The organism is Allofournierella sp., assembly GCF_048388525.1.
In the GTDB taxonomy this organism is placed as follows: Bacteria; Bacillota; Clostridia; order Oscillospirales; family Ruminococcaceae; genus BQOK01.
Window position 1 is genome coordinate 1 of sequence record NZ_DBGCTQ010000098.1, and the last position, 57,671, is coordinate 57,671.

Sequence of the window (57,671 nt, forward strand, 5' to 3'; positions counted from 1 at the left end):
GGCCAGCAGGGGCAGCTGGGTAAAGCGGCCGTCGGCGCCGAATTCCTCGAAATGGGCGGTGTAGCCGGCATAGCCGTTCTCCTGCAGGTAGCGCTTAAAGCCCAGATACATGCGCACGGCCTCGGCGTGGCGCTCGGGCGGCAGGGCAGGGTCGATATCAAACACGGTGCGCTCGTAGGCCACCCGCCGCTCCACATCCCCGGGCGTTACCGCGGAGCAGAAGCGCTGCAGGGTGCCCACCGAGTCGTACACGAACTCCGGGCCGAGCTTGCGGTACACGGCCATATCGTCGGTGATCACGTCGCCCATGCCGGCCAGCTTGCCGATGACCCCGATCTTCATGCGGCGCAGCCGCTGCAGGGTGCGCCCCGCCGCGCCAAAGTCGGCCACAAAGGCGGCCAGCTCGCCGTTTTTGCGGCTGCCCGCAAAGTAGGCGCAGGGGATGCCCGCCCGCAAAAGGCAGTTGGCATTGTCCTGCGAGCCGTGGATGCCCTGGTTCACCGTGAAGTCCAGCTCTTCAAAGTCGTCGCCCACCGTTTCGTCCGGCTGCACCAGCGCCAGCGCCAGGGGCAGGTGGTTGTGCTGCATGGCGCGCACCAGGTACTGGCCCTGGGAGTAGCTTAAAAGAAGGATCAGGATGCCGTCCAGCTCCTGGGCGTTGTATTGGGCGGTGAGCGCCTCAATGTCGGCCCGGTTCAGCGCCGCTTTGGGGAACACGCAGTCGGCGGCGCCCTCCAGCGAGGCGATGACCTGCTGCACATAGGCGTGCTGGCGCCGGGTAATGCCCGGGAACAGGGGCTCGTACCCCTCCAGCATCAGGGCCAGAACCCCCAGGCGGGGCAGGGTGTTTTGATTCATGGTGTCAGCTCCTTTCGGCCTGCGGCGCAGGCTCAAACAGCGGTTTTACAGCGGCGTACAGCCGCCGGTACAGGGCGTAGGCCTGCCCGTAGGCGGGCGCGGCGCCGCTTTGGGGGCGATAGACCGCGGAGGGGCCCGCCTTCGGCAGCTGCCCGGCGGGCACAAGGCCCGCGCCCCAGGCGGCCAGCAGCGCGGCGCCCTGAGCCGTGGCCTCGCTGCAGGCGGGCACGGCAAAGCTGCGGCCACACACATCGGCCTTGATCTGCTGCCACAAGGGGCTGCGCGCCCCGCCGCCCAGCGAGTACACCTGCCGCGCCGGGCAGCCCAGGGCGGCCAGCATTTCAAAAAAGTCCCGCAGCAAAAACGCCGTCGATTCCAATACGCTGCGCACAAAATGCGCCCGTGTGGTGCCCAAATGTGCGCCGAAAAACACGGCGGAGGCCTGGGGGCAGCTGTCCGGGTCCACGCAGCCGGCCAAAAAGGGCAGGAACACCAGCCCCTCGCAGCCCGGGGGCACCTGCCCGGCCAGCTCGTCGAGAGCGAGATAGCCCTCGGCCCCGGCGGGCAGGTCCCGGCAGAACTGGTCCCGGAACCAGCGCAGCGCCATGCCCGCCGTGTTGCCGATGGGCAGGTACAAATAACGGCCGGGCAGGGCATGGCGGTAGATGGTGACCCGGTGCCCCCCGCTGAAGACCGGCGCGTCGGTACAGGCGGCGGCCACCAGCGCGGTGCCGGTGGTCTCGGTGACCACGCCCGGCTCCACGCAGCCCGCGGCCAGCGCGGCGGCCACCTGGTCCATGGCGCCCGCCACCACCGGCACGCCCGCGGGCAGGCCCAGCTCGCGGGCGGCCTGTGCCAGCAGGCCGCCCACCGCGGAGCCGCATTCCGCCAGCTGGGGCAGCTTTTGCGGCTCCACCCCTGCCGCGGCCAGCGCCTCGGGCCAGAGACCGTCCAGCGGCAGGCTGAACCAGCCGGTGGAGGACTGGATGGACTTTTCGCTCACAAAGCGCCCAGTGAGCCAGAACAGCAGATAGTCCTCCAGCAGCAGGAATTTGTGGGCTTTTTGATACACCGCGGGCTCATGGCGCCTGAGCCACAGCAGCTTTGCCAGCGGCAGGGCGCCCGTGGGCTCGGGCAGGCCGGTGGCCCGGTAAAATTCCGCGCCGCCCAGCAGGCGGGAGAGCTCGCCCGCCTCGGCGCCGGCCCGGCTGTCGAGCCAGACGAGGAAGGGGCGCAGCGCCTCGCCCGCCTCGCTGACCGGGGCCAGCGTTTCGCCCTGGGTGGCAAGGCCCACGGCGGCCACGGCCCAGCCGGGCGCGGCTGCCAGCGCCTGCTGCAGCCCCTGGCGCACCGCCGCCTTGTACTGCCCTGCCTCCACCTCGGCGCACTCGCCCCAGGTGTGCAGCGCGTACTCCTGCACGGCGCAGGCCAGCAGCTCCAGCTGCGGTGTGAACAGGCACACCTTGACCGAAGTGGTGCCCACGTCCAGCGCGGCGATGCAGCGCTTTTGGCTTGCCACGGCGCTCACGCCTTTCCGGTGCTGCCGAACACGCGCATGTGGTGCGCGGTCTCGCGCTTTACGGCCTCGGTGACCAGGGGCATCAGCTCAAAGGCGCCCCGCTCCGCGGTCCAGTGGTCGTGGGCGGCCCGCCCGGCGGCCAGGTTGTTGTGGGTAAAGATATTGATCTTGGAAATGCCCCCGGCCACACAGGCGCGGAAGTCCGCGTCCGACAGGCCGCTGCCCCCGTGCAGCACCAGCGGCGTGGGGCAGGTTTCTGCGATTCTGGCAAGGCAATCCAGGTTGAGCCGCGGCGTTTCGGCGTAAACGCCGTGAGCGGTGCCGATGGCCACCGCCAACGCGTCGCAGCCGCTCTCGGCGGCAAAGCGCAGCGCATCCTGCGGGTCGGTGTAAACGGTTTGGGCGATCGCCTCTTCGGCCGAGCCGTTGGAGCCCACGTGGCCGATCTCGGCCTCCAGCGAGCAGCCCGCGGCATGGGCCAGCCGCGCCATCTCGCGGGTGCGGCGCAGGTTTTCGCCGAAGGGCAGCATGCTGCAGTCGTACATGACCGACGAAAAGCCAAGGCGGATGGCCTGTTCCACCAATTCGGGGGTGAAGCCGTGGTCAAAGTGCAGCGCCACGGGCACGCTGGCCCGCCGCGCCATGCCCAGCATCAGGTCGGCGTATTCCGCCAGGGACGCGCCGGGCAGCAGGCTTTCGGCCGGGCCGATGATAACCGGGGAGCGCAGCTCCTCGGCGGCGGCCAGAATGCCCTTGGTCATTTCCAGGGTCACGCAGTTGAACAGCCCCACCGCGTAGTGCTTTTCGCGGGTGTCGGCCAGAATGGTTTTGAGATCGGTCAGCATGGGGTCAGCCTCCTTCAGATTTCGGGTTAATATTCAACGGGCACAAAACGCCCCTCCTCAGCCGCCTTACGGGCCGCCAGGCAGCTTGCCGCGCTCACCAGGCCCGCCGCAAGGTCGGACTGCGCCTCGCCACCGCTAAGCACCCGCAGAAAGTCCAGCGCCAGCTGTTCGTCGCCGCCAAAGTGCATGCCCGCGGGGAAGGTGAATTTGTGGGTCACGGTCTGGGGGGAGAGATAATCGTCGCGCCGGATCTCGGCGGTGTAAAAATCGAACTCAGCGCTGCCCTTTGTGCCGATGAGCCGCGCGCCCCGCCGCCCGGCGTTCTTTTTTACCACAAAGTTCTGGTTGTAGCTCACCAGCATGCCGCTGGCGGTGGTGAAGATGACGCTGGCGCCGTCCTGGTTGCCGGTATCTTTGGCAAAGCAGCACCAGTCGCCCTGAACGTCCTCTTTGAGAATGTTTTTCACCACATAGCTGCTCTCAGCGCAGGTGCGGTACTCGGGGCAATCCGGGCAGCGCAGGCCCGCGGGCCGGTCGCCGGTGAAATGCAGCTTGGCGGTTTTGGCGCACACCGAGGCCGGCCGCTCACCGGTGAGAAAATGAATGTAGTCCACATCATGGGTGGCCTTTTGCAGAAACAGGCCGCCTGTTTCGGCCGGGTCGCGGTACCAGCTGTGATAGTACACGCTGCCGTAGGGCACGTTGTTGACGGCCTGCACCATAGTGAGCCGGCCCAGCACGCCGCTGGCCACGAGGCGCTTCATCTCCAGCGTGATGGCCGACAGCCGCAGCGGAAACGACACCACCACCCGCTTTTCCTGCCCCTCGGCCGCGGCGCGCAGGGCTTCGTACTGGGCACGGGTGATGCATACCGGCTTTTCCAGAAACAGCGGCAGCCCCAGCTTCAGCACCTTGCAGGCATAAGGGGTGTGCAGCGAGCAGCGGGTGCCGATGAACACGCCGTCCAGCTCCTCGCGCAGCAGCATTTCATCCGCGTCGTCGTAGTAGGCGGTGGAGGCAAAATAGGGGTCCTGCGCCATCTGGCGGGCGATCTCTTCCCGCCGGGGGTCCGCCACGGCCGCCACACAGACCTCCGCCTCCAGCGCGCGGAAGGCTTTCATCATGGTTTCCGAGCGCAGGCCGTAGCCGATAAAACCGATTTTTTTCATGCCGGTTCCTCCGTTTCGTGTATATATTACATATTAACTGCAAAAAGCCCTGCCACCGCCAAACCGGCCTGCCGCCTGCCCTGGCCGGTTTGGCGGAGCTAATAAAACATTATTATTAGTGGATTTTGGCTGTTTTTATTGTGAAATTTTACTAAAGAAAGCATTAACTTTTTGAAAGGGGAATTGCTTGACAACCCCGGTAATTGCTGATATAGTTTAAGTGAAATCAAGTGGCTTCAACGCTATTGTGCCACAGACACCCACTAAAGTCAAGCGCACATAATAAAGTTTTTATCCGCAAATTTGAACAAAATTATTACTAATAAATTCGTGTCCCGGGAGGATTTTCAATGAAGCAGAAAACACAAGCTCTGCGGAGCCGCAAGGGGAAAAGCCGCTTTGACCGTTTTGTGGCCTATATGCGCAAATATTGGTTTGTGTATATGCTGGTTCTGCCGGGGCTCGTCTTTATGATCGTGTTCAATTACGGGCCCATGTACGGCATCCAGCTCGCGTTCAAAGATTATTCTCCACGCCTGGGCGTTTGGGGCAGCCCGTGGGCGGGGCTTTCGCATTTCAAGGAAATGCTGGACGACCCGAACTTTATCCGGGCGTTCAAAAACACCGTCGTCATCAACCTGTACAATCTGGTGTTCGGCTTTACCTTTAATGTGTTCCTGGCGCTCATGATCAACGAACTCAAGATGAAAAAGATAAAGCCCATCGTGCAGACCTGCGTGTACCTGCCCTACTTCCTTTCCTGGGTTATTTTTGCGGGCCTTGTGCAGGTGTTTTTGGAATACCCCTCCACCGCCGACATCGGCGGCGTGGTGAACCAGGTGGTCGCCGCGCTGGGCGGGCAGCCGGTGGACTTTCTGAAACGGCCGGAGCTGTTCCGAACGATCCTGGTGGTCACCAACATTATAAAGACGGCGGGCTATTCCACCATCGTGTATCTGGCGGCCATCTCGGGCATCGACCCGGCGCTGTACGAAAGCGCCGCCATCGACGGGGCGAACCGCAAGGACATGCTTCTGCACATCACCATCCCCCGCATCCTGCCCAGCGTTATGATCATGCTCATTTTGCAGCTTGCCAGCCTGTTTATTTCGAACTTTGACCAGGTGTACAACCTGTACAACAACTACGTCATCAGTACGGGCGACGTGCTGTCCACCTATATTTACCGCATCAGCCTCGGCGGCTCGGGAACGAACTTTGAGCTTTCCACAGCCATGAACCTGGTGCTGAACACCATGGGTCTGATCGTGGTTCTAGGCGCCAACAAGTTCGTGGAAAAGCTGGACGTTCAGGGCATATTCTAAGCCGAAAGGAGGGCCTTACGAATGGAGTTCAACAAGCTAGGCAGAAACGGCGGCTACCGCCGGGGCATGCGCCAGGTGCTGGGGTTCAACTTTTACGACGTGTTCGTATTCCTCTTCTGCATCGGCTTTGCGCTGATATGCGTCTACCCGATGTGGTATGTGCTGGTGGCGTCGGTCACGCCTTACGAGGAGTTTGTAAAAGGCGGGCTGATGCTGTGGCCCAGCGGCGGGGTGGATCTGCAATATTACAAAGCCATTTTCAGCACCAAGAGCTTTACCAACAGCATGTGGATCTCGGTCACCAAAACGGTGCTGGCCACCGTGCTCAGCGTGCTGGTTACTGCCAGCATGGCCTATGGTGTGAGCAAGATACACATCAAAGGCATGAAGCTCATCAACGCGCTGGTGGTGTTCAACCTGTTCTTCACCGGCGGCCTTATCCCCCAGTACATCCTGTACAAAGACCTGGGCCTTTTGCGCAGCTACTGGGTCATGGTGATACCGGGCGCGCTCAACATTACATATTTCATCATCATGCGCAACTACTATTCCTACTCGGTGCCGAAATCGCTGGAGGAAGCGGCCCTGCTGGACGGCTGCACCGACATCGGGGTGTTCTTCCGGGTCGTCATACCGGTGAGCCGCAGTATGCTGGCGGCCATCAGCCTGTTCATCGCGGTCATCAACTGGAACGATTACTACAACTACATGATGTTCATCTCGAACAAAACCAACCTGCAGCCTTTTGCCTGGGTGCTGCGGCGAATGCTGGTGGACCAAACGATGATGAACCAGGTGCGCAACGGCGCCGTGGGGCTGGGCATGCAGCTGCCGCCGCCCATGGCCTTGCGAATGAGCACCATCATCTGCGCCATGGTGCCCATTATGTGCGTGTACCCCTTCCTGCAAAAATACTTTACGAGCGGGGTCACGCTGGGCGCAGTAAAAGAATGATGTCATTGTGCCGCACCGGCGGGGCGAAAAATAGACATACACATGAAACAAGGAGGATTACCATGAAAAAGCATTTGCACGTTCTGGCACTTGTGCTGGTGGCGGTTGTGCTGGCGTCCGCGCTGGCGGGCTGCGGCAACACCGGCAGCTCCACCCCTACGGGGTCGAGCACGTCTGTGGGTGAACCCACAGACGTGAACCCCAATGCCGCCCGCGAAACCATCAACATCCGCTTTGCCCAGTTCGGCAACAGCACCGACGATGTGACCGGCATGGAGAATGACCCCATCAAAAAGGCCATTGAGGAAGCCGTGAACATTACGCTGGAGTACGACACCGGCACCGACGGCTTCGATGACCGCATGCAGACCGAGCTGTTCACCGGCGGCGCGGCCGACCTGTTCCCCACCTGGGGCGAGAGCGAAAAGATCGCCCAGTGGTCCAAGGAGGATCTGGTCGTAAACATCGCTGAGATCGTGAACGCCGAGCCGGACCGTTACCCCACCCTGTACAAAATGATCAACAGCGACGAATACAAGGCCTATAACGCCCTGTACACCGGCGACGAAAATGCCGCCTACGCCATTTACGCCGTGGCCGCCTTTGCCGACCCCAGCTTCTCGGGCGTGCCCGCTTACAACCAGGCCATCCTGGACGAGGTGAACGGGGGCAAGGTGCCCGCCACCGTGGAAGAGTTCATCGCCTACACCAAGGCAGCCGGCGCTGCCGGCTATGTGGGCTGGTGGCCCCGCAACGACAAGCTGACCAACTGGGGCCAGATCGACATGACCCTGGGCGCCCCGCAGGGCACCACCATCCAGGCGCCCAAGGGCGACGCGTGGGGCGGCTTTGTCCCCTCCGGCACCATTGGCACCGACAGCGAGCACTGGACCCTGGCTACCGTGAGCGACAAATCCAAGGAAGTTGTAAAGCAGCTCGCCGAAATGTACGCTGCCGGCGGTCTGGACTCCGGCATTGGCGTGAAGGGCGACTTTGACGACGCGTACTCCGATTTCGGCGCCGGCAAGATCGGCGCGGCGGACTTTGGCTTTGGCTACCCCGGCCAGTTCCGCGATTTCTATAAGACCGCTTGGGCGGCCGCCAACCCGGACGCCAAAATGAGCGATTTGACCCTGGGCACCGCCCTGACCTCGGGCGGCAACTACGGCAAAGCCTACACCACCGGCACCTGGATCGGTGCCCATTACTTCATCCCCACCAGCTGCGAGCACCCCGACCGCGTGCTGGATCTGGTGGAATATCTGGCCAGCACCGAGGGCCAGGATCTGGTGCACAACACCACCAACTATGTTTACCGCAACGACCAGGGCCCCGACTTCTGGCAGGCGGCCACCGCGCCCTACGGCTACAACGACGGCCGCTGCAAGTACGTGTGGTTCAGCTACATGTTCAGCGGCACCGAATATGAAGTGAACTTTGCCGACAACGACTGGTGGACCGCCGTGTCCCACCCCATCGACAACAGCAACGAGTGGGCCACCGAAGAGGACGCCGCGCTGGTGGATTACGCCAAGGGCGTTGTCTCCGGCTTCGTGGACGACGTGGTGGAATACCTGCCCATGTACTACAACATGATCAGCCTGCCCGCCGAGGCGGCCGACATTCGCACCAAGCTGCAGGACATCTCCAACCAGTACCTCACCCAGATGGTGGGCGGTCAACTGGACGTGGAGACCGGCTGGCCCAAGTATGTGGCCGAGTACGAAGCTGCCGGCGCAGCCGAGCTGGAGACCATGGTGAACGAAGCCATTGCCGCCGCCCGCGCCGCCGCCTAAGCTTTACCAGGACCTTATGCAACACCGCCGCGCCCTTTCGGGGGCGCGGCTCCATGCCCGGGGCTTCGGCATGACGGCGCCCGGGGCACACAAAAAACAAACGCCGCGCTTTGCTGCGCGGAAACAACAACAAACGATCTATAGGAGGGTATAAGTATGGCGCAGGCAAAGTTGTCTGATCCTTCCGGCCGCGGCAGGGTGGCGGGCTACAAGGTGATCTTTCCGCAGATGCAGCACCCCTACACCGAGGCCGAGATCCAGGCGGTGGTGGATGTGATGCGCAACGCCGAGGGGCAGACCCAGGGCAAATATCTGGAAAAATTTGAAAAAGACTTCGCGGCCTTTGTGGGCGCAAAATACGCCTTTGGCGTGAACAACTGCACCAACGCCTTAAAGCTGGCGGCCATCTTCTGCCACATCCAGCCGGGCGACGAGGTGATCATGCCCGCCTACACCTACTGCGCCTCGGCCATCCCCTTTGGCGATTTGGGCGCAAAGCTGGTCTGGGCCGACATCAACAAGGACACCTGGACCATCGACCCGGACGATTTTGAGCGCAAGATCACCTCGAACACCAAGGTCGTGGTGGCCGTGCACCTGCTGGGCATCCCCTGTGATATGAAGCGCATCGTGGCCATTGCCCGCCGCCACGGCATCAAGGTGGTGGAGGACTGCGCCCAGGCGCTGGACTGCCGCATCGACGGCCAGCACGTGGGCACCTTCGGCGATTTTGGCTGCTTCAGCTTCCACGCCGCCAAGACCATGACCACCCTGGGCGAGGGCGGCATGTTCGTGTGCTCCGACGACCAGATCGCCCAAAACGTGCCGGGCATCCGCCACAACGGGCTGTGCGCGTTCCAGGGCGAGCGCGAGCGCTATTGGCTGCCGGCCATGAGCAACGTGGACGAATTTTTACAGGACCGCTGGCCCCAGAACTTCTGCCTGGGCGAGGCGCAGTGCGCGCTGGGCTCCGAGCAGCTCAAAAGCATCGTCGCCAACAACGAGATCCTCATCGAGCAGGACCGCAAGATACGCGAATGGCTTCAGGACGTGCCCGAGATCAGCTTCCCCGGCGTCGTGCCCGGCGGGCGCTATGTGGTGCACCAGTACATCATGCATTACGACGGCAGCCAGTACGGCAAGACCCGCGACGATCTGCTGGACCTGCTCACCAAAACCTACGGTGTGCGGGCCATCGTGCAGTATTACCCGCTTTACCGCTACCCCTTGTTTCAGAAAAAGGGCTTTGGCGCCTACGATTGCCCGGTGCTGGACGCCTGGTGGGACAACAGCTTCTCCTTCCCCTGGTGGTGCGGCATCGACGACGAGAGCATGCGCATCATGTGCGAGGGGCTCATCGACGCGGTAAAGACCCTGCGCGGCTGAGCGCAAAAAGCAAAACAAAGAAAATGCCGGGGCGGGCTGCGTCTTCTCCCTTTTTCTAAAAGCAGGGAAACGGCCGAAAAGACGACGGGCCAGCGGCGTCCCATGCGGGGCGCCGGGGTACCGGCCTTTTCGGTTTCGTTTTGTCCGGGGCCGGCCCCGCGGCGGAAAGGACTGTTTTATGAGCTTTGACAAGACCCGTTTCCAGGGGGTGGTGGTTCCCCTGGTGAACCCCTGTGGCCAGGCCGACGAGCTGGACGTTCCCGCGCTCAAGGCAAACCTTGCGCGGCTTTTGGCCGCCGACGTGGCGGGGCTGTACATCAACGGCGGCACGGGCGACGCCGCGAACCTGACCCAGGCCGAGCGGTTGGAGACCGCGGCGCTGGTGGTGCCGCAGGTGCTGGCGGCGGGCAAGCTGGCCATCGTGCATGTGGGCCAGACCAGCCAGCGCGAGGCGGTGGAACTGGCGCGCCAGGCGGTGGCGCTGGGCGCCCACGCCGTGGCAAGCATCCCCCCGAAAAAAGCATGGCCCCAAATCGTGGAATATTACAAGGCGCTGGCCGCCACCGGCGCGCCGGTGATCGTGTATTATATCCCCGGAGTGACCGGCATGACGGCCGGTATGCCCGAGCTGCGCCTGCTGCTGGACATTCCCGGCGTGGCGGGCATCAAGATGAGCGACTGGAATATTTTCCTTTTGCGTAGCGTTGTGCTGGAATATCCCGATAAAGTGGTGTATTCTGGATTTGACGAAATGCTGGTGCCCGGCCTTTTGTACGGCGCGGACGGCTGCATCGGCACCTGGGCAAACCTTCTGCCCGAAATGTACGCCAAGGTTTACGCGCGGGTGCGCGAGGGCCGGGCCGACAGCCTGAAGCCGCTCATGGACGAGTTTACCGCCTTTTTGGCCCTTGGCTGGAACGGGGGCATCCTGGATACCTTTGAGGAACTCATGCTGGCCAAGGGCTACGTGCAGCGGTGCTTCCGGCGGCCCAGTACCTGGCAGCCGGGCAAGCTGCCCCAAACCGTGCAGGCGGAGCTGCTGGCTCACCTGGAGACCCTGGAAGCGATGGCTGCGGCGCTGTAAGCCGCAGAAAGGAGCCGACCCATGCAATATGTGAACATTCCCGGCACCGATATGCAGGTGAGCCGGGTGTGCCTTGGCACCATGACATTTGGCAGCCCGGTGGAGCGCACCGACGCGGTGCGGCTGGTGCGTTACGCCCTGGCCGCCGGGGGCGTCAACTTTATCGACACCGCCAATATGTACGAGGGCTACAACCGCACCGCAGGCAGCGCGGGCGGCGTGGCGGAGGAGATCGTAGGCGAGGCCGTGGCCTGCCGCCGGGCCGATTACATCGTGGCCACCAAGGTGGGCATGAAGGTGGGCGACGCCCCCGAGGATGAAAACACCAGCCCCGCGGCCATTCGGGAGCAGCTGCGCCGCAGCCTTGCCCGCATGAAAACGGATTATGTGGATATTTATTACCTGCACCGCTACGATGCGAACACCGAGCCCCACGCCATTGCCCGCGCCATGGGCGCGGAGCTGAAGGCCGGTACCGTGCGGGCCTGGGGCGTGAGCAACTACACCGCGCCCCAGCTCGCCGCGCTGCTGGCCGCGGCAAGGGACGAGGGCGTGCCCGCCCCGGCGCTGTGCCAGCCCGCCCTGAGCCTTTTGAACACCGGCGCGCTGACCGAGCTGCTGCCCCTGTGCGCCCGCGAAAACATCGGCGTGGTGCCCTACCAGATCCTGCAGGGCGGCATGCTCACCGGCAAATACCGCAAGGGCCAGCCCGCGCCCGAGGGCAGCCGCCTGGCCGAAAAGCCGGAATGGCTCAAGCCCTTTACCGACGAGACCTACGAGGTGATCGAGCGGTGCGCCGCCGGCGCTCAGGCCGCAGGTGTCACCATGACCCAGTACGCGCTGCGCTGGGCGCTGGCCCAGCCCGGGGTTGTCAGCGCCCTGGTGGGCGTAAAGCGGAAGGCGCAGATCGACGAGGCGGTGGGCGCGGTGGAGTAAGCCCGCCCCCCGGTCCTCTGCGGCCGCGCAGCAAAAACTCCGCACTGTAAAACGGAAAAAGGAAGGTGCTCGTGATGGCCCAAACTTCGGTGGACAAGATTTTTTGGCGCGGGGAATTTGAGCAAACCCTCGTATACGCGCCCGCCAAGCGCCCCGGCTTTGTGGCCTGGGCCACGGCCTTTTCTTACGGCGACGGCTCGGTGGGCCTTTCCTTCGATGAAACGCTGGAGGCTGAAAACCCATACTTCACCCCGCCCCGGCTGGAATATGCCGAGGCCGCGGGCGTGCCGGTCTCCTATTGCTCGGTGGAAAGCGGCAGCGCGCACCAGCGCTCCTACCGGGTGTACATGCGCTCTGCGGACGGGGTGAACTTTACCGAAACGGGCCGCTGCCCGCGCCAGGAGGGCTCGTTCTGCAACGTGGGCTTTCCCGATGGGCGCATCGTGGGGTTCGACGTGCCCCGCCACAACAACGAGGGCACCGGCTGGAGCGACTGGTTACGCGTGCGGGAAAGCCGGGACGGCGGAAAGACCTGGACCGACCTGCGCCGTCTGCTGCAGGGCACCGCGCCCTATCTGTGGCGGGTGCGCCGCCTGCGTAGCGGCACCATCGTGGTGCTGGCAAGCCTGTACGGCACGCCCTGGGGCCCGGGCCGCGAGCGCGCCACCCGCAACACCATGCTGCCGGGCGAAACATACGAAAGCAAGATACAGCCGTTCTTCCTCACCAGCGAAAACGGCCGCAATTTCAGCGGCCCGCACTACATATTGCCGGGCATCGGCGCCCACGAGTTCGATTTTGCTGAGCTGCCCGACGGCCGCCTGCTCTTTCTGGCAGGGGACGTGCAGGGCACGCTGGTGGGGCGGCAATTCGTCGCCCCCTCGCCGGACGGCTGGCTCAACGGCACCCTGTACCCCATCGGCGCGGGCGCGCCCGAGGACCCGGCGCGGGACCCCCAGGGCGGCTACGTGCCTGAGACCATCGCGTGGGACGAGCGGCATGGGTGCCTTGTGGGCTACCGCCGCAACAAGTGCTTTTCCCTCTCGAACGATTATGGCGAGAACTGGACCCGCATCGAGCCGGGCTTTTGCTTCGACTTTCTTTACCAGCCCTGCCTGCTTGCCCTGCCGGACGGCCGTCTGGGCCTTTACGGGCATGTGGGCGGCGATAACGCCTTTGGCGAAAAGGATATGGTCATCTGCGCCCAGGTGTTCCGGCCCGATTGTGCGGCGGACCTGCCAAAGGCCGCGCGGCTTTCGCTGGAGCGCATGCTGTCGCCCGACCAAAGCCGTTACGAAAACCGGTTCTGCGCCCGCCTTACCGAGGGCGGGCGGCCGCTGGCCGGGCAGGAGGTGGAGTTCCGCTTCAACACCTACTGGAACGAGGACGGCAGCGTGAACACCACGGCTCAGCAAAACGCGCCCCGCCGCCAGCGCGTGCGCACCGACGAGACAGGCCGGGCGGTGGCCGCGGCCGGCTGGTACGACGGCGTGGCCGACATCCACCTGGCCTACAACGTGGATGTGGTGTGCCCCGGCGACGGCGCGGTGCGCCCCTGCCGGGGCCCCCAGATGACCGTGCTGGCCCTGACGCCCCGCCGCCGCACCCCGTACCCCTACGACGCGTACTTTGCCGGCGGCGTGCTGTACCTCTCGCCGGGGTTTGTGGAGCGGTTCCCCGGCGCGCTGGAGGCCCTGGCGGCCCTGCCGGGCGACGGCGAGCTGCTGCCCGAGGGACTGCTCGCGCCCGAGGCCGTGCAGCGCCTTGCCCGGTGCGGCGCGCTGTACAAGGACGGCGGGCGGTACAAATGGATCCACAGTGTGCACGCGCCCAGGCCCCTGGCTGGGGTAAAGGTGATGGCGGGCGGCGACTGGTATGAATAAAGCGCCCGCGGAAAGGAAGACCGTTATGAACTTTGGCGTTACCATTACAAAGGGCGCTGTGCCCTGGCAGATCTTTCAGCAGGGGGCGGACGGCACCGCGGCGATCCGGCTGGAGGGCGCTTACCACCTTGTGCACCTTTCGCAGGAGCTGCCGCTCCAATTCGAGCAGGTGGATGCACGGCCCGCGGTGGTGAAGGCCCGGGTGGCGCTGGAGAGCACCGGCGAGTCGGTGATCCCCTGGACGGTGTGCGAGGTACCCGACGGCGAGCACTGGAGCGTATGTTTCGACCGCGTACCCGCGGGCGGGCTGTACCGCATCGAGACCTATATGGAATACGAAGGGTGGGACGGCCTGTCCTGCACCAGGGGCGACATGGTGCACAACATCGGCGTGGGGGACGTGTTCGTGATCGCGGGGCAGAGCAACGCGGCCGGCCGGGCAAAAAACCCCGTTGCCGACGACCCCGAGCTGGGGGTGCACGTGCTGCGCGCGAGCGCCCGGTGGGAGCTGGCCACCCACCCGCTGGGCGAGACCACCGGCGCGGTGCACCTGGGCCACTACGAGAACCACAACCCCGGGCACAGCCCTTGGCTGCACTTTGCCAAGCGCCTGAAACGGGAGCTGGGGTACCCCATTGGGCTGGTGCCCTGCGCCTATGGCGGCGCGCCGCTGCGCTGGTGGAACCCGGAGGAGAACGGGGCGCTGTTTGCCAATATGCTGGAGATGCTGGCCGATTACGAGCTGCACCCCCGGGCAGTGCTCTGGTACCAGGGCGAAGCCGAGGGCTACGAGGGCAGCGCCGGGACCTATCTTGAGCGGTTCACCGCGCTGGTACGCCGCACCCGCGAGGCGCTGGCCCAGCCGGAGCTGCCCTTCATCACCGTACAGCTCAACCGCAGCCTGGAGCCCGCCTTTGAGGCGCGGGACCGCCAGTGGGGCATGGTGCGCGAGGCGCAGCGCCAGGCAGCCCATGTGCTGGACCGGGTGACCGTGGTGCCCGCCGCGGACCAGGCGCTCTACGACTCGATTCACAACGCCTCGCAGTCCAACCTGGTGATCGGCGAGCGCTGCGCGCTGGCGGCCCTGGCGGTGTGCTACGGCCGCGATACCGACTGGAGGGCCCCCGAGCCCGAAACCGTGGTGCAGACCGCGCCGGACATGATCGAGGTGCATTTTTCGCGCATCCGCAACTGGATCAACGCCTTCGAGGTGCCCCCGGCGCTGCTGCCCTTCGAGGCCGAGGACGACGCGGGCCTTGCCGCACCCGCGGCCTATACGGTGAGCCGCGACGGCCTTGCCATCACCTTTGAGCGGCCGCTTGCGGGCAAGGTGCGGCTGCACGGTGCCTGGCGCATGAACCCAGGCATTGCCGTGCCCTGCGACTGCATGCGCATCGCCATGCTGTCGTTCTACGGCGTGCCCGCGCGCCAGGCCCCGAACGCGGGCACGGCCACACAATAAAACAGGAGGCCCCTGCCCATGAAACACGATCCCTTTCAGTATATTTTCCGCTTTTGCTGCGACCCCGGCTTCAACGACGGCACCGAAGTGCCCGCACTGCTGCGGTATGTGGACGAGGCGCGCATCGACGACGTGGCCGTGTTCGCCAATGTGGAGGAGCTGAACACTGGCCATATGGCCTTTGAAGAGCAGGATGTATATCTGGAGCTGATGCGCACCCTCACCCGCCTGCTGGCGGAAAAAGGGGTGAGCCTGTCGGTAAACCAGTGGCACAGCGTGATGCACGCGGACCTGGGCAAGCGCTTTGCCCCCGGCCAGAACTTCCGCCCCATGGTGGATCCGGAGGGCCGCGCCTCGGAGCTGTGCGTGTGCCCCCTGTGTGAGAACTGGCAGGCCTACATCAGCCGGCTGTACGCGCGGTACGCCGCGCTGGAGCCCTCGATCCTGTGGGTAGAGGACGACTTCCGCCTGCACAACCACGCGCCCCTTGCCTGGGGCGGCTGCTTCTGCGAGCGGCACATGGCGCTTTACAGTGCCGCCGCCGGCAAAACGCTTACCCGCGAGGAGTTCGTGCGGGGGGTATTGCAGCCCGGCGAGCCCCACCCCTACCGCAAGATCTGGCTGGACGTGAGCCGCGACACCATGCTGCGCGCGGCTGCGGCCATTGGCGGCGCGGTGCGGGCCGTTTCGGCAAAGGCCAAGGTGGGCCTGATGAGCAGCGCGCCCCACATCCACGCGGCCGAGGGGCGCGACTGGCACGCCCTGCTGCACACCCTGGCCGCCGGGCGGCCCCCGGTGGACCGGGTGCATCTGCCCGGCTATCAGGAGGCTTCGCCCGCCGGGTATATGCAGGGCTTCAACATGGTTTCCATGCTGACCCGGGCCTTTTTGCCCCCCGAGACCGAGGTGTACCCTGAGCTGGAAAATTTTCCGTTTTCGCGGTTTTCCAAGTCGCGGCGGTTCACCCGCTTCCAGCTGCTGAGCGCCCTGCCGCTGGACCTGGCGGGCATGACCATCGACCTGTACGACCTGAACGGCAACGGCATCGTGTGGGAGGACGGCTACCAGCAGATGCTGCGGGATACCAAGGATTACCTGAACGCCCTGACAAAAGGGGGTGTGTTCAAGGGTGAGCGGCAGGGCGTGCGGGTGCTGTGCAGCCCCCAATCTGCCTACACCCTTCACACCCCGGAGGGGCGGCGCATGGAAGAACTGTACCCCAATGAAGCCTTTTGGGCGGGGCTGCTGCCCGCCATGGGTGTGCCCTACGCCTATTGCAGCGACCCGGCACCCCTGGCGGGCCAGGTGGTGGCCGCGGCCGGGCAGGTGCTGCGCAACTGGAACGCCGAAACGCTGGAGCGGCTGTTCCGGAATAATTTTGTGCTGCTGACCGGCGACGCGCTGGAGACCCTGTGCGACAGGGGCCTGGGCGGATTGGCCGGGGTGGAGGGCGCCCGGTGGCTTTTGCAGGACAGCGGCGCCTTTGCCTACGAGCAGGTGAGCGGCGGGCGGGAATACTGCGGCCGCCGGCACGCCAGGGCTTCGGCCGTTTTGGTGGCGGGGGACGCGCTGGAGGTGCGCTATGCGCCCGGCGCGCAGGTGGAGGAATACACCGCGCTGTACGATTCGTACCGGCGCCGCGCCGCGCCCTGCCAGGCGGTGGTGGACGGCCGGGTGCTGATCTACCCTTTCGGGCACCTGCCCGAGCCGCCGGCCATTCCCCCCATGCTGCTGAACAGCGTGCGCCAGGCCGTGCTGCAGGACGTGCTGCACGCGGCAAACGCGCCTTTCCCCATGGTGGTGGGGCAGCCCTACCTGGAACCCTACTGTTTTTGCGACGGCGCAGGGCTGCACCTTTACCTTGTGAACGCGGCCACCGACCCGGTGGACGGGGCGGCGCTTGCCGTGCGGAATGCACCGGAGCAGGTGCGGGCCTTTTGCTCGCACCGGGGCGGGGCCGAGCATTTGCCCTGCCGTGCCCACAGCGGCGGCGTTTGGGTGCCGCTGGCGCTGCCCAGCATGGAAACGGCGCTGCTCACCTTTTCGTCATCCCCCTTACAGGAGGGCCCTACATGAAGCAACTGACCGGCCTTTTTGCCGCCCTGAAGCGATTGATGGGCGGCGAGGCCCTTTCGCCCGGGTACTACCGGTTTTTGCTGGTGCATACCAGTTTTATGGTGTTCAACCGGCTGCCCTATGTGTTCATCAACACCATGCTGCTGGGCCAGAGCAACGACGTGAAGGTGGTGGTGATGTACAACGTCACCTTTTTTGTGGGCAGCGCCGTGGCCATGGCGGCGGCGGCGGAGTTTCTGCACCGCACCAGCCCCGGCGCCACGGCGGTGGCGGGCATTGTGGGCTATAACCTGCTGTATCTTTTGCTGATCCTGCTGGGCGGCGGGGCGGCCCGCTGGCACCTGCTGCTGGGCCTGCTGACCGGCCTGGCCGACGGCTGCTACTGGCTGAGCTACGGGCACCTGTTGGCCGATGCCACCGACCTTTCCAACCGGGACAGCGGCATTGCCATCATCAGCATTTTTGCAAACCTGGTGAACCTCACGGTGCCGCTGCTGGCCAGCTTTGTGATCGACCGGGTGGGCGGCACCAAAGGGTATATCACGGTGTTCGCCATGGCATTTGCGGTTTCACTGGTGACCTGCGCGCTGGCGCTGCGGCTGCCCAAGCGCCATACCAAAACTGAACATCACGTGGACTACCCCTTTACCTTCCGCGCCATCGCCCGCAACCGGCACCTTTTATACGGCCTTGCCGCCCAGAGCTGCAAGGGCGTGCGCGAGGGGGCGTTCACCTTTATCCTGAGCATTGTGCTGTACCAGATGGTGAGCAATGAGCTGCTGGTGGGGTTCAACACCTTTTTGTCGGCCGCGGCGGCCATTGCGTCGTTTGTGATCGCCAGCCGCATCCTGTCGCTGACCAACCGGGTGCGCTATATGGGCCTGGCGGTGGCGGTGCTTACCGGCATTGCGGCGGTGTGCATCTTCCATTTAAGCCCGGTGATGGTGATCGTGTACACGGTGGTGAACGCCTTTTTTGCGGGTTTTTTGGAAAACTCGACCTACAGCACGTTTTTGGACATGATGCAGCTGGTGCCCGAGCTGGACGACCACTGGCCCGAGCTGCTGGCCATCAACGACACGGCGCTGGAGATAGGCCGCTGCCTGGGGCTGGGCTTTTTCCTTGCCATGAACCTGTGGGTGGGCGAGAGCATCCGGGTGCAGGTGTGGAGCCTTTTGCTGCTCACCCTGACCCAGACCGGCACGGTGCTGCTGTGCGGCAGGGCCATGGCCGCCGCACCGAAAGACCGGCAGGGCGCCGTGTAGAAGTTCTTTTATAAAGCGCCGCGTTTCGCGGAGAGGAGCGTACAAAATGAAAGCTGAGATCATTGACCGCAAGTGGGTTGTGGAATGGTTCGACGAGCGCCAGTGCTACCACATGCCCAGCCTTACCCTTGCCGGCAACGGCAACCTGCTGGCCGTGTGGAACGGCGGCTTTTTGCAGTGGAACGGCGACCCCATGGGCCGCGACGCCAAGGACTGGGTATCGGTGCTGGAATACGGCGCCTCCCAGTGGGGCAACCCGGACGCGGTGGGCAACGACATCCGCTATTGCTGCCATGACCCGGTGTTTTTAAAGAACAAAAAGGGCGAGATCATTCTGCTGTTCGCAAAGTTTTTGGACACCGAGGTGAACTTTACCACCTGGTGCAACGGCCGCGACGAGCTTTGGACCCGCAAAACAAAGGACGGCGGCCGCACCTGGGAGCCGGCAAAGCCGGCGGGCATTCAGAGCGGCCATGCCTCCAACGACAGCGTGCTTTTGCCGGACGGCACCATTGTGTTCGCTTCCACCAGCAGCGAGATCCCGGACAAATACTTCGGCGCGGTGCGCATCTACCTCTCCCACGATGACGGCGAGAGCTGGGAGCAGGGCCCCCTGCTGGCGGCAAACGACGGCAGCCTGATCCGGGAGCCCGCGCTGTGCCTGCGGCCGGACGGGACCATCCGCATGTTCACCCGCACCTGCCCGGGCAGCACCGGCTGGGGCGCGGGGGTGAAATCGCTGGTGTCGTATACGGCGGAAAGCCGGGACGGCGGCCGGACCTGGAGCCAGCCCCGGCCCACCACCATCGTGAACAACGAGTCGAAGATTGACGTGATCAGCTGGGACGAAAACACCATTCTGATGGCCTACAACAACACCCCGGTGGCCGACTGGCACGAGCGCAGCCCGCTCACCCTGGCCTGCTCGAAGGATGAGGGCAGGACCTGGCAGAACCTGATCGAGCTGGCCCCGGCCCCGGGCAACAAATGCCAGCCCGCCATGTGCAAAGACCGGGACGGGCGGCTGAACGTGATTTACATGAACCGGCACACGGCCATTGAGCACCTGGTGCTGGAGCTGACCGACTGAGGCAGGCCGGCCACACAAAAAGCGCGGCGCGCGGCACCGCGCTTTTTGTGATCTTGTGAGCGGGAAAGGGGAAAGCGATGGCGCTGCAAACAGGGGCCGGGGGCGCGCAGGGCGAAGCGCTGCTGGCCTGCATTCTGGATATGGGGGAGCTGCTGCTGGTGAGCGGCGCAGAGGTGCGCCGGGTGGAAGACACCCTCACCCGCCTGTGCGCGGCGTACGGCTTTGAGCGGGCGGATGTGTTTACCATTACCTCCAGCATTGTGCTCACCGCGGCGGCCCCCGGCGGCCGGGTGCTCACCCAGACCCGCCGCATCCGTGAGCGCCGCACCGACCTGGGCTGTGTGGAGCGGGTGAACGGCCTTTCGCGCAGGCTGTGCGCCCAGCCGCTTGAACTGGCCGGGCTGCGCCGCGCGGTGGAGCAAGTGCGGCAGGGCAGGGCCTACCCGCCCTGGGTACAGTGTGCCGCCTACGGGGTGGTTTCGGCCGCTTTCACGGTGTTTTTTGGGGGCGCGGCGCGGGATGCGCTGGCCGCCGCCCTTTCGGGCGCGCTGCTGGCCGGGGCGCTGGCACTGGGCCGCCGGCTGCCGCTGGGCGAACTGCTGCTGAACCTTCTGTGCAGCGCCTTTGCCGCGCTGGCCGCCGCCGCCCTTGTGGCGCTGGGGGTGGGCGTGAGCCCGGAAAAGATCATCATCGGCAACATCATGCTGCTTATACCGGGGCTGGGGCTGACCGTGTCGCTGCGGGATATGATCAGCGGCGACACCATTTCGGGGCTGCTGGGCCTGTGTGAGGCGGTGCTCAAGGCGCTGGCGGTGGCCGCGGGCTTTGCGGTGGTGCTGCTGCGGGCGGGGGGATAAGGCAATGGGCTGGTACTGCATCCAAACGGCCATGGCGGCCGTGGGCGCGGCGGGGTTTGCCGTGCTGTTCAACATCCGGGGCAGCCGCCTTGTTTGGACCGCGCTGGGCGGCGCGCTCTCGTGGGCGGTGTATCTGGTTTGCACCTGCCACGGCCAGGGCGTGTTCACGGCGCTGCTGTGCGCCACTGCGGCGGCCGCGCTGGCAAGCGAGGCGCTGGCCCGCGCCGTGCGCGCGCCGGTGATTCTGCTGCTGGTGCCGATGCTGATCCCGCTGATCCCCGGGGGCGACCTTTACCGCATGATGAGCTTTTTGGTGCGGGCGCAGCTGGACCGCTTTGCCGAGTATGCCCGGCTGGTGCTCACCGAGGCGGGCGCCATTGCGGTGGGAATCATCTGCGCGGCGTCGGCGGCCAATCTGGCGGCCTGCCTGCCCCGCCGCCGGTCAAACCGAAAGAGATAAAAGAGGCCGAAACGCCGGAGCACGCGGTTTTGCGGGCTCCGGCGTTTGTGCTGCGGGCCCCGGCGCGCCGGGCCCCGGCAAAGGGCGGAAACCGCCGGCGCGCCGCCCGGGAATAAAAATTGCCGCCCCGGCGGCTGTTTTTTGTGTTTTTTTGAAAAGAAAGGCCCACAGGCCTCGTTATAAAAAAGGGTGCCGCGGGCAAAAGGGCGGAAAATCCATACGATTTCTTTACCCTTTTCTTTACCGGGGCCTTTACCCTTTGCCGGTATCATGCCAATATGCCGCAAAAAGAAAAAAGCCGAACCTTTGCCGCGGCGGCGACGAACAGTAAGGGAGCGGAGCTTTTTTCAAAAAAGCCTTGACTTTCCACCAGATGGAGGGTGTAATGTTTTGGAAAACCGGGGCAGGCAGCCCCACAAAAGAGGAGTGGAACGCAATGAAGAAGATCGTTGGATTTATAAGCGAACGCAAAAAGCTGCTGATCGTGCTGGCCGTGCTGGCTGTGGCCGTGGTGGTGTGGCAGGTGTATGCCGGCCGCGCCCAGGCAGCGGCGGCCCAGGCCATGCAGGCAAACGTGCAGACCCTGACCCTGCAGCGGGGAGATCTGGCCCGCACCCTGTCTGCGAACGGCAGCGTGCAGTCCGGCAACGCGGCGCAGGCCGCCACCAAGCTTACCTACCCGGTGAGCGAGGTGCTGGTAAAGGTGGGCGACACCGTGGCCGAGGGCGACGTGGTGGCCCGGCTGGACACCACCGACCTGGACGAACAGATCAAAAATCTGCAGGCCGCCCTCTCGGCTGAAAAGCAGCAGAGCGATCTGGCGGTGGCGCAGGCGCAGCGCCGGGTGGAGGACGCCCGCAACCAGAAAAAGGTCTACGAGGACCGGGGCGACGGCGACATGGGCAAGGACGCCTGGGACGACCTGATGCGCCAGGCAAGCCTTTCGATTGAGGACGCGCAGGACGCGCTGCGCAGCGCCATGCTGGCCCAGAGCACGCCCAGCGCCACCGCGCAGAACCTGAAGGATCTGAAACGCCAGCGCAGCCAGTGCGAGATCACCGCGCCGGCCGCCGGGGTGATTACCGAGATCCAGGCGGTGGCCGGCGCGCCTGCCACCAACATTGCCTCCATTGAGGACCCGGCCGCCCTGGAGATCATGGCCCAGGTACGCGAGTACGATGTGAACCAGATCCAGCTGGGCCAGGCGGCCACCTTTACCAGCGGCGCCAAGGATGTGTTCCACGGCAAGGTAACCTTTATTGCGCCCAAGGCCGAGCTCAGCGCCTCGGGCGAGGCTACTTACCAGGTGAAGTTCAGCGTGGAGGACGCCAGCGGCGCGCTGCGCCTGGGCATGACCGCCCGGGCCAAGATCATTCTGGAAGAAAAGAAAGGCGTGTTCAGCGTGCCCCTGGACGCGGTGGGCACCAGCGCCGAGGGCGGCGCCGTGGTGTACGCCAAGCGCACGGGCGCCGACGGCGCCACCACCTTTGAGCCCATTCCCGTGACCACCGGCATGGAAACCGACCTGGCGGTGGAGATCAGCGGCGAGGGCCTGGAAGAAGGCATGGAGCTGCGCAGCCTGGCCGAGGCCGGCGGCATGGGCGCGGCAATGGCCGCGGGCGCCATGGCGGAGGGTTAAGCCATGGCGGAGCAAAAAGCCCCTCTCATTCAAATGGAGGGCATCGTAAAGCGGTTTTACATCGGCCACCCCAACGAGCTGGAGATCCTGCACGGCATCGACCTGACCGTGCAGGAGGGGGAATTCATGGCCATTGTGGGCGAATCGGGCAGCGGCAAATCCACCATGATGAACATCATCGGCGCGCTGGACAAACCCACCGAGGGGCGCTATATCCTGGACGGGGTGGACATGACCGCCGCAAGGGACAACGAGCTTTCGGCCCTGCGCTGCAAAAAAATAGGCTTTGTGTTCCAGACCTTTAACCTGATCGCCCGGGTGAGCGCGCTCAAAAATGTGGAGCTTCCCATGCTGTACGCGGGCGTACCCGCCGCCCGGCGCGCCGCCCGGGCCAAAGAGCTTTTGGAGCTTGTGGGCATGGGGGACCGGATGAACCACCAGCCCAGCGAGCTTTCGGGCGGGCAGAAGCAGCGGGTGGCCATTGCCCGCGCCATGGCCAACGACCCGGCTGTGCTGCTGGCCGACGAGCCCACCGGCGCGCTGGATTCGGCCACCGGCCGGGTGGTGATGGATATTTTCCACAAGCTGCACAGGGAACAGGGGAAAACCATCCTGCTGATCACCCACAGCCAGGAACTGGCCGCTGAGTGCGAGCGCATCGTGACCCTGCTGGACGGCGAGATCGTGAGTGAACGGAAGGGGGGCGCGGCCGAATGATCTGGGAAAACATAAAACTGGCCCTTTCGGGCCTGATGACCAACAAAATGCGGGCCCTGCTCACCATGCTGGGCATCATCATCGGCATCGGGTCGGTGATCGCCATCGTCACGGTGGGCAATTCGCTCACCAGCTCGGTGAGCGACAGCCTGGTGAGCCTGGGCGGCAACAACCTGCAGGTGGCCGTGAACCAGCGCCCGGACGAAAACGGCAATTATTCCAACTCGGTGAGCTATTACGAGGAGGACCTGCTGAGCGATGAGATGCTGGACTCGCTGCGGCAGCGCTTTTCGCAGCAGATCAAGGCGCTGATCATTGCCAACTACGGCGGCAGCGGCAAGGCCCAGGACGGCCGCCTGTACGCGAACCTGCAGACCGTGGGCGTGAACCCGGACTTTTTTGTGGCCGACAAGGTGGATATGGTGGCGGGCCGTGCGCTGCGCGAGAGCGACATGGAGGGCGCGCGCAAGGTGGCTGTGGTGAGCGATCTGGTGGTGGACAACATGTTCGGCGGCGACGCGAACGCCGCGCTGGGCAAAACCATCTCGCTGGCCAGCGGCAATGAGGTGAACGAGTACGCCATTGTGGGCGTGTACCACTATGAGCTGCAGGGCATCTTTTTGGGGGGCGCGGGCCCCACCACCAGCAAGGACACCACCACCGAGATGTATGTGCCCAGCGTAACCATGAAAGAGGAGTGGGGCGACCGGTATTTCTCGGTGGAGCTGGTGCCCCAGCAGGGGGTGGACGGCGACGAGCTGGCAAGGCGCATCGAGGCCTATTTTGACGACACCTACTATAAAAACAACGAAAATTTTATGGTGCGGGCCTACAACCTGCAAAACGAGATGGCCTCGATCACCAGCGTGCTGGACACCATCTCGATCGCAATCGGCATCATTGCGGGCATCAGCCTTTTGGTGGGCGGCATCGGCGTGATGAACATCATGCTGGTGAGCATTACCGAGCGCACCCGCGAGATCGGCGTTCGCAAGGCGCTGGGCGCCAAGAACAGCGCCATCCGCACCCAGTTCATCGTGGAGTCTATCATCATATGCGCCATCGGCGGTGTGCTGGGCATTCTGGTGGGCATGGGGCTTGGCAGCGTGGGCGCAAGCTTTTTGGGCGCGCCCGCAAAGGTTAGCCTGAGCACCATTCTGGGCGCGGTGGGCTTTTCCATGGCGATCGGCGTGTTCTTTGGGTACTACCCGGCGAACAAGGCCGCCAAGCTGGACCCCATTGAGGCGCTGCGGTACGAATAACACCAGAGCAGCTGCAAACAGCACCGCCCCGGGCCATTTGGCCCGGGGCGGTTTTCCTTTGGTTTGAATGAAAGCGAATGCCTGCGGAGGGGGTACAGATGCCCCAGCTTTTCAAATAGGGAAATAATGGAATGTGATTAAATTTGCAGAATAAATTTTTCAAACGGTTTATGATAGGGGTTAAAGAAGGGCGTATTTAAAATTGGCGTGGCTGAATTTGCAGGGGTGGTTTTAGCGCCGCCGCGGAACAAAAATTTCAAAAGAGGAAAGGGTGGAAACGCATGTGGATTAAACACATCCATTATCAGACGAGGAATACTGCGGAGGAATATTATTACTGCCGCCCGCACGGCCTCAATGAATATGTCTTGATTCTTGCACACACTCCGGCCTATTTCTGCGCGGACGGAACGCAGTATCTGCTGCGCAAACACCAATTGTTTATTTACGCCAAAAAGCAACCGCAGCTTTTTTTCAGCGCGGGCGAGGACTTTGTGCACGATTGGTTTCATTTTGATATGACCCAGCAGGAAGATTCCCGCCTTCGCTCACTGGGGATCACCTTTGGAAAGCCGCTCTCCCCCTCGAACCCTTTTATCTTATCGGATTTAATTCGGCTGCTGGCATTTGAATACAGCGACCCGGCGGAACACAGCACAGAGGTGATTGCCAAATTGATGGTCTGCTTTTTTCTCAAACTATCGGACATGCTTTGCGAAGCTTCACAGCTTTGCCTGCAAGAACATATTTATTACCAGCCCTTTGCTCAGCTGCGGTCACGCATGCGCAGTTTCCCTTATCAGAATTGGAGCCTGGACGAGGCGGCGCGTTCGGTGAATATGAGTAAAACCTGGTTCCAGCATAATTATCGGGAGATATTTGGCGTTACCTTTCAGGAAGACTTTGTGAACAGCCGGATCGATTACGCCAAAAAGATTCTGCTTCAGAGCGACAGCTCCATTGCATACATTGCGGAGTTGTGCGGATACAACAGCGACACACATTTTATGCGGCAGTTCAAACAGCGAACCGGCTTTACCCCTACCGCATATAGACAACACATGGCCGTATTGGAGGAAAACGGCGTGCATGATTCAGTGTGATATGTCAGCTTTGTATGTGATATGATAGTGACTTGTGGCTTTTCAATGGGTAAAATTTTAAATAGAAAGCACAATATTTTTTATACTATAAAAAATATTTGTGTATGGATTTCCGGATATTCGAATTAAGGAGGTTAAATATGAAAAGGTATTTGTCAGTACTTATGGCGATTGCTTTGCTGCTTACCCTGGGCGGCTGTGCAGGAACATCGCCTGCTTCTCAGCCCGCAGTGGGGAGCGCTGCCGCCTCCGGCACCCAGCCCGAGTTGCAAGAGGAGCCCCTCACGCTTTCCTTTGCCACCTCTCTTTATGTGGAGGAATCGCATCAAGTGGTCATCGATAAACTTCTTGAACGATACAAAGAGGTAGCGCCCAACGTGACGATCGAAATTTACGGCGCTGGATATGCCGATTACTGGAACAATGTAACGGTGGAGATCATGGCCGGCAACGAGGCCGACATTATGCAGATGTATCCGGAAAACGTCGTTGCGTTCAATTCCCTGCGTGACGGCGGCGTTTTTGTGGATATGGGGCCTTATCTCGAGGGCACAGGACTGGAGGAGAAATTGATTGGACAGGATGCCTGTGTGTTTGACGGCGCAACGCTGGCCCTTGCCAGTTATGCTTATGGCACTACGGGCATTTATTACCGCAAATCGATGCTGGAACAAGCGGGTGTAGATCCGGCGGACATCCGCACCTGGGAGGATTTCAAAGCGGCTTCCGCCGCGGTGACGCACGATCAGCAGTATGCGATGGGGATCCTAACCTCCTCGCATTCCTTTGTGGTTTCCGAATGGGTACGACAGCTCGCGCGCATCCCTTCCGGCGGCGTTTATTTCCCGGATGGGGAATCCGGCCCTTACACGGCAGAGCGTATCAATGTAAACAGCGACGCTGTAAAATGGGCGGCACAGGAGTGGCAGGACTATTTGCTGGTGGACAAGTATGGAAAGCCGGCTGCGGACAAAAAGGATTCAAGAGAATATTTTTGGCACGGCATCTGTGCGTTTAACCACGACGGCCCCTGGTTTGTGGGTATGACACAAGCCTCGTATCCTGAGCTGATGGAGGATATCGGCCTAATAGCAATACCGAATGTGGTATACGAGGGAAAAACCTACAAGGCGAATCCCTGGCACTATCCCGTTGTTTGTTCTGTATCGAAAAATTGCGAGAATGTGGACGCGGCAATGGATTTTCTTTTTTGGATGTCCGGGACAGAGGCACAGCGCATCATTGCAGATTGCGGCTCGATTCCAACGAACCGAGAATATTCCGGCAGTGAAGAATACACGGATGCATATCCCCTTAACAGCATGTTCACTGCTTTTATGGAAGAGCGCTATGAATCCTGCGTGAGCGACCCGCCCATTCCCCAATTGCAGGCGCTGGAACAGGTTATGATCGATGCGACCCAGGCAATGTTTGCGGCAGGCAGCAATGTGAATACGACACTGGACGAAGCGGCCGGGGCCTGCCGTGAGATTATGGAACAATAAAAAGAGGATACAAAGCGGGAGGAGAGATACCCCTTCTCCCGCTTTGTACGGCCGATCTCCCGGAAGGAGATGAAGTTATGGGAAAAGCAAAGGGGGGGTTGTGCAAGCGCAAGCCCCACAATTCCCCGCGACACGCCGGATACTGGTTTGTGCTGCCCCTTACCGCGGTTATCCTTGTATTTCTTGTTTATCCAATCGCCAAAGCTGCTTTGATGAGCGTACAATATTGGTATCTGCCCAAGGCCTCCACCCAAGGGAACTACTTTGTGGGAACCGATAATTTTACCGGTGTGCTGCAGGACGATTATTTCTGGAAGTCGATCCGTACGACGCTTTCATACATGGGCGTCACCATTGTGGCGCGCTATCTGCTGGGCTTGGGGACGGCGGTGCTTCTTAATCAGAAATTTCCCGGGCGCGTTGTGGCGCGCGCACTCGTCATCATTCCCTGGGCCGTACCCGAAGTGGTGGCAAGCCTTGTGTGGATATTGATGTATGACAAGGACTTTGGCATTATCAATTATCTATTCACGAACTTTCAGTTTATCTCTCAGCCCCTGGGGTTTCTTACGGATACAAGATTTGCCCTTTGGGCCGCCGACGCAGTGGCGATTTGGAAGGGATTCCCCTTTGTCGCTATCATGCTGCTGTCCGGCCTGCAGAGCGTTCCCGGCGAGCTGTATGAAGCGGCGCGGATCGATGGAGCCAATGCGCTGGGGCAATTTCGCTTTGTTACCCTTCCCTCGCTTAAGCCGGTCTCGGTTGTGGTATTCCTTTTGCTGGTGATCTGGACAATCAAAGATTTCGGGATCATTTATCTTCTGGCAAAAGGCGGACCCTCACGTGCCACGCAGCTGTTACCCATCTATACTTACCAAATGGGTTTTTCCAACTTTGATTTTGGCCGGGCGGCAGCCAGCGGCATGTTTATGCTGCTTTTTTCAGTGGTGTTTACACTGGTTTATCTTAACAAAGTGAAGGAAGAGGACGAATAGAAAGGATGCGCTTAAATCGTGCGGAAAAAGTTTTTTACGGTCCTCGCCATATTGCTCGCAGTTGTCGTTTGCCTGTGGGCGGTATTTCCCTTTGCCTGGATCCTCTCAACATCGTTTAAGCCCGCCAGGGAGATATATACCGCCCCGTCGCTCATTCCCAAGGCACCCACTCTGGACGGATATGCCAATATGCTCTTTGGCGAGGCCAAGCAGTTTAATTTCAGAGAGTGGCTGTTCAACAGCGTTTTTGTATCTCTTTGCACAACCCTGTTTTCCCTTGTTATCGCGAGCCTGGGAGGGTACGGCATTTCCCGTTTTCGCTTTCGCGGACGAAAAGCCCTCGCGTATGTTATTTTAATGACCCAGGTCCTGCCGGGCTCACTGCTTATCATCCCATTGTATATTATTATGAATGCGCTGCACCTGATCAACACTCTTTGGGCGCTAATCCTGGCGTATACCACGTTTTCGGTCCCCTTCTGCACATGGATGATGAAAGGCTTTTTCGACACCATCCCACGAACGCTGGACGAAGCGGGGAGGGTGGATGGTTGCGGGCATGTGGGTGCTTATTGGCGTGTTGTGCTGCCCCTGGCCCGGTCCGGCCTATTGGCAACAGGTTTGTTTTCCTTTATTAGTGGCTGGAATGAATATCTGTATGCCAGCGTATTGGTGCAGCGATATAATAAATGGACCATTACCGTAGGGCTCGCCAGTTTTGTGGGGCAGTATTCCACCGATTGGGCGGCGGTTATGGCCGGAGCGACCATTATTACACTGCCGGTTCTTGTGTTGTTTGTGTTTTTGCAAAGGCATCTCGTCAGCGGCATGACCGCAGGTGCGGTGAAGCAGTAGAAAGGAGCCCGTATATGGGACAGTATTCGTTGTTTGCAAACGTCCACTTTGGAGCCGGAAAAGCAAAAGAGACTGGGGTACTTTGCCGCCCGCTGGGCAGGCGCGCCTGTATGATTGCAGACCCGTTTTTTCAAGACAGCGGTACGCTGAAGGAGATTCAGAACGCTCTTTCCAAACAAGGCATCAGCTCGGTTTGCTTTTTTGATTTTCACTCCGACCCGGACTGTACGGAGGTGGATAAGTGTGTGGCGTTTATAAAGCAGGAAGCCTGCGACTTCCTTATAGCCTTGGGTGGCGGCAGTTGTATCGATACTGCAAAAGCAGCTGCGTTGACGGCACAGAATGGCGGAGAATGTTGGGAATACTGCGGCCAGGTTTTTCCGGATGGTTCAAATGGCGTAATGCGGCGGCCGGAAAAGGGAGCTTTGCCGTTGGCGGCTCTTCCCACCACGGCGGGTTCAGGCAGCGAAGCAAATAAGGGCTGCGTGATCTCCAACCGAGCATTGCGGGTAAAAAGCGGAATAGGGAGCGACTGCCTTTTCCCACGCGTGGCAATTGTGGACCCCTGCCTTATGACAGGGCTTCCGCCCCGGCAGACTGCATACACAGGCTTCGACGCCTTTTCCCATGCTTTTGAGTCTTACATGCTTAACACGACCACCTATTTTTCAGAAGCACTGGCACTGCAATCCATTCGCTTTTTGGGAGAGAGTTTTGTTGCCGCTGTGCAAAATGGCGGCGATTTGGCCGTGCGGGAAAAGATGGCTAACGCCAGCACCCTGGCCGGTATGAATATTGCCCTTACGGATACCTCTGTAGGGCATGTATTGGGCCAGCCCCTCAGCGCCTTGTTTCATATGGTGCACGGCGCAACGCTTGCCGTAACACTGGATTCCATTGTGGAATGGCTGCTGCCGACTGCAACAGAAAAGCTGGCGCGGGTGGCGGCGGCGTTGTGTCCTGCCCTGGGCGGGGTATCCGCTGCGCAGCAAGCCGCCCGGCTGCCAGAGCTTTTGCGTGAGCTTAAAAAGAAGACGGATATCGGCGGCCGGTTGGGGGATTATGGGGTAAAGAAAAGCGATATACCATGTATTTTAGACTATGTGGAGGAACACGTGGGGCTTTCGTCGCCTGTGCTTACGGAGTATGCAAAAGCGCCAACACGAAAAGATTTGGAAGATATTTTACATGCGTCGTTCTAAAACGAGATCATGTAAAATAGAAAGGAACGTGGTTTTATTTATATGATTACAAAAAAGGATTTTTGTTCGCGTATGGATCATTCGTGCCTGGGCTGGGTGTGCCCACGTGAAATCGTGCGGCGATTTTGTGATGAAGCGATTGAATTCGGCTTTGCCTCTGTTTGCGTGAACCCAGACCAAGTTGAATGGGCGGCAAACTACCTACAAGGGCGCAGCGGCGTGAGCTGTGTGGTGGGCTTTCCTTGCGGCGCAAACACAATTGCAACAAAAGTTGCAGAAGGGCTTGAGGCGGTGGCCAATGGAGCGACGGATCTGGACCTGGTAACAAATTTTTCTCTTTTGCGCAATGGCGCTGATAAACTTTTGGCGGAAGAACACCGCCGTTTTATCGGTTCCATCCGCGAGGCGCGGCCACAGACAATCATCAAAATTATCATGTACGCTCCTTATGGACAAAATCCTTTTCTAACATCCGATGAGACCAAGCGGATCGCAGAGTTGATTGCACGCTCAGGGGCAGATTATATTAAATTCTGTTGTGACCCCGCTATCATTAAAGCGATTGTGGGCGATTCCATCAAACTGAAGTTTTCAGGAGCATCCTCCCTGGAGGTAACGATGGATGCCATACAAAAGGGTTGTGCCCGCATCGGGGAAGATTCCGCCGTGGAATGGCTGCGCGCGCTCCCCGAGGACTTCTGGCTGCGGGAGTAGCCTATCCGGCATTCGCTGCCCAAAATGGGGGTGAAATGTTCACCGCCCCGGGCCGTTTGGCCCGGGGCGGTTTTTGCCGGCTTCGAAAGGGGCCGCCTGGAGTGCGGGCGGGAGTGTGGGCGAGGTCACGGCCCGGTCACCGGGCCCTCCAGCCGGATGGAGCTTTGGGCAGGGCCGTCGAGCAGCTGGCCGCGAAAATCAAAGCGCGAGCCGTGGCAGGGGCAATCCCAGCTTTTTTCGTCCGGGTTCCATTCCAGCTGGCAGCCCAGGTGCGGGCAGCGGGTGGAAACAAAATAAAATTCGCCGCCCGGCGCGCGGTAAGCGCCCACCTTTTCGCCTTCCACCTCCACCACGCCGCCGTGCCCGGGAGGCAGCGCGTCGGCAGCCGCCCGGGCCGCGCCGAACCACTGCCGGGAAAGGTCGCGCACCGCATGGGCGGCGTCGTGGGCAAAGGCGCCGGCGCTGGCCGCCGGCGTAAAGCGCGAGGGAGAGAACAGCCCGCCGAAGGGCGGGGCTTCGCCGCACAGCAGCGGCGCCAGAACCATGGCCGCCACCATGGAGCCGGTCATGCCCCACTTGCCAAAGCCGGTGGCAACGTACCAGTTTGGCTGGGAGGGGGCAAAAATGCCGATGTAGGGCATTCCGTCCAGCGTGATGCAGTCCTGCGCGGACCAACGGGCCGCCGGGGTGCAGCCGGGCCAAAGCTCGCGGGCTTTTTGGAGAAGGATCTCATAGCGGCCGCCCGCCCGGTTTTCGCCGGTGCGGTGGCCGGCGCCGCCGAACAGCAAAAACTCCCCGGCGGTGCGCAGCGACCACCCGTTTTCGGGATCCACGCCCAGGTACATGCCCCGGGGCTGCAGAGCGTTTTTTAAAGCCAGCACATAGCTGCGCTCCTGGTGCATGCGGGCAAAATAAAATCCCGGCGCATTCACAAAGGGGTAGTGGCAGGCGAACACGATCTGCCGGGCGGTGATGGTGTGGCCGTTTTCCAGCTGGGCACAGCAGCCCTGGACCCGGAGCACCCGGCTGTGGCTGTAAATGGTGAGGGGCTGGGCCAGCGCGGATAAAAACTGGAGCGGATGGAAGCGGGCCTGGCCCCTTACCTCCACCGCGCCGGCCACCGGGAAGGGAAGCTCAGTGCCGGTGGTGAAGCGGGCGCCGAGCCCGGCGCGCTGCTGGGCCGCCGCCTCGCGCCGCATGGCGCCGGCGTCCGCCACAGAATACAGATAGGCCGGGCAGCGCACAAGCCCGCAGGAAATGCCGCGCTGCCGAACAAGCTGGGTATAGCGCTCGACGGCCTGCCGGTTTGCGGCGGCGTACTGGGCCGCCTGCTGCGCGCCCAGCGTTTCTTCCAGCGTGCTGTAAAGCGCGCCGTGCTGCGCCGTGATCTTGGCCGTGGTGCGGCAGGTCTGGCCGCTGGCGGGCAGGCCCGCGTCCACCAGCACCACCGGCACGCCCCGCTGGCGCAGGCTGTCTGCAAGCAGGATGCCGGCCATGCCCGCGCCGATAATCAGCACCTGGGTTTGAAGGTCCTGCTGCAGAGGCCCCTGGGCCATGCCGGAAAGACTGTTTCCCCAAATCGAAGTCATGTTTGTTACCACCTCACCCACAGGATGGGCCGTGGCGGAGGGAAATAAACGGGCAAAGGAAAAAGCCGCTTCTCCCGCAGGGAGAGGCAGCCGGTTAAAAAAGTTTCCAGCAGCTTGAATGGTATGAGCCAGTGTGGTATACTAAAAAGCAATAAAGGGAATGAAGTTCTCCCTGCGAGTAAGGCCGGCCCTTATTCCAAACCGCTTGCAAAGCTGATGACTTCTGCGAAATTGTTTATGTTCGCAGAAGTTATCAGCTTTTTTGCGAACAGGGAGGAATTGCTGTGTTATTGAGCTTAACGTTGATTTTATTCTGTGGATTCGCACTCGGCGGCATTATGCAAAAGCTGAAATTGCCCGCGTTGCTTGGAATGATGATGACCGGAATTATCCTGGGGCCTTTTGTGCTGAACCTCATAGATGCTTCTATCTTAGAGATATCCGCTGACCTTCGGCAGATTGCCCTGATCGTTATTTTAATCCGGGCCGGTCTTGCGTTGGATCTGAAAGATTTAAAAAAGGTAGGCCGCCCGGCGGTTCTTATGTGTTTTGTTCCGGCAACGATGGAAATGGCAGCCGTAACGATCTTTGGCCCCATGTTGTTTGGCATTTCCTACCTGGAGGCGGCCATTATGGGCGCCGTTCTTGCAGCGGTTTCTCCGGCCGTTGTGGTTCCCCGTATGCTGAACCTTATAAAAAATGGCTACGGCGTAAAAAAAGGGATCCCGCAACTGATTATGGCAGGAGCCTCGGTAGATGATGTGTATGTGATTGTTCTGTTTACCTCTTTTACAGGAATGTATCAGGGGCAGGCATTTAACACCGCCGGGTTACTAAAAGTGCCGGTTTCGATTGTATTGGGCTTGGCCCTCGGCATCTTGTGCGGCCTGATTATTGTAAGGCTGTTTCGCAAAATCCACATGCGCGATACGGTGAAAATCCTTATTCTTATGGGAACAGCTTTTTTGTTTGTCAGCTTGGAAAGCGAAATAAAAGAGGCTGTGCCTTTGTCTGGATTGCTGGCCGTTATGGCGCTCGGCGGTACAATTTACAGGCAATATGGCAATTTGGCGAAGCGGCTCTCGGTGAAATATGAAAAAGTGTGGATCGGCGCTGAGCTTTTGCTGTTCGTTCTTGTTGGAGCGGCGGTAGATGTCCGCAGCCTTGCAAGTGTGGGGGCGGCAGCGGCCGCGCTGATTGCAATCGCCCTTGCTTTTCGTATGGTTGGGGTTGCTTTATGTTTGGTAAAGACAAAATTAAATCGAAAGGAAAGGCTGTTTACCGCGATATCTTATTTGCCGAAAGCAACCGTACAGGCGGCGATCGGCGGCATTCCCCTGGCGCTTGGCATTCCCGCAGGAAATATGATCCTGACGGTGGCTGTGGTGGCTATTTTGATTACTGCGCCCGTTGGAGCCATTGGGGCCGATCTGACATACAAGAAATTGCTTGAAAAGAATGATGGAGATGACGGGCGGAAATAAACAGGCAAAGGAAAAAGCCGTTTCTTGCGAAATTCAAAGGCCATGATTTTCTGCGAAAAAAATATAATGATAACATGAAACCGCCTGGGGCGGCTTTGCTATACACAAGGTGCTGTGGACAGTAAAAAAGATGTTTTTCTAAAATTTTCTCAGAGAAATTTTTAGAAATCATACTTTGAGTGTGACAAAAAACTTACAGTGCCTGTGATGATTTCCCGGTTTTCTTTATACTCATACTGTAAGTATTTTACTAGAACAATACGTAGGTATGGGCAGAAATATGGACAAAAAGAAAATAGGCAGAAGAATAAAAGAGGCCCGGCAAAAAGTGGGATTCAGTCAAAGTGAATTGGCAGAGGCCATTAATGTGACCGTGAGTACCATTTCAACAATTGAACGCGGTGTTCGGGCACCCAGCCTGGAAGTCCTGGTCAATATTTTAGAAACATTGGGAACGTCCGCAGACTTGGTGCTGCAGGATGTTTTGGAATGCGGCTTTAAAATTCGTGAAACAGAATTGGATGATAAATTGCAAAATTTGCCGCGGGAAGAACGGGAACGAATTTTTCGTGTTATCAACGTAATGGTTGACAAAGAATACAGCTAAAGGTCAATGAAAATGAAACAACCATATTCCGAAGCACAACAATCTAAAATTGAAAAGGTCCGTGCAGCCTTTCAGGACTATATCCAAAACAGCGGTTACATTGACCTGCTGTGGTCGGATAAGGTGGGCTATGTTTTGCTGCCGCTCAACCCGGAAAGCGAGGATGGGTTCCGGGTTGAATCAGAGCCCGAACTGATCGAAAACGCAGAATGCTTTGCGAGCGGCTGTTCACCGAGATTTTTTACGACGTGATAAACTTTTCGGGGAAAGGGCATGATACCGACAAGGCCGACGCCGAGGAGCGGGCCGAGGTGCAGCGGCGGCTGCGCCCCTACATTGAGAAGTTTCCGGAATACAAAAGCCTTGCCGAGCCGCTTTATGAATAGCGGTTTTCAGCCGCTGGCAAAGAATACAGCACAACAAAATTGGGAGGTTAGCATGAAGATCAGTATGGTAAGAAGGGCCGACGCCCTGGGCAGGGTGGTGCTGCCCGAAGAGATACGGAACGCGCTGGGCATTGCCGAGGGCACCTCGGTGCGCCTTACGCTGGACGGCGGGCGGGTGGCGCTGGAAAAGGAAACGCCCCAGTGTGCCCTTTGCGGCTCCACCGAAAACCTGCACAGCCACGGGGAAAGCGCGGTGTGCGAGGCGTGCGTCGCCTCCATCGGCACGTTGGAACAGCTGTGAGTGCCGCCCCCTGTAGACAGGTTTAAAAGCGCCCCCGGAAAAGCTGCTGCTTTTCCGGGGGCGCTTTGCAGATTTTCAGGGGAGGCGGCGCACCAATGTTGAGCGATGAAATGAGCGATACAGCGATGGAGAAAGCGGAGCTCCGCCGCAGACAGATTGAGGCGTTTTTGAAAACGCACGCGTTTATAGGGCCAGTCTAAACTTCGGCTATAATATGAAGCGTATCCTATTTCAGCCGAAAATACGCCTTGCGTTTGGGCAAAGGGAACGCCCGGGGCAGACGATTTGTCTGCCCCGGGCGTTTTAACACGGATCGGCTGCCGAGAGGAAAGCGCCTCAGCCCATGAGTTCGCTCTCGCGCATCTGCTTGTAGGTGGCGTGGCTTTGCAGCGCGGCGGTGAGGGCGGCCATGGCGCTGGTGTCGCCCAGAAGGATGCCGCCGCACAGCCGGTCGTTCAAAAAGTAGAACTTGCGGTACTGGCCCTTGCCCGCGTCGCGGAATTCCAGGGTTTTGTACAAAAGCGCGGGGTTCGAGCCGTTGTCGCCCGCGGCGAACAGTGCGGTGTTCATGCCCTGGAAGGTCAGCCCCATCAGGGTGGGGGCGTAGGCGAGCGCCTCGCCCGCGGCGTTGGCACCGGCCACCTTGCCCTGGTCCACAGCCTGCGCCCAGTTGGCAAGGTTCATGCCCTGGTATTCGGCGCAGTCGCCGCAGGCGTACACGCCCGGGGCGCTGGTTTCCATGCGCTCGTTCACCAGCACGGCGCGGCCTGTTTGCAGGCCCATGGCGCCGGCAAGGGCAGTGTTTGCCCGCACCCCGGCCGACACGATCACCAGCCCGGCCTGGAACCGCTCGCCGTTTTCCAGCACAACGGCCTCGGCCCGGCCGCTGCCCTGGATGGCCTTTACCGCTGCGCCGGTGCGCACCGCAATGCCCGCCTTTTCGGCGGCGGCGGTGAGCAGGGCGGCGGCGGTTTCGTCCAGCTGGCGGGGCATCAGCCGGGGAGCCACCTCCAGCACGGTAACGGCAAGGCCGGCCTTTTTCAGTTCCCAGGCGGCCTCCAGGCCCAGCACGCCGCCGCCGATGACCACGGCATGTTTGGCCTGCTTCATCAGGGCTTCGACCCTGCGCACGTCTGCCAGGCGGCGCACGGCCACCACGCCCTCCAGCTCGCTGCCGGGCATGGGCGGCACAAAGCACTCGCTGCCCAGGGCGTAGATCAGCTTTGTGAATTGCAGCACCTCACCGCCCGAAAGCGTGACCTCGCGCTTTGCAAGATCCACCTGCTGTGCCCGCTTGCCCAGCACCTGGTAAATGCGGTTTTCCTGGTACCATTCCGGGCTCTCCATGGCCAGCTGTTCGGGGGTGAGCCCGGCCAGCAGGGCCTTGGTGAGCATGGGCCGGTTGTAGGGGGCGTACGGCTCTTCCGACACCATGACGATGCTGCCGGTGGCGTCCCGCTGGCGGATGGCCCGGGCCGCGTTCAGCGCCGCCGCGCCGCCGCCCAGGATCAGATAGTACTCCTGGCTGTCGCGCCGGTAGCCGGTGGCGGCGTCCTCCACAGGAACAAAGTTTTCGCGGCCCACGCCGCACACCGGGCACACATCCAGCGAGGCGTCGAAAATTTCGCCGCACACAAGGCACTTGACCAGCTTGCGGCCGCCCGTTTTCTCGGGAGGGGCCAGGGGCTTGTCCAGCAGGCGGCAGCCGAACTGGTAGCCGTATTCGTAGGCACCCACCAGGTCGGCCTCGCTGGGCTTGAAGCGCACCCGGAAGCCGTCGACCACCTTGAGCTTAAGCTGGCGCAGCCGCTCGGTGATGTTGGGCACGCCCTCGCCGCTCCAACCGTAGCTGCCGAAGGCGCCCGCCAGCTTGCCGCCGTGGGTGGCGGGGAACATTTCCAGCGTGAGCTCCCAGATGGGGCGCAAAGCCTGCCCCACAATGGTGGGGGTGCCCAGCAGAAAGCCGTCGGCAAACAGGAGTTCCTCTTCCACCTTGGCGGGGTCGGCCTCCACCATATCGTAGCGGCGCACCGCCACGTCGCCGCTGGCGGCGATGCCCTGGGCAATGGCCTCGGCCAGCTGGCCGGTGTAGCCGTAGGCGCTGACGTAGGGAATGATCACGGTCTTTTTGCCGTTGGGGTTTTTAACGGTGGACCACTGGCGGTACTGGGCGAAGGTCTCGCGGATGCGGCTGTCCAGCACGGGGCCGTGGCCGGTGCACACCAGGGTCACGTCCAGCGGCTCCACCCGGTCCAGCGCCCGCAGCATGAAAGGCTTGAAGGGGCCGATGATGCAGTCGAAATAATATTTCAGGGCCTTTTGGTAATCCTGCTCGTTCTGCACCTTGCTGCGCAGCACTTCGGGCAGGCAGTAGTGCGCGCCGAAGGAATCGCAGGTAACAAGGATCTGCTCCTCTTCAATAAAGGTGTACATGGTGTCGGGCCAGTGCAGGTTGGGCACCGCCATAAAGCGCAGGGTACGCTCGCCAATCTTCATCTGCTGGCCGTCCTTGACCGGCAGGCTTACAAAATCGCGGTTCACGATCTCCTTTAAAAAGCCGACGGCGCAGGGGGTGGCAAGGATTTTCATCTGGGGGCTGTAGTCCAGCAGCTTTTCCACGCTGCCCGCATGGTCCGGCTCGGTGTGGCTCATGACCAGGTAGTCGATGGAGCCAACGTCGATGACCTGGCGCAGCTTGTCCAGGTATTCGTCGAAAAATTTGACCTTGGCGGTCTCGAAGAGCACGGTCTTGCCGCCGGTGGTGAGCGCGTAGGAGTTGTAGGTGGTGCCGAATTCGGTGTACATTACAATGTCGAACACGCGCAGCTGATCGTCGATGATGCCGGTCCAGTAAAAGCCGTCCCGCAGTTTGAGCGTTTTCATGGTGGGTGATCTCCTCTCCCGGGGCCCGGCGGGGGCCCCCTTTATTCAGTTTGAAGCAGCGGCGGGCGGAAAACACAGGAAAAACAAAAATACCATAAAATGCCACGTTTCCTAGCAGGTCACTGCGTTTTTATCATAGCACAAGCGGCGGGTTTTGTCAGCGGGGAAAAGGCGCTCTTTTCAAAAAATTCACCTTGTGGTAAGCTGATAAAAGGCAGGGGGCGCGGCGGGCGCCCCAGCGGAAAGGAAGCGAAGTGTGATGAACGAAATTCTGCGGGAGCTTGCCGCGCGCAAAAGCGTGCGGGTATTCACGGAGGAGCCGGTGAGTGAGGCGGAAAAGCAGGCGGTGCTGGGCGCCGCCTTTGAGGCGCCCACCGCGGGCTGCCAGCAGCTTTACACCATTTTGGACGTGACCGACCCGGCGCTGAAGGAACGGCTGGCCGAACTGTGCGACCACCAGCCCTTTATTGCCACCGCGCCGGTGGTGCTGGTGTTTTTGGCCGACTGCCACCGCTGGCCCGAGGTATATCGCGCAGCTGGCTGCAAGGTGCGCCGGCCAGGTGCGGGGGACGCGCTGCTGGCGGTGGCCGACGCCTGCATTGCCGCCCAAAACGCGGTTACGGCTGCCGGGAGCCTGGGCCTGGGCAGCTGCTATATCGGGGACGTGCTGGAACATTGCGAAGAGATGCGGGCGGCGCTTGCCCTGCCCGCCCACGTGCTGCCCGCCGCCATGCTGGTGATGGGCCGCCCCACCCGGCAGCAGCAGGAGCGGCCGAAACCCGCCCGGTTTGCGCCGGAATACATCGTGTGCAAGAATGTTTACCGGGAAAAGACCGACGAAGAGCACCGCGCCGCCCTTGCACAGCGGGCGGCACGGGAGGGGAAGAAGGCCTTTCGGTTTGAGGCCTGGGTGCAGGCGTTTGCAAAACGCAAATATGAGAGCGGATTTTCGCGGGAGATGAGCCGCAGCGCCGCCGTGTACCTGAAGGACTTTATGGGCGGTGAAGGCTGAGCGCCGCCGCGAAAAAAATAAGGCGGCCGCCGCGGAAACAACCGCGGCGGCCGCCTTTTGACATTCGTGTTTCGTTTAGGACGGGAGCATGAAATCTGTATAGAAATTCATTACGAAGGAGGTATAGCAGAGCATGATGAGTGCGTTCGTGAAGCCCGCAAGCCAGACGTTCCCCGTCTTTTTATAAATGTATCTTGCCAGATAGGTGGTGAGGATCGTCAGCGGGATGCCCTTCCACGCGCCGCAGGCCGCCAGGTTTACCCAGACGTCGTCGAGGAAGCGCACGCGCTCCAGCGTGAAGACGGTGGAATACTGCTCCCACGCGAGATACGCGGTGGGAAGCACGCCGAAGAGCGCACAGATCAGGGTGGAGAGCCACTCCGGCACATCCCTGAAGCGGGTGTTGGCGTTGAAGAGGGCGCACACCGTGTAGAACATCGCGAAGATAGGGAAATACTTGACGATAATGATGTAAAGATGGTCGAGGTCCGTCACGGTGATGGTCCAGTCCCAGAAGTGGAAATCCACATTGAACACGTAGAAAGCGAACCACACCAGGGTATACATGAGGAACACGACGGTGAAGGCCAGCAGCGCCGTTTTAAGGAATTGGGAGCCGCTGTCGAGCCGGGCGTTGGTAAACGGGCTGCCGGAGAGGGTGGTCTTGTTCACGCGTGCGAACATGCTCTGTAAAAACCAGACCACCATCAGCAGGCCGATCAGCACGATGCCCATGATGAGCCCGTTCATGGCCGCGCCGTTTGTGCCCATGGCCGCCGCGTATACCTGTGTGTTCATATAGCGCGAAGCCGTGGAGGTATAGTGCCTGTATACATGGTATGTAATGAACATCATCGGCACGAAGAACGCGGCCATGGGGATCCAGGTGGAGGGCTTTTTAAGCTCGCCCAGCGTTTCGTCCGCGGGCAGCGGGCGCACAACGCCGCTGAACACCTTCCGCTTGAGCAGCAGGGGCACCAGGGCGAAGGGCAGCATGAAGAAGCCGATCATCCCCAGCAGACCCAGCGCCGCCGCGAGCTGCCACACTGTGTTGCCGCTGGGCAGCACCTGCGCGCCCGCAGGCGTGCCAAGGCCTGCGTACATGCCGTCGATCACGGCGGCCACCGCTGTCTGGTTGAAGTACCAGCTCACGTGAATGATGGGCGGCTCATACACCACAACGGCGTTCTCGGCCTGGATGACCTGGCCGGGCGCTGGCACAGGGACCGGGCCCTGCGCGGTGAACCATTGGCCGTTGGGGATCGCGGCCTCGTTGTACTCCGGGTAGAACAGACGCATAAGGGTCTTGCCCTGATCACTTGTGCCGACATGCAGGCCGTTGTTGAATTCGCCGTAGCGGCATTCGCCTACCGTCAGTACCAGGTCGCGCGTCTCGGTCTCGGTGAGGCGGCCCCAGTCGGTGCCATCGCCGGAGACATACGCGCGGATACGGTGGGCCGAGCCCTCCGCGTTCGTGATGAGAAGGGTATTGACAATGGCGTTGTTGCCGGCGCTGTGGCCCGTGACGCCCACCCGCGTCTCGTCCACATAGGGCAGGCTCATGCCGAATTGGACAGCGGGCAGTACCCCGTGCCCGTCACCGGATACCTCCGCGCTGCTTATGCCAGTGTCGGTGGCGCCGTTGCCGCCCTTGTCGATGGAGATCACCACAAAGCCGCGCCGCACGAGCTCAAGATAGAACGGCTGCTGGAGCTCTTTGCGCGAGGAACCCCCATGGGAACAGACCACCAGAGGCGCGGGGGTCTCGGGCGTGGCGTTTTTCGGCTGGTAGACGATAAAGCTGAAATTGTACCAGTGGTTGGCATTTCGGGTGAAATCCACAGGAATGTCCTTTCCATAGGCGGCGTTGTTCGCATCGATCATCTCCGCCAGCTCCGCCATGGTGACATTGTATACTTTCTCCTTTGCGGTGAAAAAATCTGTTGCCAGCATCCAGGTGCCCAGCATGCTGACGATCATGCAGCCCAGAGCGATGAAGAGAACCGTTCTGGCCGTGACCTTTTTAAGCTTTTGCGTGAACCTGCTCATTTTGTTCCTCCTCATTTCAAGCGTTGGTTGGTTCGCATACCGGTTTTGCTGCGCTTTTTTATAGAGTGCGGTACTTATTTCCCCCCTTTCTGCGCGGGTGTGGACAGGGCGCCGAGCAGCCGCTCGATCTCCTCGTTGCATACATCGCCAAAGCTGCGCAGCGCATGCAGCGGCAGACCGCTTGCCATGGCCCCCAAAAACTGCCGGGTGCCGGAGCCGAGCGGGTCTGCCGACCCGCTCTCCGGTGTATAAAATGAAGTTTTTTTGAGCAGCGTGTTGAGCTGTGCAATCTGGGCCTCGCTGCCCAGCGCGAGCACATCCCCCACGGTGGTCGTTTCCTGTGCGGCGAGTGGTAGCTTTTGCCGGGAGCCGACCCGCACCTGTGCGTGCAGGGGCAGGCTGTGGCTGCTGCCGCCCGCCGATACCGTATAGATGCCGCTGGGAACGTGCCACCCGGCGAGCCGCGGCTCATAGTAGGCAAAGCTGCGCCCATTTAGCCGGAACTGCACCGCCTTTTCCTCGCCGGGGGCCAGCTCCACCTTTGCAAAGCCTTTCAGTTCTTGGCGCGCGCGCAGGGCGGGCCCGGTGTCGGGCCCTGGGTGGACATACAGCTGTACGACCTCCTTGCCTGTTCGGCCTCCTGTGTTCTTTACCCGGACGGTTGCGGTCAGCGTCTCGCTGTCGTCCATGTGCGCTTTATCCAGTGCTATGCCCGTATACGTGAAGCTTGTATAGGACAGGCCGTGCCCAAACGGGAAGAGCACTGGCATCTCCCGCGCGTCATACCAGCGATAGCCCACGTAGATATCCTCGTGGTAGTCCACTGTTTTTCCGTCTCCGGGGAAGTTCAGATAACAGGGCGTGTCCTGTAAGCGCAAGGGGAAGGTCTCTGCCAGCTTGCCGGAAGGGTTCACAGCCCCGAACAGCAGGTCCGCGGTGGCCTCGCCCACCGCTTCGCCGGCCAGGTACATCTCAAGCACCGCCGCCACATCCTGGAGCCAGGGCATCGCCACCGGGCTGCCATTGTGCAGTACCACCACGGTTTTGGGCTGTGCGGCCGCCACTGCGGCGATCAGGGCATTCTGCTCGGGCGGCAGCTCCAGGTCTGCCCGGTCGTAGCCCTCCGATTCCCAGCTGTCGGGCAGGCCGGCAAACACAACGGCACACTCCGCCTGTGCGGCCGCCTGTACGGCCGCTTGGAACGCGCCCTCACCCAGCGCCCCGCCCTGGGCGGAAAAGCCCTGTGCGTACCGGATCTCCGCGAGCGGGCCGGCAGCCTGGAGCGCGCAGGACACCCGCGTGCTGTTCACGTGGCTGGAACCGCCCCCCTGATAACGCGGGGCAGCCGCGAATTCGCCGATAAAGGCCACCCTTGCCCCTTTTTTCAGCGGCAGTACGCCGTTGTTCTTGAGCAAAACAGCACACTCACCGGCTGCGCGGCGGGCAAACGCATGTTGTGCCCCTGTGTCGTAAGGCTCTGCGGGCGCACAGGGGCGCCCTTTTTGCACCCAGGTCAGCAGCCGCCCCGCTGCGCGGTCCAGGACCGTCTCCGGCAATTTGCCCTCTTTTACGGCTTGGACGAGCTGCCGGTCGCTTTCCCCATGGCTCGAGGGCATTTCCAGTTCCAGGCCCGCCTCCAGCGCCCTGCTCCGGTCGTTCATAGCGCCCCAATCCGTCATGACGATGCCGTCAAAGCCCCATTCCTTTCGGAGCATCTCGTCCAGCAGCCAGGGGTTCTCGCAACTGTAGGTCCCGTTGATCAGGTTGTAAGAACACATCACCGCCCAGGGCCGCGCCTGTTTTACGATCGTTTCAAAGCCGGCCAGATAAATCTCCCGCAGGGCCCGTTCGCTGACCTGCACATCGACACTCATGCGGTGCTGTTCTTGGTTGTTGGCCGCGAAGTGCTTTACGCTCACACCCGTTTGTTCCCGCTGTACACCTGTTACGTAGGCGGCGCCCAGCTCCCCGGTGAGATACGGGTCCTCCGAGAGATATTCGAAGTTGCGCCCGCACAGGGGGCCGCGCTTGATGTTTACCGCGGGCCCCAGCACCGTATGAAGCCGCTCGGCCGCCGCAGCCCTGCCCAAATGGCCTCCGAGCTGCTCGAGCAGCTCCCGGTCAAAGCTGGCGCCGAGGGCCGCCCCGGTTGGGAAGCACACGGCCTTTGCGCTTTCGCCCACTCCTAAATGGTCGGTGGCCCCATTTTGCTTTCGCAGGCCGTGCGGGCCATCCGCCATCATCACGGCCGGGATGCCCAGGCGTTTCAACGCCTTTGTTGCCCAACAGCCGGCGCCGGAACAAAGGCCTGCTTTTTCCTCCAAAGTCATCTCCGCAAGGAGGGTTTCGACATCGGTCATGCTCATATGTATTCTCCTTTGCATATTATGAGACGCGTGTATCATAATTGTTAATTTAACTTTACATACAAAAGGGCGGTTTGTCAATCGACAAACCGCCCTATATTTGGCCGCTGTATTTGTCTATTTTCCTGAAAGCCCATCCGCCAAGACCTGTGGCAGAAGCGTAAGGTACTCCAAGCTGTATCCCTGCTCTTGGTCGTAATGCTGCGCACGGGGGAGGATGCGCTGCGCGAGGGCCAGCAGCGTGTTCAGAAGGAAACGGCCCATGAACTTGCTGGAGCCATGGAGGTGAAGCGAGCCGTCCTGCGCCCCCCTTTCGAGCGCGGCGTCCACCATGCCGTTCGACAGCTGCCTGTTGAAAGAAATGTAATCCAGCGCCGCTTTGCTCTCGGGGTAAACGTCGCTGAAGAATTGGTCGAATTCATCCAGAAAGCGCACCCAGGCGGGATTTTCGACCAGCTTTTGCACATAGCGCTTCAAAATCTCCAGCAGCGCCTGCGCCCCTGTTTCCGCCTGTGGGCCAGGCGTTTCCAGCACCGCCGTGAGCTGTGTAAGGATGCGCGCAGCAATGCTGAAGGCAATGCTCTCTTTAGATTCAAAATGGCGGTACAGCGAGCTGCGGCCGATCCCCGCTCTCTGCGCGATATCCTTCATTTCCGTGGCCGCGATGCCCTGTTCGAAAAAAAGTTCCTGGGCGATATCGATGATCGCTTCATCGCTGATATCGACTGGACGGGCCATGCAAACACCTCTTCCGTTTTGTTTCGCCAGCCCGGAGGGTTTCCCGCTTTGAGCGTTCCGGCCTGCCCATATTATAAACGCGCCATAGGGTAAAAAGCAAGCGGGGCAACAGGGCCGCTGCAAAAAGAAAATTTTGCAGCGGCCCTGTTTTCTTTTTTTCGCTTACGGTTCGCGGAACAGTTCCTCAACCACCCGCCCCTGCACTTGTCCGTCCAGAGGGATGTCCATCCATTTGCAGATGGTGGGCAGAAGGTCCATAATGCTCATGCGCGGGATGGTCCCGTGGCGAACGCCGTCGCCGCAGGCCAGCAACATGGTGCGGTAATCCCCGCGCGAGGGCAGGTAGCCGTGCAGCGCGCGGGGCGCGTTATGGGAAACGCCGTCGCGGTCGGGCTCGTTCCCCGGGGCTGGGGCCCCCTTGGCAAACCCATAACCATCGGCGCCTTCCAGCACCAGGGCGGCGGCCGGGTCGCAGCCCAGAGGGATAAATTCTTCCGGCTCCATGACGGCGGCGACGCCGGGGTGGGCGAGGAACCTTTCCCGGATCCGGGCCACAAGCTGCGTTTTTTCCACTTCATCCAGGGCGGGGGACAGGTAGACATAGGCCATACCGTCGCCGCTGTCCACCCAGGCCTTCCAGGACACAGGCGTTCCGTTTTCCACCTTGCACAGGCCCATTTGTTCCAGAAGGAAATTTCCGTGGATCATGCTGTGGGCGTTTCGCTGCGAGTGGTCGCCCGTGATCAGCAGCAGAACGCTGTTTCCTTTTTCCCGCTGGGCGTCCGCATATGCCAGCAGCTTTTCCACAAATGCATCGTACTTTTTTAAAAAGGCGTGCGCCTGCGGGCTGTCGGTCCCGTGCTGGTGCTTGGCGTCGTCCATTCCGTAGACGTGGAGCAGCGCGATATCAAAGGGGTAACGCTCCAGCGCCTGCAAAAAGGCCGCCAGCATACATTCGTCCAGCTGCGGCTGCCTGCCCAAAAACCAGGCCTTCGGCAGCCCGCGGCGGCCCAAAAGGGTTCGGATGGCGAACAGGGGCGTTCCGTATCTGGCAAATACCCACAGCTGCTTGAGGAAGCTGTCGGCGTTCCATATTTTGGGCTTTGCCGGGGTCATTTCCGGCATGGACCAGCGGATGGCGCCGCCCGCGCTGACCGGCCAGGAAATGGACAGGGTCTTTTTGCCGGCGCGGTTCGCATAATCCCAGAGCGCGGGTTTTTTCAGGCGGGTGGCGTAGAAGTTCCAGTGGGGAATGCGGGCGCCGGGATGAAACGCGTGGTTGTTCACGATGCCATGCACCCCGGGGGTGCAGCCCGTTACCATGCTTGCGTGGCAGGGGTAGGTGAGCGTGGGGTAAACCGATTCCTCCTGGGCGCAGCAGGCGCCCCGCGCCAGCAGCTTTGAAAAGCCCGGAAGCTGGCGGATCAGCTCGTACTCGCTTCCGGCAAGGGCGTCCAGCGACACCAGAATCACTTTTTTCATCTGTCGTTCCTTCCTGATCGTCTGTTCGGCGCGGGTGAAGCCGCGCGGGCATCAGAATGTGATGTCCTTGTTGTTGGAGATCTTCATGAACAGCAGCAGGGAGATGGTGGTCATCACGGTAAGGATGCACGCCATTGCCGCGGCGATCCCGTAATTGCCGCGCAGCACCGCGGTGAAAATTTCGATGGTCAGCGTGGTGGTGCGGTAGTTATACAGAAGGATGCCGGTGGCCAGCTCGGTGATGATGGCGATCCAGCTGAGCAGCGCGCCCGAGATGATGCCGTTGCCCATCATGGGCATTGTGACCCGGAAAAAGGTCTTGAGCTTGCTGCTGCCCAGCGAGCTGGCCGCCTCTTCCACAGAGAGGGGGATCTGCTGCAAAATCGCCACCGAGGAGCGGATGGTATAGGCGTTGCGGCGGATCACCAGCGCAATGATCATGATGGCGGCCGTGCCCACCAGGACCAGCGGCTTTTTGTTGAAGGAGATGATCATTGCAATGCCGATCACCGCGCCGGGGATCACGTAGGGGATCATGGACAGCGTATCAATAAACCGGTTGACAAAATTGTTTCTTCGCACCACAAGATACGCCACCAGCACCGAGGTCGCCACGATGAAAAGCAGCGCCACGCCGCCGATCAGGAAGGTGTTGGGGATCGCGTTTTGAAGCTGCGCCAGCGCCTCCCTGTAGCTGTTCAGCGAGTAGCCCTGCACAAAGATCTTGCCCGAAGTGTTTTGGAACGAGGTGTAGATCACATACAGCTGCGGCGCATACCCGAACAGGACCACCAGATAGCAGAAGGCGTGGATGAGAACATTGTGCAGCCCTTTGGCCTTTCTGCGCTCGATGGGGTGCAGGGCGCTCATGGTGAACTGAAAACGGTTGTTCACATAGCGCTGGATCAAAAAGACCAGGGCCGTTATCACGATCGCAATTACCGCCAAGGCCGCCGCAAAATGCGTGTCGCCGCCTGTTTCGCTGATAAACGAGTTGTACAGCTCCACCGGGAAGGTGCGGTAGCCCTCGCCGATGAACATGGGCGTTCCAAAATCTGCAAAGGCGCGCATAAAGACCATCAGCATTGCCGCAATGACCGAAGGCGCGCACAGGGGAATGACCACCGTGAAAAAGCGCTTGGCCCCGCTGCAGCCCATGTTTTCGCTGGCTTCCAGAAGGGTGTTGTCCACATTGCGCAGCGCGCCGGACACATACAAAAACACCAGCGGGAACATCTGCGAACAGAGCACAAGCACGATGCCGTGGAACCCGTAGATGCTGGGAATGGTGACGCCCAGAAGGTTTTTGAACAGATTGGTGATCACCCCGTTGCGGCCCAGCAGCAAAATCCAGGAATACGCGCCCACAAACGGCGCCGACATGCTGCACAAAATAATGAAGATCTGCAAAACCCGCGCGCCCTTGATCTCGTACAGATTATAAAAATAGGCCAGCGGCAGGCCCAGGAGCAGCGAAAAGACCGTTACGCTCACGCTGAGGGCGAACGAGTTTGCCATGGTGGAAATGTAGTACCGCTTGGAGAAGAATTTGACAAAATGGGAAAGGGTAAACGCGCCGCTCTCGCTCACCACCGCGTTGCGCAGCACCATAAACAGCGGGTAGATCAAAAACAGCGCATAAAGGCACAGGATGACGATGGAGATGAGCAGCCAGACATCGCGCCTGCTGCGGGCAGTTTTTCCGCCCATTGCCCTTTTCATGGTGCCACCCCGCCTTCATCCTCCATCAGCGAAGTTTCGCCGCCCTGCGAAAAGACATTGATCTTTTGCTTTTTTACCTCCAGGCGGATCGCCGTGCCCTTTTCGATCACCTTCCCGATCTCGGATTCCTCCACGATCTCGACCTTCTTCCCGCTTTCTAAATGAGCGAAGTAGTGGGTGTTCAGGCCCAGGAAAACGCTGTCGTCCACACAGGCGGGCAAGCCTGCGCCGCCGGGGTGCGGGTGCAGCACAAATTCTTCCGGCCGCACCGACACCTTTACCGGCTGCTCCGCCGTACCGGGGCGGATGTGCGGCGCTTCCACGGTGTAGCCGCCGCCGAACGCCAGGCTGTAGCGCCCGCCCTCCTGGTGCAGCTGGGCGTCCAGTATATTGGTCCTGCCGATAAAGGTGGCCACAAAAATATTGCAGGGCCGCTGATACAGCGCCCGGGGCGCCCCGACCTGCTGGATCACGCCGCCGTTCATGACCGCAATGCGGTCGGATACCGCCATGGCCTCTTCCTGGTCGTGGGTGACGTATACGGTGGTGATGCCGATGCGGTTTTGGATCTCCTTGATCACCGTGCGCATTTCAACCCGCAGCTTGGCGTCCAGGTTGCTGAGGGGCTCGTCCATTAAAAGAACATCCGGCTGGATGACCAGCGCCCGCGCCAGCGCAACGCGCTGCTGCTGCCCGCCGGACAGCCGGTCCGGCCGGCGGTCGCGGTATTCTTCGATCTGCATCAGCCGGAGGAATTTTTCGGTTTCCTCTTCGCGCTGCTTTTTGTCGATCTTTCGGTTTTTCAGGCCGAACTCCACATTTTCCCGCACGGTCATGTTGGGGAAGATCGCATAGTTCTGGAACACCATGCCAATGTTGCGCTTGGCGGGGTCCATGTCGTTCACCCGCCGGTCACCAAAAAAGAAATCTCCGCCTTCAATGGAGTTGAACCCCGCGATCATTCGCAGCAGCGTGGTTTTGCCGCAGCCCGAAGGACCAAGGAGAGTGAAAAATTCACTCTCCTTGATGTCCAGCGAAAGATTTTTGATCACAGTGTTCTCTCCGTAACGCTTCACCGCGTTTTTGATCCCGATTGTAACACTCATGTTTGTTCTCCATCCTGTGAAGCATCATGGAGGGCCGCGGTCACTGGGTGACCAGGTCGGTCCAGCGCGCAAGCCACTCGGCCTTCATGCTGCTGCAATATTCAATGTCCTCAATGGCCACGTTCAGCTCAGAGAACGGGGGGATGTTGGGGCTGGTGTTCTGCACGCCGTCCAAAATCGGGCGGATCGAGGTCTGCGCGTAGCAATTCTGGCCTTCTTCCGAGATCAAAAAGTCCACAAACTTTTTGGCGTTTTCGGCGTTTTTGCAGTTGTCCACAATGGCGACGCCGGACGGCAGCCAAACGGCGCCTTCTTCAGGATAAACCAGCTTCAGGTTGGTTGCGCCATCGTCCAGCAGGGCCACGCAGGCACCCTCGTAGGTCACGCACACCGCGTATTCACCATCCGCCGTCTGCCGGTCGATCGCGCCGGAAGAAATCGTGACCTGGTCCGCGTAGGCCTCCACAAACTGCCAGGCTTTTTCGTCGTAGGGTTCGTCGCCCATTACCAGGAGCATGTTGGTGAGCTCGGCCCAGGCGCTGGATGCGATGGTGGGGTCCGCCATGACGATGCGGCCCTTCAGCTCGGGGCGGAGAAGGTCTTTGTAGCCGGTAAATTCATCGGGGTCGAGCCCAAGCTCTTTAAAGACATCCAGGTTCAGGAGCATGGCGCCGCTGCCGGACAGCTTGGAATTTGTGTAGTTGCCGGTGGTGTTTTGGAACTGCTTTGGGAGATTTTTATCGTTTGGCGAAACATATTCCATGTAGAGGTCCGGCTTTTGCATGTAGAAGTTGTAGTTCACCGCGCCCCAGTTCACGTCCGCCTGCGGATTTTCCTTTTCCGCGTCCAGCCGGGCCAGCACGTCGCCGGTGGCCATGGACTGAACGATCACCTTGATGCCGGTGGCCTGCTCGAAGGCCGGGATCACGGTTTGGATTTCTGCATCCGGGTTTGGGGTATAGATCACCAGCTCGCCGGCGCTTTGGGCCGGCGAGCTGCCGCCGCTGCCAGATGCGGGCGAGCCGCCCCCGCCCGCACAGCCGGCCAGGGAAAGCGTAAAAGACGCTGCCAGGATCACACTGAGAAGCCTTGTTTTCATTTTTTTGTCCTCCTTAATAAATGTGTTGTATTCAAGCTTGCCAGCTTTTCAAACGGTTTAGGGGGCCGCGGTCAGCCGCCGCAGGGGAGCCTTATTTCGTTCACGAAATGCCTCGCGATCTCCAGAGGGCGGGTGATGGCGGCCCCCACCACCACCGCCGTGGCGCCCAGCTCCAGCATTCTGCGGGCCTGCCAGGGCTCCTGGATGCGCCCCTCGGCGATCACGGGCACCTGCACCTGCGCCGCGATCCGGCCGACCAGCTCAAAGTTCGGCCCGGCCATGGGGGGGTCTCCCCGCACATACCCGTTCAGGGTGGTGCCCACAAAATCTGCTCCGGCGTTTTGCGCCGCGAGCGCGTCCTGCAGGGAAGAGCAATCCGCCATGATGGGCTGGTGAGGGTATCTGCGTTTTACCTGTTCCAAAAATTCCTTTGCGCTCTCGCCGTGGGGCCTGCGGCTGCGGGTAAAATCCAGCGCAATGATGTCGCAGCCTGTTTCCACCAGTGCGTCCACCTCGGCCAGTGTGGGGGTGATGTATACGCTGCTGCCGGCGTAATCTTTTTTTATGATCCCGATGACCGGCAGCGGCACCTCGCGCATGATGTCCCGGATGTCCTGCACGCCGTTTGCCCGTATCCCCACGGCGCCCGCCTGGCACGCCGCCTTCGCCATCAGCGCCATCACCCCCCCCTGCGGCCGGTACAAAGGCTCCCCAGGCAGCGCCTGGCAGGAGACGATCAGGCCGTGGGACAGCTTGTGAAGAAGTTCGCTCTTTTCCATATTGAGTAACACTCCATTTTTTGATTAAAAAAGAAGTTTTACTTCTTTCATGCTTACACTACCACTTTTTTTGTCGATTGTAAATAGTTTTTTGGATAAATTACAAAAAAATTGAGACTAGGATCATAGAATTGTGCAATTTCTTTTGCGGGGTCATCTTTCACTCTTTTTGCAAATCATTGGCCGGGCACTTGAAATTCTGCGCCGGGATGTATTATATTTAGGAGGAAGTAATTGCTGTTTTTTCTCAAGACACTTCGCTTGACCAGCTGTGCCTGCCGCCCTTTTTCTGTGGCTGGCCATCTGTTCTGTTCCACCGCTCACACGACCGTAAAGCGGAAAGCGATACCGCGGGCTGATTCATCATACCTGAACATAGACTTGCAGGGAGGCAGCAAATGGACAACATCTTTCACGTGATCGAGGCCAATTATCCGCAGTATACCAATGCGGACAAAAAAGTGGCGTCGTACATTTTGCGCGAAAAAGAGGGCGTCACCAACATGACCCTGGCGGACATTGCAGAGGGCGCTAAGGTCTCGGAGGGAAGCGTGATCCGCTTCTGCAACAAGCTGGGCATCAAAAAGCTGATCGACCTGAAAATATGTATCGCAAAAATTTCCGCCAAGGAAAACGAACGAGCCAATGCCCTGGGTTCTGCGCTGGAAAATGAATTTGCAGAGATCATTCACAACACGGCCTCGCTGATCTCGCCTGCACAGATCGAGCAGGCCGTGGATATCATCGAACAGCGGCGGCATATTTACTTTTTTGGCATTTCTGTGAGCGGGATTGCCGCCCGCATGGGCGAAAACAGCTTTCTGCGCATGGGGAAATCCTCCCAGGCGATCGAGGAGGGGCACATGCAGATGCTTACCGCCTCGGCCATGTCTGCGGACAATGCGCTGGTGGTATTTTCGCTCACCGGCAATACAAAAGACACCTGTGAGGCGGCCGCCGCGGCAAAGCTTCGCGGGGTAAAAATCATTTCCATCACGAGCTACCGCAATTCCCAACTGGCAAAAATTTCGGACATTGTTTTGCAGACTTCGGCAAAAGAAGAGATTATAAACGGCGGCCGCATCACCGGGCTGATCAGCCAGATGTTCGTGCTGGACCACCTGAAACGGGAATACACGGCAAGGCATTCCGAGGTTGTTTCGCAGCTGAAGGAGGACCTTGCCAAAACCATTCTGCTGAAAAAGCTGTGAGCGGCCGCGCGGGCTGCCAGGGGCCCCATGCAGCGCACAACGGCCGGCGAAGCCTGAGAGTACAGGCTTCGCCGGCCGTTGTTTTTTGGCTGCCGGGCTTCAGAAAGGGCGCCGGGGGAGCGCTGCTTTTTGCCCGGCAGGGCACACAAAAAGGGGCTGCTGCAAAACCTTCTGTTTGCAGCAGCCCCGCGGTTTATGGGAAAAAGGGTCAGGCCTGGGTGCGCTCGCCCAGGGTAATATTCAGGGTCATGAGCTCGCGGTTACGGTCTACCTGGACCTCCACCACGTCGCCCGCGTTGAGGTCTTTCAGGGCGTTGGTCACGTCGCCGGTGCTTTCGACCAGCTGGCTGCCCACGCTGACGATCCGGTCGCCCACCTTCATGCCCGCCTTGTCGGCCCCCGAACCGCTGGTGACGCTTTGCACGTACACGCCAAAGCTGCTCACGCCGTACTGCATGGCGGTCTGCGCGTCCGAGATGGAGATGACCGTGATGCCCAGGGCGGGCCGGCCGGTCACGTAGCCGTTCTCAATCAGGTCCTGCGCCACCTGTTTTGCGGTGTTGATGGGAATGGCGAAGCCCAGGCCCTCGGCGTACTCGCCGGTGGATTTGGCATTCACGATGCCGACCAGCTCGCCGTTTGCATTAAACAGGCCGCCGCCGGAGTTGCCGGGGCTCACGGCCGCGCTGGTCTGCATAAGGCGCATGGTGTTGCCCTGCACGGTGACCTCGCGGTCCAGGCCGGAAATGATGCCGTCGGTGGCGGTGTTGCTGAGGGTGCCCAGGGGGTTGCCCACCGCGATGGACAATTCGCCCACCTGCACACTGTCGGAATCGCCGAGCACCGCGGGGGTCAGGCCGGTGGCATCAACCTTGAGCACCGCGATGTCGCTCTGGCTGTCTGTGCCGATGAGCTTGGCGGTGTATTCGGTGTCGTCCGAGAGCTTGACCTTGATCTGCTGGGCGCCCTCGATCACGTGGTTGTTTGTGATGATGTAGCCGTCGGCGGTAAAGATCACGCCGCTGCCGGCGCCGCTGACCACCTGCTGGCCGCCCCAGAAGTTGCTGGTGACCATCTGCTCGGTGGTGACTGCCACCACGCTGGGGTTCACGGCGTTGATCACGCCCACCAGGTTGGCGGCAGTGGTGCCGGTGCCGGAGGCCGGGGTGGAGGTGGGAGCCTGGTACACGATGCGGTCGGTCTGGCCGGCGCTGGCCGCCTTAAAGCCCGCGTAGCCGCCGCCGAAGCTCACGCCTGCAACCAGAACCAGGGCCAGCGCCCCGGAGAAGATCTTTTTGCCCCTGCCTTTTTTCCTGCGGGGCGGTTCGGAGCCCAGGGGGCCCTGCTCGCCCATTTCGGGGGGAAGGGGCTGATAGGGGCTGGGAGCCGGGGTATAGCCGTTGTGATACAGGCCGGAATAATCGTATTCCCACTTGTTTTCCATGCTTTATCATCCTTTCTCTATGCGAAGGGGCCCGGGGCGCCGCTGTGCCCCCGTTTACAGGCCCTGTGCTTTTGTTCTGAGGCTAGTATACCGTTCAATCGTGAAAAACCTTTCATGGCGGGGTGAAAAAACTGTGAAAATCTTGTATAATACATGTATTCCGGCGGTTTCTGCCGGATGCTATTACCATACCACATTTCAGCAAAGGGGGCAACCGGATGCGGGTGGAGCAGCGGCAGGAAAACGGCCTGACACGCTTTGTTTTATATAAGGAAGCGCTGGTTGTGGGCGGCTGCGCGTGCCGCGCAGAGGGCGGCGGTACAGAGCTGCTGGAGCTGAGCGTGCTGCCCGAATGGCGCCGCAAAGGCTACGGCAGCTATCTTTTAAAAGAGGTGCTGCGGGCCACCGGCGGCTACGGACCCAGGAGCCTTCACACCGCCCCCGCCCCCGAAAACGCGGCGGCGCAGACGCTGCTGAAAAAGTTCGGCTTTGCGCCGCGGGGCGCCTGCTGGGCACGCAGACGGGCGGCGGACCCCACCGCCGTGGGCCTGACCCACGCTTTTTTGGAGCGTACCCTGGCTTTGGGGGGCTTTTTTGTGGACGCCACCTGCGGCAACGGAAACGACACCGAGTTTTTGTGCCGCCTGGCCGGGCCCGGGGGGCGGGTGCTGGCGCTGGACGTGCAGCAAAAAGCGGTGGACGCCACCAACGCCCGGCTTGCCGCCGCGGGCCTGGCAGAGGTGGGCCGCGCGGTGCGGGCGGACCACGCCCGCCTGGGGCAGCTGGTGCATAGGGGCAGCGCCGACTGCGTGGTGTTCAACTTCGGCTACCTGCCGGGCGCGGATCATGCGCTGTTCACCGTGCCCCAAAGCAGCCTGCCGGCGGTGGAGGCCGCGCTGGAGGCACTGAAGCCGGGCGGGGTGCTGGCCGCCTGCCTGTACAGCGGCGGGCCCAACGGCAGCGGGGAAAAGCGGGCCCTGCTGGAATATTTCCGGGGGCTGCCCCCGGCTGGGTATACCCTGCTGGTGTGCGAGTTTGCCAACTGGGCTCCCACTGCGCCGCTGCCCTGTTTTGTGCTGAAAAAGTAAGGGCACGGGCGGCCCCGCCCCGCAAAAAAATGCGTGTTTTTAAAAATGCAAACCAGAGTTTACAGATTTACAAAGCAGCCTTTCTGGCGCATTTTGCCCGGCGGTGGGATACTGAAACCAGAAAAGGAGGGCATTCAAATGACATTGGGAGAAACCATTCGCGAGCTGCGCAGGGAAAAGGGCCTTTCGCAGGAGCAGCTGGCCGAGCGCACCGGACTTTCGCGCCAGACCATTTACAAATGGGAGAGCGGCCAGGCTGCGCCGGATCTGGAAAACCTGAAAACGCTGGCCGGGGCGCTGGGCACCACCGTGAGCCACCTTTTGGGCGAAGCGCCGCCCCCCAGCCGGCCGGACCCGCAGGACCCGCTGGACAAGGGCACCCGCATGGTAAAAAAGCACTGGCGCAAGGGCGGGTATGTGCTGATGGCGTACGGCGCCGGGGCGGTGGTGTTCGGCCTGGTGGGCCGGGCCATGTTGGGGGGCTTTTTCCGCGCAAGCGCCCAGGTTCCCGCCGGCTTTTCGCCGCTTGCGGAAGGCGGATCGCCCTTTGGGGCAATGCAGAGCGTGATGCTGCTGGTGCCCACCGTGGTGCTGTTTGCAGGCGCAGCCATGGTGGCCGTTGGCGGGTACCTGGCCTGGAAAGACTGGAAGCTCAACCACAAAAAATAGGGGGGCAGCGCCCCCTTTGCCCGGCGGGAAAAGCCCCGCCGGGCGTTTTTTTTGCAGGCACCGGGGGTTTGAGAAAAAAAGCTTGACTTGGAGCGCACTCCAGGGTGCAGGCTGGAAGCGGGACGAAAACAGGGGCGCTTTGCGCGCCCTCAGGAAAAGGAGAAAACGCAATGGGGAAAAGGATACTGGTCCTGTCGGCCAGCCCGCGCCAGGGCGGCAACTCGGATATTTTGTGCGACGAGTTCATACGGGGTGCCGCCGAGGGGGGCACCGCTGTGAGAAGGTGTTTTTGCGGGATCAAACGATCGGCTACTGCACCGGCTGCGGCGTGTGGGAGAAGGGCGAAGTGAAGGGCACCGCCCACATGCAGGCCGCTTACCGGATGGGAAAAAACGCCTGAAACAGCGCAGGAAACAGCCCGACACAGCGGCCGGGCCCCAAAGAAACCCTGCACGCCGCCCCGGCGGGCCAAAAAGGGCCTGCCGGGGCGGTTTTGCGCAGGTTTAAGGCCATTTTTTGCGCTTTTCTCTTGCCAAAGCGCCCGGCAGTGTATAATATTAAAGTATTATGGATTTTTGCCAGGGGCCCCAGGGGCCCAGGATAGAGGAGGAAGAACAATTATGGCCGATCTACGGCAGGAGATACAGCGCCGGCGCACCTTTGCCATCATCAGCCACCCGGACGCGGGCAAGACCACGCTCACCGAAAAGCTGCTGCTGTACGGCGGGGCGATCCAGCAGGCGGGCAGCGTGAAGGGCAAGCAGAGCGCCCGCCACGCGGTGAGCGACTGGATGGAGATCGAAAAGCAGCGCGGCATTTCGGTGACCAGCTCGGTGCTGCAATTTGAATACGCGGGCAAGTGCGTGAACATTCTGGACACCCCGGGCCACCAGGATTTTTCAGAGGACACCTACCGCACCCTGATGGCCGCCGACTCCGCCGTCATGGTCATCGACGCGGCCAAGGGCGTGGAGGCGCAGACCATTAAGCTGTTCAAGGTGTGCACCCTGCGGCACATCCCCATTTTTACCTTTGTAAACAAGATGGACCGGGAGGCCCGCGACCCCTTTGACCTGATGGAGGAAATCGAAACGGTGCTGGGCATCCGCACCTACCCCATGAACTGGCCCATCGGCTGCGGCAAGGAGTTCAAGGGCGTATTCGACCGGGGCAGCCGCCATATCCTTGCCTTTCAGAGCGACGGCAAGGCCAACGGCGTGAAGATCCTGGACAAGATCGAGGCGGAGCTGGGCGACGCCCGGCTGGACGAGCTGCTGGGCGCGCCCCTGCACGAAAAGCTCACCGAGGACATTGAGCTGCTGGACGGCGCCAGCTACGACTTTGACCTGGACGCCATCGGCTGCGGGGCGCTGAGCCCCGTGTTTTTCGGTTCGGCGCTCACGAATTTTGGGGTGGAGCCCTTTTTAAAGGAATTTTTGCGCCTGGCGCCCCCGCCCCTGCCCCGCGAGAGCCTGGGAGGCCGGGTGGAGCCCACCCAGGAAACCTTTTCGGGGTTTGTTTTCAAGATTCAGGCCAACATGAACAAGGCCCACCGGGACCGGATCGCGTTCATGCGCATCTGTTCGGGCCGCTTTGAGCGCGGCATGGAGGTCACCCACGTACAGGGCGGCAAAAAGATCAAGCTCGCCCAGTCCACCCAGCTGATGGCCCAGGACCGGGCGGTGGTGGATGTGGCCTACGCGGGCGACATCATCGGCCTGTTCGACCCGGGTATCTTTTCCATCGGCGATACCCTGTGCACCGGCAGGGAAAAGATCCAGTATGCGGGCATCCCCACCTTTGCGCCGGAGCATTTTGCCCGTATCACCCAGGTGGACACCATGAAGCGCAAGCAGTTTGTAAAAGGAATGGAGCAGGTGGCCCAGGAGGGCGCCATTCAGATCTTCCGCGAGCTGGGCGCCGGCATGGAGGAAGTGATTGTGGGCGTGGTGGGCGTTTTGCAGTTCGAGGTGCTGGAATACCGCCTGAACAACGAGTACAATGTGGACATCCGCCTGGAAAAGCTGCCTTACGAGCACATCCGCTGGATCGAAAACGAGGACCTGGATCCCAAGACCCTGGACCTGACCAGCGACACCAAGCGCATCGAGGACCTGCGGGGCAACAAGCTGCTGCTGTTCACCTCGCCCTGGGCCATCACCTGGGCCGAGCAGCACAACGCGGGGCTTTTGCTGAGCGAGTTCGGTACCAACGAATAACATGCGGCCCGGGCCATGAAAAAGGCCCGGGCTGTTTTTATAAGATCAGGGCTGTTCGCGGCGGGGCTGCCGTGGTACAATAAGGGCAACATACTGCAAACGAAAGAGGTGTAAAGGCGCGTGGATATCGTTACTTTGCGGGAGCTGCGCTTCCGCCAAAAATATTTGCGGCAGGTGCGCCACATCACGCTGGATCCCAAGGGACCCGGCGTGGTGCGGCTGCACATGGTGCCGCCCAAAACCCTGCTGCGGCGCAAGGTGCCCTATGTGGTGATCCTGAACGGGCACGACGTGCTGCCGCTGAATCTCTCCTGGGCGGTGCTGCTGGCCTGCCTGATGGACTCGCTGGCCCCCTTTGAGGGCAAAGAGGTGGCCGAGGCCGACTGGGGCGCCATTACCGGGCGGGCCGTGGCGGCCGCGCGGCTGGTGTATCCCCGGGTGCGGCGCGAGCGGATGGAGGAGGAGCTTGCCCGGATGCTG

The 57,671-nt window shown here is 61.0% G+C and carries 46 protein-coding genes, 1 pseudogene and 1 riboswitch (1 of these 48 running past the window's edge); of the genes and pseudogenes, 32 read left to right on the plus strand and 15 right to left on the minus strand.

Features of this window, described 5'->3' with window-relative positions; genetic code table 11:
- From ACMLHZ_RS11615 to ACMLHZ_RS11630, 4 genes and pseudogenes are all read right to left on the minus strand, one after another.
- A pseudogene (locus tag ACMLHZ_RS11615) lies at positions 1-858 on the minus strand (hypothetical protein); the annotation flags it as partial.
- A 4-nt stretch (positions 859-862) separates the two neighbouring features.
- Positions 863-2,377, minus strand: coding sequence for a xylulokinase (locus ACMLHZ_RS11620; RefSeq protein ID WP_418667857.1), 1,515 nt, complete (start codon positions 2,375-2,377; stop codon positions 863-865).
- Between the two features lie 5 nt (positions 2,378-2,382).
- Positions 2,383-3,222 carry a class II fructose-bisphosphate aldolase gene (locus ACMLHZ_RS11625; RefSeq protein WP_418667858.1) on the minus strand — a complete coding sequence of 280 codons (840 nt, stop codon included), beginning with the start codon at positions 3,220-3,222 and terminating at the stop codon, positions 2,383-2,385.
- 26 nt (positions 3,223-3,248) lie between these two features.
- On the minus strand, positions 3,249-4,391 hold the full coding sequence (locus ACMLHZ_RS11630; protein ID WP_418667859.1) for a Gfo/Idh/MocA family protein: 1,143 nt from the start codon (positions 4,389-4,391) through the stop codon (positions 3,249-3,251).
- A gap of 350 nt (positions 4,392-4,741) precedes the next feature.
- Between ACMLHZ_RS11630 and ACMLHZ_RS11635 the strand changes: the two genes are divergently transcribed.
- The 22 genes from ACMLHZ_RS11635 to ACMLHZ_RS11740 all read left to right on the plus strand — a co-directional run bounded on the left by ACMLHZ_RS11635 (position 4,742) and on the right by ACMLHZ_RS11740 (position 30,957).
- Positions 4,742-5,716, plus strand: coding sequence for an ABC transporter permease (locus ACMLHZ_RS11635; protein WP_418667860.1), 975 nt, complete (start codon positions 4,742-4,744; stop codon positions 5,714-5,716).
- Between the two features lie 21 nt (positions 5,717-5,737).
- On the plus strand, positions 5,738-6,670 hold the full coding sequence (locus ACMLHZ_RS11640; protein WP_418667861.1) for a carbohydrate ABC transporter permease: 933 nt from the start codon (positions 5,738-5,740) through the stop codon (positions 6,668-6,670).
- A gap of 62 nt (positions 6,671-6,732) precedes the next feature.
- On the plus strand, positions 6,733-8,466 hold the full coding sequence (locus ACMLHZ_RS11645; RefSeq protein WP_418667862.1) for a hypothetical protein: 1,734 nt from the start codon (positions 6,733-6,735) through the stop codon (positions 8,464-8,466).
- Positions 8,467-8,622: 156 nt separating this feature from the next.
- Positions 8,623-9,852 carry a DegT/DnrJ/EryC1/StrS family aminotransferase gene (locus ACMLHZ_RS11650; RefSeq protein ID WP_418667863.1) on the plus strand — a complete coding sequence of 410 codons (1,230 nt, stop codon included), beginning with the start codon at positions 8,623-8,625 and terminating at the stop codon, positions 9,850-9,852.
- A gap of 178 nt (positions 9,853-10,030) precedes the next feature.
- Positions 10,031-10,936 carry a dihydrodipicolinate synthase family protein gene (locus tag ACMLHZ_RS11655; protein ID WP_418667864.1) on the plus strand — a complete coding sequence of 302 codons (906 nt, stop codon included), beginning with the start codon at positions 10,031-10,033 and terminating at the stop codon, positions 10,934-10,936.
- Positions 10,937-10,957: 21 nt separating this feature from the next.
- Positions 10,958-11,872: an aldo/keto reductase gene (locus ACMLHZ_RS11660; RefSeq protein WP_418667865.1), complete on the plus strand. Its 915-nt coding sequence runs from the start codon at positions 10,958-10,960 to the stop codon at positions 11,870-11,872.
- 74 nt (positions 11,873-11,946) lie between these two features.
- Complete coding sequence (locus tag ACMLHZ_RS11665) at positions 11,947-13,755, plus strand: sialidase family protein (protein WP_418667866.1); 1,809 nt, start codon at positions 11,947-11,949, stop codon at positions 13,753-13,755.
- Between the two features lie 25 nt (positions 13,756-13,780).
- Positions 13,781-15,217 carry a sialate O-acetylesterase gene (locus ACMLHZ_RS11670; RefSeq protein ID WP_418667867.1) on the plus strand — a complete coding sequence of 479 codons (1,437 nt, stop codon included), beginning with the start codon at positions 13,781-13,783 and terminating at the stop codon, positions 15,215-15,217.
- A gap of 18 nt (positions 15,218-15,235) precedes the next feature.
- A complete protein-coding gene (locus ACMLHZ_RS11675) occupies positions 15,236-17,293 on the plus strand; it encodes a hypothetical protein (protein ID WP_418667868.1) in 2,058 nt (685 codons plus the stop codon).
- Positions 17,290-18,558 carry an MFS transporter gene (locus ACMLHZ_RS11680; protein ID WP_418667869.1) on the plus strand — a complete coding sequence of 423 codons (1,269 nt, stop codon included), beginning with the start codon at positions 17,290-17,292 and terminating at the stop codon, positions 18,556-18,558. The genes ACMLHZ_RS11675 and ACMLHZ_RS11680 overlap by 4 nt, the downstream gene beginning before the upstream one ends.
- A gap of 46 nt (positions 18,559-18,604) precedes the next feature.
- Complete coding sequence (locus tag ACMLHZ_RS11685) at positions 18,605-19,648, plus strand: exo-alpha-sialidase (protein WP_418667870.1); 1,044 nt, start codon at positions 18,605-18,607, stop codon at positions 19,646-19,648.
- A gap of 77 nt (positions 19,649-19,725) precedes the next feature.
- Positions 19,726-20,505 carry a threonine/serine exporter family protein gene (locus tag ACMLHZ_RS11690; RefSeq protein WP_418667871.1) on the plus strand — a complete coding sequence of 260 codons (780 nt, stop codon included), beginning with the start codon at positions 19,726-19,728 and terminating at the stop codon, positions 20,503-20,505.
- A 4-nt stretch (positions 20,506-20,509) separates the two neighbouring features.
- On the plus strand, positions 20,510-20,965 hold the full coding sequence (locus ACMLHZ_RS11695; protein WP_418667872.1) for a threonine/serine exporter family protein: 456 nt from the start codon (positions 20,510-20,512) through the stop codon (positions 20,963-20,965).
- A 436-nt stretch (positions 20,966-21,401) separates the two neighbouring features.
- Entirely contained in the window at positions 21,402-22,604 is a 1,203-nt protein-coding gene (locus ACMLHZ_RS11700; protein ID WP_418667873.1) for an efflux RND transporter periplasmic adaptor subunit, read from the plus strand.
- Between the two features lie 3 nt (positions 22,605-22,607).
- Positions 22,608-23,321, plus strand: coding sequence for an ABC transporter ATP-binding protein (locus tag ACMLHZ_RS11705; protein WP_418667874.1), 714 nt, complete (start codon positions 22,608-22,610; stop codon positions 23,319-23,321).
- Positions 23,318-24,583, plus strand: a complete 1,266-nt coding sequence (locus ACMLHZ_RS11710; RefSeq protein ID WP_418667875.1) for an ABC transporter permease — start codon at positions 23,318-23,320, stop codon at positions 24,581-24,583. Before ACMLHZ_RS11705 ends, ACMLHZ_RS11710 begins: the two co-directional genes overlap by 4 nt.
- Positions 24,584-24,864: 281 nt before the next feature.
- Positions 24,865-25,686, plus strand: coding sequence for a helix-turn-helix transcriptional regulator (locus ACMLHZ_RS11715; RefSeq protein ID WP_418667876.1), 822 nt, complete (start codon positions 24,865-24,867; stop codon positions 25,684-25,686).
- 140 nt (positions 25,687-25,826) lie between these two features.
- Positions 25,827-27,191 carry an extracellular solute-binding protein gene (locus ACMLHZ_RS11720; protein WP_418667877.1) on the plus strand — a complete coding sequence of 455 codons (1,365 nt, stop codon included), beginning with the start codon at positions 25,827-25,829 and terminating at the stop codon, positions 27,189-27,191.
- Between the two features lie 77 nt (positions 27,192-27,268).
- Positions 27,269-28,186, plus strand: a complete 918-nt coding sequence (locus ACMLHZ_RS11725; protein ID WP_418667878.1) for a carbohydrate ABC transporter permease — start codon at positions 27,269-27,271, stop codon at positions 28,184-28,186.
- 18 nt (positions 28,187-28,204) lie between these two features.
- Positions 28,205-29,041 carry a carbohydrate ABC transporter permease gene (locus ACMLHZ_RS11730; protein WP_418667879.1) on the plus strand — a complete coding sequence of 279 codons (837 nt, stop codon included), beginning with the start codon at positions 28,205-28,207 and terminating at the stop codon, positions 29,039-29,041.
- Positions 29,042-29,055: 14 nt separating this feature from the next.
- Positions 29,056-30,243 carry an iron-containing alcohol dehydrogenase family protein gene (locus ACMLHZ_RS11735; protein WP_418667880.1) on the plus strand — a complete coding sequence of 396 codons (1,188 nt, stop codon included), beginning with the start codon at positions 29,056-29,058 and terminating at the stop codon, positions 30,241-30,243.
- A 42-nt stretch (positions 30,244-30,285) separates the two neighbouring features.
- Positions 30,286-30,957, plus strand: coding sequence for a hypothetical protein (locus ACMLHZ_RS11740; RefSeq protein ID WP_418667881.1), 672 nt, complete (start codon positions 30,286-30,288; stop codon positions 30,955-30,957).
- A gap of 125 nt (positions 30,958-31,082) precedes the next feature.
- Here the strand turns inward: ACMLHZ_RS11740 and ACMLHZ_RS11745 are convergent, their stop codons facing one another.
- Positions 31,083-32,546, minus strand: coding sequence for an FAD-dependent oxidoreductase (locus ACMLHZ_RS11745; protein ID WP_418667882.1), 1,464 nt, complete (start codon positions 32,544-32,546; stop codon positions 31,083-31,085).
- A 147-nt stretch (positions 32,547-32,693) separates the two neighbouring features.
- Positions 32,694-32,779, plus strand: a riboswitch (Fluoride riboswitch).
- Between the two features lie 51 nt (positions 32,780-32,830).
- Between ACMLHZ_RS11745 and ACMLHZ_RS11750 the strand changes: the two genes are divergently transcribed.
- The 4 genes from ACMLHZ_RS11750 (at position 32,831) to ACMLHZ_RS11765 (ending at position 35,324) form a co-directional block, all read left to right on the plus strand.
- Positions 32,831-34,030: a cation:proton antiporter gene (locus tag ACMLHZ_RS11750; protein WP_418667883.1), complete on the plus strand. Its 1,200-nt coding sequence runs from the start codon at positions 32,831-32,833 to the stop codon at positions 34,028-34,030.
- Between the two features lie 280 nt (positions 34,031-34,310).
- Positions 34,311-34,637, plus strand: a complete 327-nt coding sequence (locus ACMLHZ_RS11755; protein ID WP_418667884.1) for a helix-turn-helix domain-containing protein — start codon at positions 34,311-34,313, stop codon at positions 34,635-34,637.
- Positions 34,638-34,846: 209 nt separating this feature from the next.
- Complete coding sequence (locus ACMLHZ_RS11760) at positions 34,847-35,023, plus strand: hypothetical protein (RefSeq protein WP_418667885.1); 177 nt, start codon at positions 34,847-34,849, stop codon at positions 35,021-35,023.
- A 52-nt stretch (positions 35,024-35,075) separates the two neighbouring features.
- On the plus strand, positions 35,076-35,324 hold the full coding sequence (locus tag ACMLHZ_RS11765; RefSeq protein WP_418667886.1) for an AbrB/MazE/SpoVT family DNA-binding domain-containing protein: 249 nt from the start codon (positions 35,076-35,078) through the stop codon (positions 35,322-35,324).
- Between the two features lie 336 nt (positions 35,325-35,660).
- Here the strand turns inward: ACMLHZ_RS11765 and ACMLHZ_RS11770 are convergent, their stop codons facing one another.
- Complete coding sequence (locus tag ACMLHZ_RS11770; protein ID WP_418667887.1) at positions 35,661-38,207, minus strand: FAD-dependent oxidoreductase; 2,547 nt, start codon at positions 38,205-38,207, stop codon at positions 35,661-35,663.
- Positions 38,208-38,466: 259 nt separating this feature from the next.
- Between ACMLHZ_RS11770 and ACMLHZ_RS11775 the strand changes: the two genes are divergently transcribed.
- A complete protein-coding gene (locus tag ACMLHZ_RS11775; RefSeq protein WP_418667888.1) occupies positions 38,467-39,219 on the plus strand; it encodes a nitroreductase family protein in 753 nt (250 codons plus the stop codon).
- Between the two features lie 75 nt (positions 39,220-39,294).
- Here ACMLHZ_RS11775 and ACMLHZ_RS11780 read toward each other — a convergent pair whose 3' ends face one another.
- The 8 genes from ACMLHZ_RS11780 to ACMLHZ_RS11815 form a co-directional block, all read right to left on the minus strand.
- Positions 39,295-41,268, minus strand: coding sequence for an alpha/beta hydrolase family protein (locus tag ACMLHZ_RS11780; protein WP_418667889.1), 1,974 nt, complete (start codon positions 41,266-41,268; stop codon positions 39,295-39,297).
- A 74-nt stretch (positions 41,269-41,342) separates the two neighbouring features.
- On the minus strand, positions 41,343-43,634 hold the full coding sequence (locus ACMLHZ_RS11785) for a glycoside hydrolase family 3 C-terminal domain-containing protein (protein WP_418667890.1): 2,292 nt from the start codon (positions 43,632-43,634) through the stop codon (positions 41,343-41,345).
- Between the two features lie 117 nt (positions 43,635-43,751).
- Positions 43,752-44,372, minus strand: coding sequence for a TetR/AcrR family transcriptional regulator (locus ACMLHZ_RS11790; RefSeq protein WP_418667891.1), 621 nt, complete (start codon positions 44,370-44,372; stop codon positions 43,752-43,754).
- A gap of 162 nt (positions 44,373-44,534) precedes the next feature.
- A complete protein-coding gene (locus ACMLHZ_RS11795) occupies positions 44,535-45,854 on the minus strand; it encodes an alkaline phosphatase family protein (RefSeq protein ID WP_418667892.1) in 1,320 nt (439 codons plus the stop codon).
- Positions 45,855-45,905: 51 nt separating this feature from the next.
- Entirely contained in the window at positions 45,906-47,576 is a 1,671-nt protein-coding gene (locus tag ACMLHZ_RS11800; protein WP_418667893.1) for an ABC transporter permease, read from the minus strand.
- Positions 47,573-48,682 (minus strand): ABC transporter ATP-binding protein, encoded by a 1,110-nt coding sequence (locus ACMLHZ_RS11805; RefSeq protein ID WP_418667894.1) that lies wholly within the window; start codon positions 48,680-48,682, stop codon positions 47,573-47,575. The genes ACMLHZ_RS11800 and ACMLHZ_RS11805 overlap by 4 nt, the downstream gene beginning before the upstream one ends.
- Positions 48,683-48,722: 40 nt before the next feature.
- Positions 48,723-49,781 carry an extracellular solute-binding protein gene (locus ACMLHZ_RS11810; protein ID WP_418667895.1) on the minus strand — a complete coding sequence of 353 codons (1,059 nt, stop codon included), beginning with the start codon at positions 49,779-49,781 and terminating at the stop codon, positions 48,723-48,725.
- A gap of 71 nt (positions 49,782-49,852) precedes the next feature.
- The gene (locus tag ACMLHZ_RS11815; RefSeq protein WP_418667896.1) at positions 49,853-50,560 is read right to left on the minus strand and encodes an N-acetylmannosamine-6-phosphate 2-epimerase; all 708 of its coding nucleotides are present in this window, start codon (positions 50,558-50,560) and stop codon (positions 49,853-49,855) included.
- Between the two features lie 398 nt (positions 50,561-50,958).
- On the opposite strand from ACMLHZ_RS11815, the gene ACMLHZ_RS11820 reads away from it, so the two are divergent.
- Entirely contained in the window at positions 50,959-51,771 is an 813-nt protein-coding gene (locus tag ACMLHZ_RS11820; protein ID WP_418667897.1) for a MurR/RpiR family transcriptional regulator, read from the plus strand.
- Between the two features lie 208 nt (positions 51,772-51,979).
- Here the strand turns inward: ACMLHZ_RS11820 and ACMLHZ_RS11825 are convergent, their stop codons facing one another.
- Positions 51,980-53,215: a S1C family serine protease gene (locus ACMLHZ_RS11825; protein ID WP_418667898.1), complete on the minus strand. Its 1,236-nt coding sequence runs from the start codon at positions 53,213-53,215 to the stop codon at positions 51,980-51,982.
- 218 nt (positions 53,216-53,433) lie between these two features.
- Here ACMLHZ_RS11825 and ACMLHZ_RS11830 point away from each other — a divergent pair, with 218 nt between their 5' ends.
- From ACMLHZ_RS11830 to ACMLHZ_RS11845, 4 genes are all read left to right on the plus strand, one after another.
- On the plus strand, positions 53,434-54,303 hold the full coding sequence (locus tag ACMLHZ_RS11830; protein ID WP_418667899.1) for a GNAT family N-acetyltransferase: 870 nt from the start codon (positions 53,434-53,436) through the stop codon (positions 54,301-54,303).
- A gap of 138 nt (positions 54,304-54,441) precedes the next feature.
- Positions 54,442-54,972, plus strand: a complete 531-nt coding sequence (locus ACMLHZ_RS11835) for a helix-turn-helix domain-containing protein (RefSeq protein ID WP_418667900.1) — start codon at positions 54,442-54,444, stop codon at positions 54,970-54,972.
- 620 nt (positions 54,973-55,592) lie between these two features.
- The gene (locus ACMLHZ_RS11840; protein ID WP_418667901.1) at positions 55,593-57,191 is read left to right on the plus strand and encodes a peptide chain release factor 3; all 1,599 of its coding nucleotides are present in this window, start codon (positions 55,593-55,595) and stop codon (positions 57,189-57,191) included.
- A gap of 120 nt (positions 57,192-57,311) precedes the next feature.
- Positions 57,312-57,671, plus strand: the start of a protein-coding gene (locus tag ACMLHZ_RS11845) for a radical SAM/SPASM domain-containing protein (protein WP_418667902.1). 1,029 nt of this gene lie beyond the right edge of the window; 360 of the gene's 1,389 nt are visible here — the first part of the coding sequence; its start codon is at positions 57,312-57,314; its stop codon lies beyond the right edge, outside the window.

Coding starts and splice junctions, on each gene's coding strand:
- ACMLHZ_RS11805 (WP_418667894.1), bottom strand. CDS start 48,682: ATGAGTGTTACAATCGGGATCAAAAACGCGGTGAAGCGTTACGGAGAG.
- ACMLHZ_RS11665 (WP_418667866.1), top strand. CDS start 11,947: ATGGCCCAAACTTCGGTGGACAAGATTTTTTGGCGCGGGGAATTTGAG.
- ACMLHZ_RS11700 (WP_418667873.1), top strand. CDS start 21,402: ATGAAGAAGATCGTTGGATTTATAAGCGAACGCAAAAAGCTGCTGATC.
- ACMLHZ_RS11775 (WP_418667888.1), top strand. CDS start 38,467: ATGAACGAAATTCTGCGGGAGCTTGCCGCGCGCAAAAGCGTGCGGGTA.
- ACMLHZ_RS11715 (WP_418667876.1), top strand. CDS start 24,865: ATGTGGATTAAACACATCCATTATCAGACGAGGAATACTGCGGAGGAA.
- ACMLHZ_RS11790 (WP_418667891.1), bottom strand. CDS start 44,372: ATGGCCCGTCCAGTCGATATCAGCGATGAAGCGATCATCGATATCGCC.
- ACMLHZ_RS11705 (WP_418667874.1), top strand. CDS start 22,608: ATGGCGGAGCAAAAAGCCCCTCTCATTCAAATGGAGGGCATCGTAAAG.
- ACMLHZ_RS11680 (WP_418667869.1), top strand. CDS start 17,290: ATGAAGCAACTGACCGGCCTTTTTGCCGCCCTGAAGCGATTGATGGGC.
- ACMLHZ_RS11770 (WP_418667887.1), bottom strand. CDS start 38,207: ATGAAAACGCTCAAACTGCGGGACGGCTTTTACTGGACCGGCATCATC.
- ACMLHZ_RS11710 (WP_418667875.1), top strand. CDS start 23,318: ATGATCTGGGAAAACATAAAACTGGCCCTTTCGGGCCTGATGACCAAC.
- ACMLHZ_RS11830 (WP_418667899.1), top strand. CDS start 53,434: ATGCGGGTGGAGCAGCGGCAGGAAAACGGCCTGACACGCTTTGTTTTA.
- ACMLHZ_RS11660 (WP_418667865.1), top strand. CDS start 10,958: ATGCAATATGTGAACATTCCCGGCACCGATATGCAGGTGAGCCGGGTG.
- ACMLHZ_RS11795 (WP_418667892.1), bottom strand. CDS start 45,854: ATGAAAAAAGTGATTCTGGTGTCGCTGGACGCCCTTGCCGGAAGCGAG.
- ACMLHZ_RS11820 (WP_418667897.1), top strand. CDS start 50,959: ATGGACAACATCTTTCACGTGATCGAGGCCAATTATCCGCAGTATACC.
- ACMLHZ_RS11625 (WP_418667858.1), bottom strand. CDS start 3,222: ATGCTGACCGATCTCAAAACCATTCTGGCCGACACCCGCGAAAAGCAC.
- ACMLHZ_RS11635 (WP_418667860.1), top strand. CDS start 4,742: ATGAAGCAGAAAACACAAGCTCTGCGGAGCCGCAAGGGGAAAAGCCGC.
- ACMLHZ_RS11815 (WP_418667896.1), bottom strand. CDS start 50,560: ATGGAAAAGAGCGAACTTCTTCACAAGCTGTCCCACGGCCTGATCGTC.
- ACMLHZ_RS11835 (WP_418667900.1), top strand. CDS start 54,442: ATGACATTGGGAGAAACCATTCGCGAGCTGCGCAGGGAAAAGGGCCTT.
- ACMLHZ_RS11800 (WP_418667893.1), bottom strand. CDS start 47,576: ATGAAAAGGGCAATGGGCGGAAAAACTGCCCGCAGCAGGCGCGATGTC.
- ACMLHZ_RS11645 (WP_418667862.1), top strand. CDS start 6,733: ATGAAAAAGCATTTGCACGTTCTGGCACTTGTGCTGGTGGCGGTTGTG.
- ACMLHZ_RS11760 (WP_418667885.1), top strand. CDS start 34,847: ATGCTTTGCGAGCGGCTGTTCACCGAGATTTTTTACGACGTGATAAAC.
- ACMLHZ_RS11650 (WP_418667863.1), top strand. CDS start 8,623: ATGGCGCAGGCAAAGTTGTCTGATCCTTCCGGCCGCGGCAGGGTGGCG.
- ACMLHZ_RS11695 (WP_418667872.1), top strand. CDS start 20,510: ATGGGCTGGTACTGCATCCAAACGGCCATGGCGGCCGTGGGCGCGGCG.
- ACMLHZ_RS11640 (WP_418667861.1), top strand. CDS start 5,738: ATGGAGTTCAACAAGCTAGGCAGAAACGGCGGCTACCGCCGGGGCATG.
- ACMLHZ_RS11765 (WP_418667886.1), top strand. CDS start 35,076: ATGAAGATCAGTATGGTAAGAAGGGCCGACGCCCTGGGCAGGGTGGTG.
- ACMLHZ_RS11675 (WP_418667868.1), top strand. CDS start 15,236: ATGAAACACGATCCCTTTCAGTATATTTTCCGCTTTTGCTGCGACCCC.
- ACMLHZ_RS11630 (WP_418667859.1), bottom strand. CDS start 4,391: ATGAAAAAAATCGGTTTTATCGGCTACGGCCTGCGCTCGGAAACCATG.
- ACMLHZ_RS11810 (WP_418667895.1), bottom strand. CDS start 49,781: ATGAAAACAAGGCTTCTCAGTGTGATCCTGGCAGCGTCTTTTACGCTT.
- ACMLHZ_RS11785 (WP_418667890.1), bottom strand. CDS start 43,634: ATGAGCATGACCGATGTCGAAACCCTCCTTGCGGAGATGACTTTGGAG.
- ACMLHZ_RS11720 (WP_418667877.1), top strand. CDS start 25,827: ATGAAAAGGTATTTGTCAGTACTTATGGCGATTGCTTTGCTGCTTACC.
- ACMLHZ_RS11735 (WP_418667880.1), top strand. CDS start 29,056: ATGGGACAGTATTCGTTGTTTGCAAACGTCCACTTTGGAGCCGGAAAA.
- ACMLHZ_RS11740 (WP_418667881.1), top strand. CDS start 30,286: ATGATTACAAAAAAGGATTTTTGTTCGCGTATGGATCATTCGTGCCTG.
- ACMLHZ_RS11840 (WP_418667901.1), top strand. CDS start 55,593: ATGGCCGATCTACGGCAGGAGATACAGCGCCGGCGCACCTTTGCCATC.
- ACMLHZ_RS11685 (WP_418667870.1), top strand. CDS start 18,605: ATGAAAGCTGAGATCATTGACCGCAAGTGGGTTGTGGAATGGTTCGAC.
- ACMLHZ_RS11725 (WP_418667878.1), top strand. CDS start 27,269: ATGGGAAAAGCAAAGGGGGGGTTGTGCAAGCGCAAGCCCCACAATTCC.
- ACMLHZ_RS11745 (WP_418667882.1), bottom strand. CDS start 32,546: ATGACTTCGATTTGGGGAAACAGTCTTTCCGGCATGGCCCAGGGGCCT.
- ACMLHZ_RS11655 (WP_418667864.1), top strand. CDS start 10,031: ATGAGCTTTGACAAGACCCGTTTCCAGGGGGTGGTGGTTCCCCTGGTG.
- ACMLHZ_RS11690 (WP_418667871.1), top strand. CDS start 19,726: ATGGCGCTGCAAACAGGGGCCGGGGGCGCGCAGGGCGAAGCGCTGCTG.
- ACMLHZ_RS11670 (WP_418667867.1), top strand. CDS start 13,781: ATGAACTTTGGCGTTACCATTACAAAGGGCGCTGTGCCCTGGCAGATC.
- ACMLHZ_RS11825 (WP_418667898.1), bottom strand. CDS start 53,215: ATGGAAAACAAGTGGGAATACGATTATTCCGGCCTGTATCACAACGGC.
- ACMLHZ_RS11755 (WP_418667884.1), top strand. CDS start 34,311: ATGGACAAAAAGAAAATAGGCAGAAGAATAAAAGAGGCCCGGCAAAAA.
- ACMLHZ_RS11780 (WP_418667889.1), bottom strand. CDS start 41,268: ATGAGCAGGTTCACGCAAAAGCTTAAAAAGGTCACGGCCAGAACGGTT.